Raw genomic sequence first — 44,174 nt, 5'->3', positions numbered from 1 at the left:
TCTTGTCCCCTAAAAGCCGCCGCTTCCGGAAAAGGTTTCCCATGTCGCTGCGCAACATCGCCATCATCGCCCACGTTGACCACGGTAAGACGACCCTCGTCGACCAGCTTCTCGCCCAGTCGGGCGTGTTCCGAGCCAATGAGGCGACCGTCGAACGCGCCATGGACTCCAATGACCAGGAGCGCGAGCGCGGGATCACCATCCTGGCCAAGTGCACCAGCGTGCTCTGGAACGGCAAGGCCGGCGAGACGCGGATCAACATCATCGACACCCCTGGCCATGCCGACTTCGGCGGCGAGGTGGAGCGGATCCTGGGCATGGTGGACGGCTGCGTCCTGCTGGTGGACGCCGAAGAGGGCGTCATGCCCCAGACCAAGTTCGTCCTGGGCAAGGCCCTGAAGATGGGTCTGAAGCCCATCCTCTGCCTGAACAAGGTCGACCGGCCCCACGCCGATCCCGACCGCATCCTGAATGACGCCTTCGACCTCTTCGCCGCCATGGGCGCCACCGACGAGCAGCTGGACTTCCCGCACATCTACGCCAGCGGCAAGAACGGCTGGGCGACCCTGGACATGGCCCAGCCCAACGACACGCTCGCCCCCCTGTTCGACATGATCGTCGAGCATGTGCCCGAGCCCAAGGCCGTGGCCCGGGCCGACGAGCCCTTCCAGATCCTGTCGGTGCTGATCGAAAGCGATCCCTTCCTCGGCCGCCTGCTGACCGGGCGCATCGAGTCGGGCAAGGCGACGCCGGGCCTGGCCATCAAGGCCCTGTCGCGGGACGGCAAGGAGATCGAGCGCGGCCGCATCACCAAGGTGCTCGCCTTCCGCGGCCTGAAGCGCCAGCCCATCGAAGACGCCGAGGCCGGTGACATCGTCGCCATTGCGGGCCTCTCCAAGGCCACCGTGGCCGACACCCTTTGCGCGCTCGACGTCACCGAGGCTCTGCCGGCCCAGCCCATCGATCCGCCGACCATCTCCATGACCGTCTCGGTCAATGACAGCCCGCTGGCGGGTCGCGAAGGCGATAAGGTCCAGAGCCGCGTCATCGCAGCCCGCCTGCTCAAGGAGGCGGAGTCCAACGTCGCCATCCGGGTCACCGAAACCGCCGAAAAGGACGCCTATGAGGTCGCCGGCCGCGGCGAACTTCAGCTGGGCGTGCTGATCGAAGGTATGCGCCGCGAAGGCTTTGAACTCTCCATCAGCCGCCCGCGGGTGGTTTTCCAGACCGATCCGGAAACCGGTGAGCGCCTGGAGCCCATCGAAGACGTGATGATCGATGTGGACGACGAGTTCTCCGGGATCGTCATCGAGAAGCTGTCGGCCCGCAAGGCCGAGCTGAAGGACATGGGCCCCTCGGGCGCGGGCAAGACCCGGATCAGCCTGATGGCCCCGTCCCGCTCGCTGATCGGCTATCAGGGCGAGTTCCTCACCGACACCCGCGGTTCCGGCGTGCTGAACCGCGTGTTCAGCCACTATGAGCCCTACAAGGGCGCCATCGACGCCGGCCGCAAGGGCGTGCTGGTGGCCAATTCCGACGGCGAGACCGCCGCCTTCGCCCTGTGGAACCTGGAAGACCGCGGCACCATGTTCGTCGGCGCCGGCGAGAAGACCTATCAGGGCATGATCATCGGCGAAAACGCCCGGTCCGACGACCTGGACGTCAATCCGATGAAGGCCAAGCAGCTGACCAACGTCCGCGCCTCGGGCAAGGACGAGAGCATCCGCCTGACCCCGCCGCGGCGCCTCACCCTCGAACAGGCCATCGCCTATATCGAGGAGGACGAGCTGGTCGAGGTGACGCCGAAGAACATCCGCCTGCGCAAGAAGGTCCTGAACCCGAGCTTCCGCAAGAAGCGCGTCAAGGAAGACTAGGCGTAGCCCCCTGGGGGCTCCAGAATCCCCCCATGCCTGACGCTGTCTTCGCCGCCCTGCCGACCACCATCTTCGAGGAGATGAGCGGTCTGGCGCGGGCGCGGAGCGCGATCAATCTGGGCCAGGGCTTTCCCGATGATCCGGGGCCAGAGCCCGTCCGGCGCCGCGCCGCCGAGGCGGTGCTCGACGGCTATAACCAGTATCCGCCCATGGCCGGCCTGCCCGAACTGCGGGCCGCGGTCGCCGGCCACTACCGCCGGACCCAGGGACTCGACCTCGATCCCGCCGCCGAGGTGGTGATCACGTCCGGCGCCACCGAGGCGCTGGCCGCGGCCTTCCTGGCCCTGATCGAGCCGGGCGACGAGGTCATCGTCTTCCAGCCCCTCTATGACGCCTATCTGCCGCTGATCCGCCGGGCCGGCGGCGTGCCGCGGCTGGTCTCGCTGTCGCCGCCCCACTGGCGGTTCACGCGGTCGATGATTGAGGCTGCGATCACGCCCCGGACCCGCTTCGTGGTGCTGAACAATCCGGTCAATCCCACCGGCGTGGTGATCCCCGACGCCGATCTCGCCCTGCTGGCCGAGATCTGCGTGGCCCACGACCTGATCGCCATCTGCGACGAGGTGTGGGAGCAGGTGGTCTTTGCGCCGGCCTTGCATCGGCCGCTGATGGGGTTTGCGGGCATGGCCGGGCGCTGCGTGAAGATCGGCTCGGCGGGCAAGATGTTCGGCCTGACCGGCTGGAAGGTCGGGTTCGTCTGCGCCGCAGCGCCCCTGGCCCGCCACCTGGCCAAGGCCCACCAGTTCCTGACCTTCACCACCCCGCCCAACCTGCAGACAGCCGTGGCCTTCGGGCTGGAGACCCAGGGCGACTGGCTGGCGCAGATGCCGGGTCGCCTGGCCGCCAGTCAGCAACGCCTGGCGGAGGCGCTGTCGCGGGAGGGCCTCGCCGTCCTGAAGTCGCAGGGGACTTATTTCCTGAACCTCGACCTAGCGGCGTCAGGGGTGGCGATGGATGACCACGCCTTCGCCCGCCTGGCCGTCGAGCAGGCCGGCGTCGCCGCCATCCCGGTCTCGGCGCTCTATGAGACCGACCCCGTCACCACCATCCTGCGGCTGTGCTTCGCCAAGGCCGACGCCACCCTGGACGAGGCCGCAGGGCGGCTGGCGCGCGCCCGGGATATCGCCGCTCAGGCGACCGGCGCGCGCTCCATATAGACATCGAGATCGTCACGGCCGGTGACGACGAAGCCCCGCCGGTCATAGAGCCGCTTGGCGTCGCTCTCCCTTAGCACCGTCAGCTGGACGCGCGCGCCGACGGCGTCGGCCTCGGCCAGCAGCGTATCCAGGACACGAGCGCCAAGCCCCCGGCCCTGCCAGTGCGGCTGCAGATAGAAGTGCTCGAGCTTCAGGACGCCCGGCGCGGTCTCGTAAAAAGCGACGCAGCCGGCGGTCTCGCCCGCCACCGCGATGAGGCGGGTGGTCTGCGGACGATAGGTCTCGGCGAACCAGGTCCGGGCGCGTTCGGGATTGAAGCGGCCGATGCGGTTGAAGCTCTCGGCCATCACCTCAAGGCGCAGTTCGGTCAACGCCTCCAGATCACTGGCCTGGGCCGGCGCGAAGGCGAAGACCGGGTCGCTCATCTTCAGCAGGTCGAGCCGCCGTCGACCACGATGGCCTGGCCGGTCATCCAGGAGCCGGCCTTGGACGCCAGGAACACGGCTGCGCCGGCGATGTCGTCGGGCTCGCCCAGGCGGCGCAGGGGGTTGTTGGCGCTGGAGCGCTTCTCGGCTTCCGGGGTGTCCCAGAGCGCCTTGGCGAAGTCGGTCTTCACCAGGCCCGGCGCGATGCAGTTGACGCGGATATTGTCCGGGCCGAGCTCGACCGCCAGGTTGCGGGCCAGCTGGAAGTCGGCGGCCTTGGAGATGTTGTAGGCGCCGATGCCGGTGGAGCCGCGCAGGCCGCCGATGGACGAGATGATGATCACCGCCCCATCGCGACGCTCGCGCATCTGCGGCGCGGCCATCTGGATCAGCCAGTTGTTGGCGATGATGTTGTTGTCGAGAATCTTGCGGAAGGCGTCGTCCTCGATCTTGGCCATGGGCCCGAAATAGGGGTTGGTGGCGGCGTTGCAGACGACGATGTCGATCTTGCCGAACGCCTTGTTGGTTTCGTCCACCAGGCGCTGCAGATCCTCCTTCGAGGAGATCGAGGCCGGCACGGAGATCGCCGCGCCCGGATGCCTTTCGTTGATGGCCGCGGCCACCTCGTCGCAGGGGCCGGCCTTGCGCGAGGAGATCACCACCTTGGCGCCATGTTCGGCCATGCGCTCGGCGATCGCCTTGCCAATGCCCCGCGAGGATCCGGTGATCACGGCGACCTTGCCGGTCAGATCGAACAGTTCCATGGCGCGTCTTCCCTGAATTGAAATGCTTGTTTGAATGGCGCCATTTGCGGCGCCGCCCGACGCGGGGTCAAGCCAGGCCTGACGCTTCAAGCGCAGAGGGCGCGCCCGCCCATGTCCAGATGGAAGTGGTCGGCGTGGGCCTCATTGTAGTCCGGCGACAGGGTGGTGATGAACACCTTGCAGGCGCCGTCGCGGACCTCTCGCAGGAAGCGTCCCTTGGCGCCCGGATCATCCCAGTGGTCCTTGATCCGCACCACCTCGCCATTGGCCAGTCGGAAACTGGCCACGTCCAGGGCGTTGGCGCTGGCGTGTTCGCTGGGCGGGCCAGCGGCCTGTCCATAGATCCGCCGGCAGGAAAACGCCCCATAGTGCTCGATCGCCACGACCGCATGGCCAAAGGCTTCGAAGGCCGCCGGCTGGACCACCTGCCGCTCCCAGATGGCCACGGCGAGGGCCTCCTTGCAGGTCATGACGGCGTCGGCGGGGGTCAGGGGGGCCATGCCGCCGGTGATCTGGATCGCGTCCTTGACCGAACAGAAGCCGTCCTCGGCCTCTGGCGCGATCACATAGGTCAGGCCGCCCTTGGCCAGCACACCGCGGCAGGCGGCCACGTCCTGGCCGGTGCGGGCGGCCTTGGCCCGGGTGGCGGCCCCCACCGGATCGATGACGCTCAGCGGCTTCCAGGGCAGGTGCTGGCCAGGAATGGCCCGCTCGGCCACCAGGGCCATGATCGCCACCAGAATCCAGATCAGACCCAGGCCAACAAGGCGGGCGATCAGGGTCTGGCGCCGCGCATGGTCTTCGACCTGCGGGTGTCGGGGAGCGCGATAGCCGGCCATGAACCTGCGAGAGGACGCTTCTGGGAGACTGTGAGCTTAGCCGGGCGGCCGGGTGCAGGCGAGCTATGGTTAACGGCCGGGCCCCTCCTAGCGACAGAGACCGAAACGGCCATAGTCCAGATGCAGGTGGTCGGCATGGGCGGCGTTGTAGTCCGGGCTGAGGACGGCGCGGAAATAGTCGCAGGCGCCGGTGCGCACCGCCCGCATCAGCGTCCCGCCGTCGTCCTCATCGTTGAAATCGCCGAGCACGCTGAGCCGCCGGCCATCCTCCAGCACGATGGCCGACACATCGAGCGCATTGGCGCTGGCGTGCTCGCTCCGCCGGCCCTGGCTGCGGCCATAGACGTTGCGGCAGGCGAAGACGCCGTAATGCTCCACCCGGGCGACATCGGTCTCCATCACCCGACGGGTGGCGGGGCCGAGCACGTGCCGGTCCCAGAAGGCGTAGGACAGGGCCACCGGGCAGGTCATCACCGGCGCGGCCGGCGCCAGCGGCGTCACGCCGCCCCGCAGACGCACCGTGTTGGTCAGGGGGCACTCCCCCGTCGGTCGGTCGGGCTCGGCCGTGAAGTCAACCCCGCCGGCCTCCAGCACCTCGCGGCAGAGTTCGGGATCGCCGGCCGCCCGGTGAAACTTCACCGCCGTGGCCAGGCCAGGCGGATCGTCCAGTCGCAGGGGCTTCCACGGCAGGTCCTGCGGCGGGGCGAAGGCGTCGATGGCCCAGGTGAGCGCGATCACCACCAGGGCGGCGTCGAGCAGAAAGGCCCACAAGCCCCCGAAGGCCAGGGCCTCGGCCGAGGCCGGCTTGAGCGAGGATATCCAGGGGGGAAGCGTCACGGCCTGATCAACGGCCTGGAATAGCTCAGGTTCACGGAAAGGCCCCTGAAATCGGCGCCCAAAGGCGCAAGGCCAAGCTATGGTCCGGCCGTCCGAAGGGGAAAACCATGGGAATTCTGAGCAAGATCGCCCTGGGCGCCGGCGTCGCGGTCGTGGCGCTGGTCGGGGTGGTGGCGGTGCGGACCGCCCTCTATGAGCCGCCACGCCTGGTGGCCGCAGATCTCGAACTCGCCCCCGCGCCGGCCTTCGACCTGCAGGGGGCCGCCGGCCGACTGGCCCAGGCCATCACCTTCCAGACGGTCAGCCATCAGGATGCGGCTGACAACCAGCTGGACCAGTGGGACGCCCTGCACGCCTGGCTGCAGGCGACCTATCCCCGGGCCCACGCGGCCATGCGCCGGGACGTCGTCGCCGGGCACACCCTGGTCTATACCTGGGAGGGCTCACAGCCCGACCTGGACCCCATCGTGCTCATGGCCCACCAGGACGTGGTGCCAGCTGACGCCGCCGAGGGCTGGACTCATCCCCCGTTCGAAGGCGTGATCGCCGACGGCGCGGTCTGGGGCCGGGGGGCGGTGGACGACAAGGGCTCGCTGGTCGGCCTGTTCGAGGCGGTTGAAGCCCTGGCCGGCGCCGGTTTCCAGCCGCGGCGCACCGTGATCCTGGTCAGCGGCCATGACGAGGAAGTCGGCGGCGGCGGCGCGACAGCCGCCAACGACCTGCTGAAGGCCCGCGGCCTTTCGGCCCAGTTCGTCCTGGACGAGGGCCTGCTGGTGGTGGCCGACAACCCCCTGACCGGCGGCCCTGCGGCCCTGATCGGGGTGGCTGAAAAGGGCTATGCCACCCTGGTGGTGACGGCATCGTCCGAGGGCGGACATTCCTCGGCGCCCCCGCCGCAGACCGGCGTCTCCACCCTGGCTCGGGCAGTCACTGAGATCACTGAAAACCCCTTCCCCATGCGCCTGCAGGGGCCCGGGGCCGACATGCTCCATGTGCTGGGGGCCGACGCCGGCCTGCCGATGCGCGTGGCGCTGGCCAACACCTGGGCCACCGAGCCGCTGATCGTCGGCCAGATGGCCGCCACGCCAGCCGGCGCGGCCCTGCTGCACACCACCATCGCGCCCACCATGCTGCAGGGCAGTCCGAAGGAAAATGTCCTGCCCCGGGACGCCAGGGCCTGGATCAACTATCGCATCGCGCCCGGCGACAGCTCCGAGGACGTCCTGAATGCGGCCAAGGCCGCGGTCGGCGACCTGCCGGTGACCTTCGCCTGGGCGCGGCCGCCGCAGGAGCCGTCGGCGATCTCGTCCACGGAGTCGGACGGCTGGAAGGTGATCGCCGCCCTGGCCGCCGATGTGACCGGCGCCCCCGTGGCGCCTGGCCTGGTGACCGCCGGCACCGACAGCCGCTTCCTGTCCGAGGTGGCGCAGGACACCTATCGTTTCCAGCCGATCACGCTCAGCATGGCCGAAACCGCCATGATCCATGGGGTCGATGAGCGCATGACTTTGGCCAATCTGGAACGAATGGTGCAGTTCTATGCGCGGCTGATCGCGACAGCAGCGCGCTGACCCCTTGCGGCGGGGCGCTGCAAGACGCACGTTCCGCCTCACTGCAGATTTTAGGAGAGCGTAATGGGTTTCCGTCTCGAAGATGAAGACGACGACGAAAAGGGCCGCCTTCCCGACATGCCGATGAGCGCCGGGCCGGTGCAGAATGCCCTGTTCAAGTCGCGCACGGTCCTCATCTTCGGCGAGATCGACATGCGGCTGGCCGAGCGTGTCTCGGCCCAGCTTCTGGCCCTGGCCTCGGACGGCAAGGGCGACATCAAGGTCTTCGTCAATTCCCCCGGCGGCCATGTGGAAAGCGGCGACACCGTCCACGACATGATCCGCTATTGCGGTCCGCAGGTGAAGGTCATCGGCACCGGCTGGGTGGCCAGCGCCGGGGCGCACATCTTCCTGGGCGCCACCAAGGAAAACCGCTTCTGCCTGCCCAACACCCGGTTCCTGCTGCACCAGCCCATGGGCGGCGTGCGGGGCCAGGCCTCGGACATCCAGATCGAGGCCGAGGAAATCGTGAAGATGCGCGAGCGGGTCAACCGCATCATCGCCCGGGAGACCGGCCAGCCCTATGAGAAGGTGGTCAAGGACACCGAGCGGAACTTCTGGATGAACGCCGAGAAGGCCGTCGAATACGGTCTGGTCTCGAAGGTCATCGAGAACGCGACGGCGGTCTGACATGACCCCCTGGTGGAAGGGGGCGGTGGTCTACCACATCTACGTCCGCAGCTTCTTCGACAGTGACGGCGACGGCCATGGCGACCTTGCGGGCGTCATGGCCAAGCTGGACTATCTGCAGAGCCTCGGCGTGGATGCGATCTGGCTCTCCCCCATCCACCCTTCGCCCAATCGCGACTGGGGCTATGACGTCGCAGACTATGACGACGTCCACCCGGACTATGGCTCGGTGGCCGACTTCCAGGCCCTGACACAGGCCGCCCATGCCCGGGGCATGAAGGTGCTGCTGGACGAGGTGCTGTCGCACACCTCCGACGAGCATCCGTGGTTCGCCGCCAGCCGGGACGAGGGCGCCGATGGCGACAAGCACGACTGGTATGTCTGGGCCGATCCCGCCGATGACGGGACCGCGCCGAACAACTGGCTGAGCGTTTTCGGCGGCCCGGCCTGGGCCTATCAGCCGGCGCGGCGCCAGCACTATCACCACAAGTTCCTGCGCCAGCAGCCCAAGCTGAACTGGCGTCAGCCCAAGGCCCGAGAGGCCGCCCTGCAGGTGCTCGACACCTGGCTCGCCCGCGGCGCCGACGGGTTCCGCCTGGATGTGGCCAACGCCTTTCTCCACGACGACGCCCTGACGGATAATCCGGCCGTCCCGCCTGCCGAGCGCACTAAGGCCGACTGGGGGCACGCCAGCGACATGCAGCGGCACCTGTTCGACTCCAACCTGCCGGAGAACATTCCCCTGCTGGACGAGGTCCGCCGCCGGGTGGAGGCCCATGGCGCCGATCGCTTCGTGTTCGGCGAGTTCTCGGAAGAAGAAGAGCGCTGCGGCGCCTATTGCGCCCCCGACGAGGGCCTGCACTCGGCCTATACCTTCGTCCTGCTGAAGGCCCGGCGGATGGCCGCCCAGGTGTTCCGCGACCATTACGACACCCTGGCCGCCCACCCCGACCACTGGCCGACCATCTCGTTCTGCAACCACGACGTGGCCCGCACCGTCAGCCGCTTCGGCGGCGCTGACGCTGGCCCGCCAGTGGCCCGGCTGATGCTGGCCCTGCTGATGGCCCTGCGCGGCACCATCCTGCTCTATCAGGGCGAGGAACTGGGCCTGCCCGAGGCCGAGCTGTCCCGCAATGAGCTGCGCGATCCAGTGGGCGACCTCTACTGGCCGATCGCCAAGGGCCGGGATGGCGCGCGCACCCCCATGCCCTGGCGGGCCGAGGGCGCCCATCTGGGCTTCTCCAACGGCTCGGCGTGGCTGCCGGCGGCCGAAAGCCACCGACCGCTGGCCGTGGACCGACAGGAGCTGGACCCCAAGTCCGCCCTGGCCTTCGCTAGGCAGATGATCGCCCTGCGCAAGGCCTCCCGCGCCCTGACCCATGGGGCGATCGAATTCCTGGATACGCCCGAGCCCATCCTGGCCTTTGTCCGCCGCCACGAGGGCCAGGCGGTGGCCTGCCTGTTCAATATGAGCGGCCGCACCGCCCGGGCCGAGCATCCCGCCTTGAAAGGCGCCGAGATGCTGCCGGTGACATCGGGCGTCGCCGAGCCCCTGCCCGGGGGCCTGGCGCTCGGCGCCTATGCCTGTCGCTTCCTGAAACTCCCCTGATGACAGGTGCGGGGATCGCAAGGCCCCGGTAGAAGACGTCATGGCCGAAGGCGACAGCAAGACCCCCTCCGCAAAGGTGCCCCGTTTCGGCGAGGGCTTCCTCACCGACATCTGGTATTTCGCCGCCCTGTCGTCGGACCTGAAGCCCGGCAAGCTGCAGCGCTTCGAGATCCTCGGCGAGCCGATCCTGATCGGCCGGGGCCGCAAGGGCGAGGCCTATGCCGTGCGCGACATCTGCCCGCACCGGGCCGCGCCGCTCTCGGCCGGCAAGCTGACCGCCGAGCCTGATGGTCGTGAAAGCGTCGAGTGCCCCTATCACGGCTGGCGCTTTGGCCTCGACGGCGCCTGCACGGCAATCCCCTCCCTGGTCGCCGATCAGGCCATGGATGTCAGCAAGATCAAGGTCCGCCGCTTTCCGGTGCGCGAAAGCCAGGGCCTGGTCTTCATCTGGATCAGCGCCGATCCGCGCTTCGATGGCGAGCCCGACATCGATCCGCCCATCTTCCCGGGCGTGGTGGGCGGCAAGCCCAAGCTGGTCGACCGCATGGAGTTCGACGCCCATATCGACCATGCGGTGGTGGGCCTGATGGACCCGGCCCATGGCCCCTATGTGCATCAGCAATGGTGGTGGCGTTCGGCCAAGAGCCAGCACGAAAAGTCCAAGCCTTTCGAGCCCCGGGACGCCGGCTTCGCCATGGTGCGGCACGAACCGTCCAAGAACAGCCGCGCCTATGCGATCCTCGGCGGCCAGCCCCTGACCGAAATCACCTTCCAGATTCCGGGCCTGCGCTGGGAGCATGTGACGGTGGGCGCGCGCCAGGTCCTGTCCCTGACCTGCCTGACGCCCCTGTCGGCCACCAAGACCAAGATCACCCAGATCGTCTGGTCCGATCATCCGGCCTTCTGGCTGCTGAAGCCCCTGATCGCCGCCGGCGCCCGGGCCTTCCTGCGCCAGGATGGCGACATGGTGAACCTGCAGAACGAAGGCCTGCGCTACGACCCCAGCCTGCTGTGGATCGACGACGCCGACCGCCAGGCCAAATGGTACCAGCAGCTCAAGCGCGAATGGACCCTGAGCCGCCGGGAGGGCAGGCCCTTCGTCAACCCGGTGGAGCCGACCCGGCTTCGCTGGCGTAGCTGAGCCATCCTGGCCGGCGCCGCACGTGCTTTGCCTCGCCTCCGATCCGGTCCATGGTGGCCGCGCACCAGCCGGGCGCATTTCGCCTGGGCGACCCACCCGCCGTCAGCCGCCGATCGCGCGGCCTTAAGCTCATTTTCCAGTCCCCATTTGTCGAGCGTCCCATGCCCACCTTCACCAGCAGCGGCGTCGAGATCGCCTTTGATGATCAGCCGCCCCAGGGCGAGGCCCAGCGGACCATGGTCCTGGTCCATGGCTTCACCTCCAACCGCAAGGAGGGCTGGCGGCGCACCGGCTGGTATGCCGCCCTGGAACGGCGCGGCGCGCGATGCGTGGCCCTCGATCAGCGGGGGCATGGGGAAAGCCAGAAGCTCTATGAGCCCGACGCCTATCGACGCGAGGCGCTGGGCGGCGACGTCATCGCCCTGCTGGACCATCTGGAGCTCGGCCAGGTCGATCTGTTCGGCTATTCCATGGGCGCGCGTACGGCGCTCGCCGCCGCCCTGGCGGCGCCGGACCGGATCGGCAATCTGATCCTGGGCGGCGTGGGCGAGCGGCTGCTGGAGCCCCGCGCGTCCGGGGCGCCCACCGACGCCATGGCCCAGGCCATGCTGGCCGAAGATCCCGAGACCATCAGCCATCCCATGCTGCGCAGCTTCCGGCATTTCGCCGACGAGCAGGGGGAGGACCGCCGCGCCCTGGCGGCCTTCGTGCGCGCCGAGAACCCGCCCCTGGACCTTGAGGCCATGGGCCGCCTGCCCGTCCCTGTCCTGGTCATCGCCGGCCAGAGGGACGAGGGCGCCGGCGATCCTGACGGGCTGGCGCGGGCCTTCCCGGAGGGGCGGGGCCTGACCGTCGTGGGCTGCGACCACTTCTCGGCCATACCCCACGCGCTCACCAAGGCCGCCGTCTTCGACTTCCTCGACGGGTTGCTCGACGATCCCTTCGCCGATCGCTTCTAGCGCTTAACGCCCCAGGGCGTAGGGACCGCCCCGTTCGATGGCCGCCTTGTAGGCCGGGCGGTCATGCAGACGGTTCAGCCAGGCCTCGGCGTTGGGATAGGTCGGCAGCTTGCCGAACGCCCGGGCGACCTCGCCCACGAAGCTCATCTGGATGTCGGCCCCGGTCAGGGCCTGGCCCATCAGATAGTCGCGGCCGGCCAGGGCCTGGTCGAGATAGGCGAGATGGTTGGCCACTTCGCTCTCGATGCGCGGATGCAGAGGGGCGCCGGCCTCGCCCAGCCGCATGACGTACATCTGCAGCATCAGAGGCAGCATGGCCGAGCCCTCGGCATAGTGGAGCCACTGCAGATAGGCTTCGTAGTCCGGATCGCCCATGGCCGGCTGCAGCTTGCCCGCGCCGTGATGGCGGATCAGATAGTCGATGATGGCGCCGGACTCGTGCACCGTCGTCGGGCCGTCGGTGACCACCGGCGACTTGCCCAGCGGATGGACCGCGCGCAGTTCGTCCGGGGCGAGCCTGGTCTTGGCGTCGCGCTCATAGGCCTTGATCTCGTACTCCACCCCCAGCTCCTCGAGCAGCCAGACGATGCGCTGCGAGCGCGATTCATTGAGGTGATGGACGACGATCATGGCGGCTCCCGGGGTTTGCTTACATCGTATAGGGGTCGGGCGTGACCCGCGGCAAGCCGGGCCTATAGTGACGCCATGACCGCGAACCAGCTTTCCGATGCTCCCGCTCAACTCCTGGCCGCCGCCGACGCCGCTGAAGCCTGCGTCGCCCAGGCCCGTGCGACCCTGGCCTCCAGAATTGCGCCGGATGGCCGGCTGGACCGGCGCATCCTCGACGCCGAGCAGCGGGCCGCCCATGGCCTGGCCTGGGCGGCGGCCTATGCCGAGACCCTGAGACAGACCGCCGACTGGGCCTCCGAACTGGAGACGGCCGGCCAGTGGGATGAGGCGAGCGCGCGGCCGGCCCTCTTGCTGGCGCACGAATATCTCAGCCAGCTCGCCGGCGGTCTGCCCATGAGCCAGGGCGAGATGGCGCGGCCCGTCGATCTCGGCTTCGATCCCGCCCGCCTCATGCCCGTCATTGAGCGGCTGGCGCCTCACGCCACGCCGGCCGCCCGCCATCGCATCGTCGAGCTCCTGGCCCACGCCCGGGGGCGTCCCTGCCTGGAGGCGAGCGGCCTGGACGAGACGCACCAGGCGATCTTCGAGCAGTTCACGGGGTTCGCCGCCAGCCGGATCGCCCCCTTCGCCCATGGCTGGCACCTGGCCGATCAGCTGATCCCGCTGGCCCTGATCGACGAACTGGCCGGTCTCGGGGTCTTCGGCCTCACCCTGCCGGAGGATCATGGCGGCGCCGGCCTGGGCAAGGTGGCCATGTGCGTGGTCTCCGAGGCCCTGTCGCGGGGCTATATCGGGGTCGGCTCCCTGGGAACCCGCTCGGAGATCGCCGCCGAACTGATCCTGGCCCACGGCACGGCGGCTCAGAAGGCGCGCCTGCTGCCGGCCATCGCCTCGGGCGCCATGTTGCCCACCGCCGTCTTCACCGAGCCCGAGGCCGGCTCCGATCTCGCCTCCCTGCGCACCCGCGCGGTGCGCGAGGACGGCGCCTGGAAGGTCACCGGCGCCAAGACCTGGATCACCCACGCCGCCCGGGCCGACCTGATGACGCTGCTGGTGCGCACCGATCCGGCCAGCCGCGACCACCGGGGCCTGTCCATGCTGCTGGCGGAAAAGCCCCGTGGCGACGAGGCTGTCCCCTTCCCGGCGCCCGGCATGGACGGCAGCGAGATCGCCGTGATCGGCTATCGCGGCATGAAGGAATACGAGATCGCCTTCGACGACTTCGCCGTGCCCGAGGACGCCCTGCTGGGCGGCCAGGAGGGCCAGGGCTTCGTCCAGCTCATGGCGACCTTCGAATCGGCCCGCATCCAGACCGCCGCCCGGGCCATCGGCGTGGCGCAGAACGCCCTGGACCTGGCGCTCGACTACGCCCTGGCCCGCCGCCAGTTCGACCAGCCCCTGGCCGCCTTTCCGCGGGTGGCCGACAAGCTGGCCATGATGGCCGCCGAAATCCTCGGCGCCCGGCGCCTCGCCTGGTTCTCCGCCCGCACCAAGGACGCCGGCCGGCGCTGCGACCTGGAGGCGGGCATGGCCAAGCTGGTGGCCGCCCGGGTCGCCTGGGCGTGCGCCGACAACGCCCTGCAGATCCATGGCGGAACAGGATTTGCGGTTGAACAGCCGGTCAGCCGCCTGCTGGCCGACGCCCGCATCCTCAACATTTTCGAAGGGGCCGGCGAAATCCAGGCCCAGGTCATCGCCCGGCGCCTGCTGGATGGCGGCAACTAGCTAGTTGGCGAGGGGGCGGAAGCCGCGAGCCAGCAGGGCGATCTGCTGCTCCATATTGGCGCTCATCCGTTCGGGCCCCGCATTCTCCCAGGCGGCCAGCCGGTAGTTCCAGGCATAGGCGGCCATCAGCATGTCGACGATCATGTCGAGGTCGAGGGCCGGGTCGACGTCGCCCCGCTCCTGCCCCTCGGCGACGCAGTCGAGGATCGTGCCGCGAAGGCGCGGGTTGCGGCCATAGGGAATGCTCGAGCCGCCCGGACGCCAGCTATAGGCCGCCGCGATGTGGGCGAGGAACAGCTGGGTCCGCCGGGTTTCAAAGGCGAAGTGCAGGGCGAAGATCGAGGACAGCCGGTCGGCGGTCGATCCCCGCAGGTGGGGCGTCACCCGGTCCAGCTCGCCATAGAGATCGTCGAGGCGCTCCTGCATCACCTGGCTGAGCACCTCGGCCTTGGACGAGAAGCAGGTGAAGACGCTGCCCACCGCGACGCCGGCCTGGCTGGCGATCTCACGCACCGTCGTCTCCTCGTAGCCGACGGTTTCGAACAGATCGCGCGCGGCGTCGAGCACCCGACGCCGCGTCGCCTCTTTCTGAGTTTGACGCAGATTCAAATTTTCCCCCAAGCGCGCTCTATCGGCGCGTCCTGACTTGAAGCCCACGCCTAGCAGACGCGCCAAAGGCTTGTCCGGCAAGGAACTTTAAGTTGTGCGGGGGCTGGCGGGCGCGCTCAACCGCGGCGGGCGCCAGCCAGGATAACGCGAATCTGATCCCGCGATCGGGCCTGAAGCGCCTCGAGGCTCCAGCCGCCGAAGATCGCCTGCGGATAGTTGGCCAGATAGTTGTCGAACAGCATCTGGCTGCGCAGCTTGATTTCGCATTCCTGAGAAAGTTCGCCGCGCTCGACGCCCAGGGCGAGCTGTTCGCCGAAGAGGTCGATGATCTCCTGGATCGACGACAGGGCCCGCAGCGGCTGGCCATCCTGCCACGACCAGGAAAGGCCAAGGGCGGCGCGGGCCAGGGGCATCTGGGACTTGTAGAAGCCATAGCCGGCGCTGAACGCCTTGAGCAGGGCGTCGTCCACCGTGCGCCCACGGCCGGCGGCCTCGGTCATGGCCTCGACCACGGCCGCGAGGTCGGCAGTCATGATCTCGCGGAACAGCTCGGACTTGTCGGAGAAGTTGGCGAAGACGGCGCCCGTGGACATGCCGGCCGCGGCTGCGATGTCGCGAATGGTCGCGCCTTCATAGCCTTCGGTGCTGAACAGTTCGCGGGCGGCGGCGAGCACCTTGGCCCGGGTCTGCTGCTTGGCCAGGGCCCGGCGGGTGGGCATCCGGACGCGGGTCTCGCTCTGACCTTCCACGACGGCGACGTGCTTCATGTTTTGATACTCCGATGGCCGTGGCGGGGGAGACCGACGGCGCTCGCGCAGCCCCCTCGCCGGACGCCGGCAAGGTCACTGAACGCTGATATGGGGTCCTCTTAGCGCCGCGCCGACATGCCCCACAAGTGCAGAGCGTTCAGCGAGCGCGTTCAATTACCCGCGTTATGACAAGTACGCACACGCCATACCTGAAATGAGGCAAGGGTGCGGCGCGACCGACGGTCGCAGCCGATATCCAAGCGTGACAACGACTTATTGACCATATTGGGCGCCGGACAGGCCTATCGCACAGGAATGAACCGGACTCGTTGAATAGGATCAACCAGTTGCGCAATTGAGACGCGCAATCAGATTCGCCCAAGCCCCTGGAAATCCCTACATACTAGGGCATCCGCAAGCGCTTCGAGCCCGAGAGCCATGAACCAGCTATTCGCCATTCTGATCCCCGCCAGCCTGCTGGCCGTGACGCTGGCCCTGGGCGTCGGCATCTTCGCCCTGTTTCGCGGCGGCGATTTCGGCCGCTCCTATTCCAACAAGCTGATGCGCCTTCGGGTCGTGCTGCAGGCCGCCGCCGTGGTCATCCTGGTCACCGCGGTCTGGTGGCGCCACAACGGCTAGGTCTGGGATAGGGCTGCAGCCATGGTCGTTCTGAACCGCATCTACACCCGCACCGGCGATGGCGGCGCCACGCGCCTGGCCAATGGGGCTGAGGTGGCCAAGACCGATTTGCGGGTCGAAGCCTATGGAGCGGTGGATGAGACCAACGCCTGCCTGGGCCTGGTCCGGCTGCACACCGGCGACGACGCCGATCTCGACCGCATCCTGGGTCGTATCCAGAATGATCTCTTCGACCTCGGCGCGGACCTGGCCAATCCGCCGGCGACCGATGAGGATCCGGCGCGGGTCCTGCGGATCAGCGACAGCCAGGTGGAGCGCCTGGAACAGGAGATCGACGCGATGAACGCGGCGCTTGCCCCGCTGACCTCGTTTGTCCTGCCCGGCGGATCACCCGCGGCCGCGGCCCTGCATCAGGCGCGCACCGTCTGCCGGCGGGCCGAGCGGGCGGCCGTCGCCCTGGCCGCAGCCGCCGCCGTCGGGACGCCGGCGCTCAAATATCTCAACCGGCTTTCGGATCTGCTGTTCGTCGCCAGTCGCCGGGCCAACGGGAACGGCGCGGGAGACGTGCTCTGGGTCCCCGGCGCCCACCGTGGCTGACGCGCGCAGTCTAGGGCGCCGGCGCCTCAGCGGCCGCGGCTTCGGCGCGGGCCTTGGCCGCCTCGGCGGCCTTGCGCTCGGGGATGGTCCGGCCGGTGATGTCGGAGATCAGGACCGGGCGCGCGCAGACGCGACCATCAGGATCCCACCAGTCGCCCTGCGCTTCGCAGCGCTCGGCGGGCCAGACGTAATATCCGTGGTAGCCGAAAATGGCGACCAGGGAGAGGACGAACGCCCCGAGGAAAACCAGCTTCAAGCGGTCGATGATACGGCTCATAGGCAGCCTCATATTCGGGCTTTTTTCCTCTGGCTAGGGCTGACCGAGGCGCAATTCACCTCATCGGCCCGGCTTGCAATGCGCGCGGGAAACGTTATGCCCCATGCGACCCATTCTTCCCCAAAGCGAATTTGAGGCCCTCATGAAGGTGTTGGTCCCGGTCAAACGGGTAATCGATTACAACGTCAAGCCGCGGGTTAAGTCGGACGAGACCGGCGTTGACCTCGCCAACGTCAAAATGTCCATGAACCCCTTCTGCGAGATCGCCGTCGAAGAGGCGGTGCGGCTCAAGGAAAAAGGCGTGGTCACCGAGGTGGTGGCCGTGTCCATCGGCCCGGCCCAGGCGCAGGAAACCCTGCGCACGGCCCTGGCCATGGGCGCCGACCGCGCCATCCTGGTTCAGACCGACGCCGACCTGGAGCCCCTGGCCGTGGCCAAGGTGCTGAAGGCCGTCATTGACGAAGAGTCCCCGAACCTGGTGGTGATGGGCAAGCAGGCCATCGATGGCGACAACAACGCCACCGGCCAGATGCTCTCGGCCCTGCTGGGCTGGCCGCAAGCCGCCTTCGCCTCGAAGCTCGAAATCTCGGGCGACAAGGCCACGACCACCCGCGAAGTGGACGGCGGCCTGCAGACCATCGAAGCGCCGCTGCCGGTGATCATCACCGCCGACCTGCGCCTGAACGAGCCGCGCTACGCCTCCCTGCCCAACATCATGAAGGCCAAGAAGAAGCCCCTCGATACCAAGGACATCGCGTCCTATGGCGTCGACACGGCCCCGCGCCTGAAGGTGATCAAGGTGGCTGAACCGCCGAAACGTGGCGGCGGCATCAAGGTCGAAACCGCGGCCGACCTGGTCGCCAAGCTCAAGAATGAAGCGGGGGTGCTCTAATGGCCGTACTCGTCATCGCCGACCTGAACGCCGGCGCGCTCAGCGACAACACCCATAAGACCGTCTCGGCCGCCAAGGCCATCGGCGGCGATATCGACATCCTGGTCGTCGGCAAGGACGCCAAGTCCGCCGCTGACGCCGCCGCCAAGATCGAAGGCGTCCGCAAGGTCCTGCTGGCCCAGAGCGACGACCTGGGTCACGGCCTGGCCGAGGCCATCGAGGCTGTGGTGGTTCCGCTGATGTCCGGCTACGACGCCGTGCTGACGCCGGCCACCTCGCAGGGCAAGAACTTCTCGCCCCGCATCGCCGCCAAGCTGGATGTCTCGCACATCTCCGACGTGGTCGAAGTGGTCGACGCCTCGACCTTCGTGCGCCCGATCTATGCCGGCAACGCGCTGGAGACCGTGCAGTCGTCCGAGGCCAAGAAGGTCATCACCGTCCGTCCGACCGCCTTCAAGGCGGCTGGCGAAGGCGGCTCGGCCTCGGTCGAGGACGTCGATGCGGGCGCTGGCGCCGGGGCCACCAAGTTCGTCGGCGAAGAGATCGTGAAGTCTGAGCGTCCGGAACTGACCGGCGCCAAGATCGTGGTCTCCGGCGGTCGCGCCATGGGCTCGGCCGAAGAGTTCCAGAAGGTCATCGAACCCCTGGCCGACAAGCTGGGCGCCGCCGTCGGCGCCAGCCGCGCTGCGGTGGACGCGGGCTACGCCCCCAACGACTACCAGGTCGGCCAGACTGGCAAGGTGGTGGCGCCGGAGCTCTACATCGCCATCGGCATTTCGGGCGCGATCCAGCACCTGGCCGGCATGAAGGACTCCAAGATCATCGTCGCGATCAACAAGGACGGCGATGCGCCGATCTTCCAGGTCGCCGACTATGGCCTGGTGGCCGACTACAAGACCGCTGTGCCGGAGCTGATGTCGGCCCTCGGTTAGGCTTCGCAGACGCACGCGACGCTGCCGACGAGGCGGCGCCCCACAAGGGCGCCGCCTCGTTTCGTTTGCGCCTTCCTTTTTGGGTCGAGTGCGGCTTTCCGGGCACAAACCGACGCCCGATCACATTGCGGCGCAGCATAAAGACCTTGGCGGGGCCGCTATCGCCCATGTTAGAAAGCCGTCACAGACCAGAGGCGGCTGCAAGGCCGCCCGCAGATTTGGGGCGAGTGGACATGGTTGAGATCAGATCGGTGGGCGTGATCGGCGCCGGCCAGATGGGCTCCGGCATCGCGCATGTCTGCGCCCTGGGCGGCTATGATGTCCTGCTGCACGATGTCAGCGCCGAGCGGATCGACGCCGGCCTCGCCCACATCCAGCAGGCCATGGCCCGGCAGGTTTCCCGCGGCCTGATCGACCAGGCGGCCATGGACTCAGGCCTGGCGCGCATCAAGGCCGCCCCGGAACTGCAGACCGTGGGCGCCTCGGACCTGGCCATCGAGGCCGCCACCGAGAACGAAGAGGTCAAGAAGACCATCTTCCGCGCGCTCTCGCCGCACCTCGGCGCCGATACGCTGCTGGCCTCCAACACCTCGTCGATCTCGATCACCCGCCTGGCCTCGGCCACCGATCGCCCCGAACGGTTCATCGGCCTGCACTTCATGAACCCCGTGCCGCGCATGAACCTCGTGGAGATCATCCGCGGCATCGCCACCGGCGCCGAGACCTACGAGACCGCCGTCAACTTCGCTCGCTCGCTGGGCAAGACCACCGCCAACGCCGAAGATTTCCCAGCCTTCATCGTCAACCGCGTCCTGGTGCCGATGATCAATGAGGCGATCTACACCCTCTATGAAGGCGTCGGCACGGTGGAGGCCATCGACACGGCCATGAAGCTGGGCGCCAACCACCCAATGGGCCCGCTGGAGCTGGGCGACTTCATCGGCCTGGACACCGTCCTGTCGATCATGAACGTGCTCTATGACGGCCTGGCCGACTCCAAGTACCGGCCCTGCCCGCTGCTGGTGAAGTACGTCGAGGCCGGCTGGCTGGGCCGCAAGGCCGGCCGCGGCTTCTACGATTATCGCGGCGAAAATCCCGTCCCCACCCGCTAAACCTGACCGCGCCTGCGACCGATCGGCGCCCAGGCTGGGCCTAATCGCTATTCTGTTCGACTTGCGCGCCCGGCGTAGCCGATACTCCAGGCGATTCGAACAGGCGGGTTCATGCGAAGGCTGACGCTTGCGCTGCTCTGCGGCGCCTATCTCTGTCTGGCGCTGATCATCGCCCTTTCGCTCTGGCGAAACGGCGGCGGTTGGGGTGCGGGCGTGGCCGCCCTGGTCGGCGGCCTGGGCCTGGCCTTCGCCTTCCACGGCCTGATCGAGCATGCCCTGACCTCCTCGGGCATCCGGGCCGAGATCGCCGCCATCCGCGACGCCCACCGCATCCTGATCGACCAGGTGGAGCGGGTGGACGCCCGCCTCTCCGAAGTGGTCGAGACCGTCACCGACGACGCCCTGCGCCGCTCCGAGGAGCTGTCAGGCGAGGTGCACATGCTCGAAGATCTGGTCCAGCGCATGGGCCAGCGCCTGGAAGAGCGGATGACCGCCGTCCCGCTCCAGGCCCGCCCAGGCCACGACCCCCGCCGCGAAGCCGTCCTGCTGGAGACCGTCCGCGGCGCCCTGGCCGACAACCGCGTGGACCTCTATCTGCAGCCCGTGGTCGCCCTGCCCCAGCGCAAGACCATCTTCTACGAGAGCTTCTCGCGCCTGCGCGACGAGAGCGGCCGCATCCTGATGCCGGCCGAATATATCAGCGTCGCCGAGGCCGAAGGCCTGATGACGGCCATCGACAACCTGCTGCTGTTCCGCTGCGTGCAGATCGTGCGGCGCCTCGCCAAGCAGGACCGCAAGGTCGGCATCTTCTGCAATGTCGCCCCCACCAGCCTGGGGGACGAGAGCTTCTTCCCGCAGTTCCTGGACATGCTGGCGGCCAATCGCGACCTGGCCGGCGCGCTGATCTTCGAACTGGGCCAGGGGGCCTTCGAGGCCCGCGGCTCGGTGGAGGCGCGCAACATGGCCAAGCTGGCCGATCTCGGCTTCCGCTTCTCCCTGGACAAGGTCACCGACCTGGACTTCGACCTCCAGGATCTGGCGCGCTCGGACGTGAAGTTCGTCCGGGTCGGAGCCCAGATGCTGCTGGACGAGATGATCGAGCTGGACGGCCGCCTGGTGCTGAAATCCCTGCCCGACCTCGCCGCCGAAGACTTCTGCCAACTCACCCGCCGCTATGGGGTCGAGGTGATCGTCGAGAAGGTGGAGAGCGAGCGGCAGATCGTCGACCTGCTGGAGCTCGAGGTGGGCTACGGCCAGGGCCATCTGTTCGGCGAGCCGCGGCCGATCCGTGAGGCCGTGCTGGCCGAGGCCGATCCCCCGGCCGACTTCCTGCGCCAGGGCCTGCGCCGCCGGGCTGGCGGCCGAGCCTAGCTTCCTCCCCGCGACGCATTGACCGCAGGGGCTGCGACCTTTACCGCCGCGCCTCATGACCGCGCCGCAGACGCCCCAGGGCCTATCCGACCTCACCGACCACTATGACGTGCTGCTGAGCGACGTCTGGGGCGTGATCCACAATGGCCGCGAAAGCTTCCCGCAGGCCTGCGCGGCGCTGGCCCGCTGGCGGGCCGAGCGGGGTCCGGTGATCCTGATCTCCAACTCGCCGCGCCCCTCGGCCGATGTGGTGGCCCAGCTCGACGCGCTTGGCGTGCCGCGCGAGGCCTGGTCGGCCTTCGTCACCTCCGGCGACGCCACCCGCCTGCTGCTGGCCGAACGCGCGCCCGGCCCCGCCTGGCGCCTGGGTCCCGACCGCGACGCGCCGCTCTACGAGGGGCTGGGCCTGTCGTTCGAGAGCCTGGACAAGGCCGCCTTCATCGCCTGCACCGGCCCCATCGACGATGAGACCGAGGGCCCCGGCGACTATCAGGAGCGGTTCGAGGGCGCTGCGGCCCGCGGGCTGGAAATGGTCTGCGCCAATCCCGACATCGTGGTCCAGCGGGGCGACCGGCTGATCTATTGCGGCGGCGCGCTCGCCCAGCTGTACGAGGCCCTGGGCGGCACGGTGGTCATGGCGGGCAAGCCGCACGCGCCGATCTATGAACTGTGCGTGGCCGAGGCCGAGCGCCTGACCGGCGGCCCGGTGGCGCGGTCGCGGATGCTGTGCATCGGCGATGGGGTGGCCACCGACGTCAAGGGCGCCAATGCGCAAGGCCTGGACGTGATGTTCATCGCCGCGGGCATCCACGGCGCCGAGACCATTACGCCCCACGGCCTGGACGCCGCCGCCGTTGAGGCCCTGCTGCGCAAGGAGGGCGCGCACGCCCGCTTCGCCATGGCCGACCTCGCCTGGTAGTCCCGCCCGTTGCTATGACGCGTCCGTCGCCACCGGCGTCTGCGGCGGCGGGGCCGGATCGGCCGGCGTCTGGTTGCAGCCTGCCGCCAGGAACGCGGCCAGGACCAGGGCGACGCCCGGCTTGAACATTCTCATGGCTCACCCCATTGGAAGTCTGAGGGCGTCATAATCGGCGCCGATTGGGCCTCGCGTCCAGCGCAAGCGCCTTCGCTTTGGGGGGGCTTGCGTCTATGCAGGCCCAAAAGGGAGCGTTTCGTTGCCGGAACTATTCTTCGAGGACCTCGCCCTGGACCAGAGCGCACAGATCGCCCGCACCGTAAGCGCCGCCGATGTGGAGGCCTTCGCCGAGGTGTCGGGCGACGACAATCCCCTGCACCTGGATGAGGCCTATGCCGCGACCACGCCATTCAAGCGGCGGATCGCCCATGGGATGCTGGCCGGCGCCTATATCTCGGCGGTGCTGGGCTCGCGCCTGCCGGGCCCTGGATCGGTCTATGTGTCCCAGAACCTGCGGTTTCGCCGGCCCGTGGGCCTCGGCGACGAGGTGACCACCACCGTCACCGTCCGCGCCCTGGACCCCCGCCGTGGCCAGGTGACCTTGGCCACCGTCTGCAGCGTGGCCGGCAAGACCGTGGTCGATGGCGAGGCCGTGGTCGCCCTGCCGAAGCGGGGAGCCTGACATGCGCGTGATCAAGGGATGGAAGGGCCTGATGGCCCGGGACCGCGGCGCCTCGGTGGCGCTGGGCAACTTCGACGGCGTCCATCGCGGCCACCAGCAGGTGATCGCGCTCGCCGCCCAGGCCGCCCACGAGATGGGCGCGCCTTTGGGCGTCATCAGCTTCGATCCGCATCCGCGGCAGATCTTTCAGCCCAATGCGCCGGCATTTCGCCTGATGCGGCCGGGCCAGCAGGCCCGCGCCCTTGAGGCGCTCGGGGTGGACCTGTTCTACATCCTGCCCTTCGACCAGGAGATGGCGAGCCTGACCGACCGCGACTTCGCCCAACAGGTCCTGCACGACGGCCTGGGCGTGCGGAACATGGCGGTCGGCTTCGACATCTCCTTCGGCAAGGGCCGCACAGGGAGCCCCGCGACCATGAAGGACTATGGGCAGGAATTCGGCTTCGGCGTCTCGGTCGCCGGCGCCGTGGCCGATGATAGCGGCGAGAAGTACTCGTCCACCGCCGTGCGCGACGCCCTGCGGGACGGCCAGCCCGAGGCCGCCGCAGCCATCCTCGGCCGGCCCTTCGCCATCGAAGGCGTGGTCCAGCGGGGCCGCCAGCTGGGCCGGGAGCTAGGCTTCCCCACCGCCAATGTGCAGGTGGACGACTATGTCCAGCCGCGCTTCGGCGTCTACGCCACCCGCACCCGCCTGCCCGACGGCCGCGAAGTGCCGGGCGTGGCCAATATCGGGGTCAATCCCACGGTCGGCGAAGTGGCGCCCGTGCTGGAGGTCTGGCTGTTCGACTTCGACGAGGACATCTACGACCAGACCATCGAGACCGATCTGATCACCTTCCTGCGCCCCGAGCTGAAGTTCACCAGCCTGGAAGCCATGGTCGAGCAGGTGATGCGTGACGCCGGCCAGGCCCGCCAGATCCTGATGCCGGACTTCTGAGGCCAGCCTAAAGGGCTCGCTCGCGCCGCAGCCGTCTGCTAGGACGCCCGGATGACGAGCGGCCGGAAATCTCTGCGAATTATGCGCCCGGCGTGACGCCGCCGGAGTGTTGATCCAGCGCGCGCCGGGACCTGTTCCGCCCTTCTCCGCTCCCCACTGGACGAAAAAACCCCATGGCCGACGACGCTGAAAAGCGCACCGCTTCCCCCGAACAGGCGGGCCGCGACTATCGCGACACCGTCTTTCTTCCCCAGACCGACTTCCCCATGCGCGCAGGCCTGCCGCAGAAGGAGCCGCAGATTCTGGCCAAGTGGGCGGAGATCGACCTCTACAACACCGCCCGCAAGGCGCGCCAGGCGGCCGGCGCGCCGCTCTTCGTGCTGCATGACGGCCCGCCCTACGCCAACGGCGCCATCCATATCGGCCACGCCCTGCAGAAGACCCTGAAGGACTTCGTGGTCCGCTCGCGCTTCGCCATGGGCTACGACGTCGACTATGTGCCCGGCTGGGACTGCCACGGCCTGCCCATCGAGTGGAAGATCGAGGAAGAGCTGCGCGGCCAGGGCCGGCGCAAGGACGAGGTCTCCAAGGCCGAGTTCCGCGAAAAGTGCCGCGCCTATGCCGGCCAGTGGATCGGCGTCCAGATGGACGGCTTCAAGCGCCTGGGGGTCCTGGGCGACTGGGAGAACCGCTACGCCACCATGGACTATGGCAGCGAGGCGGCCATCGTCGCGGAGTTCCACAAGTTCGTCGCCTCGGGCCAGCTCTATCGCGGCTCGAAGCCAGTGATGTGGAGCCCGGTGGAGCGCACGGCGCTCGCCGACGCCGAGGTGGAGTATCACGACCACGTCTCCCCCACGGTCTGGGTGAAGTTCCCGGTGACGCAAGGGTCCGACGCCGCCCGCGGCGCCAGCGTGGTCATCTGGACCACGACGCCCTGGACCATCCCCGCCAACCGGGCCATCGCCTATAACGAATCCATCGCCTATGGCGCCTATCTGGTCGAGGCGATGGAGACCGACCTCGCCTTCGAACCCTGGGCCAAGCCCGGCGACCGGCTGATCCTGGCTGACAAGCTGGCCGAAGATGTCTTCAAGGCCGCCAAGGTGGCCAAGTGGCGTCGGGTCGAGACGGTCGACTGTCAGGCCATGGTCTGCGAGCACCCGCTGGCGGCGCTCGACACCCACTACGCCTTCTCCGTGCCCCTGCTGGCCGGCGATCACGTGACCGAAGAGGCCGGCACCGGCTTCGTCCACACCGCGCCGGGCCACGGCGCGGACGACTATGTGGTGTGGCTGGCCCATGGCCATCGGGAGATCCCCGACACGGTGGACGCCGACGGCGCCTATTATCCGCACGTGGCCCTGTTCGGCGGCCTCAAGGTGCTGGAGACCGAGGGCAAGAAGGCCGGTAAGTTCGGTCCCGCCAACAACGCCGTCATCGACAAGCTGATCGAGGCCGGCGGCCTTTTGGCCCGGGGACGGCTGGAGCATTCTTACCCGCACTCCTGGCGCTCCAAGGCGCCGGTGATCTTCCGCAACACGCCCCAGTGGTTCATCCGCATGGACGAGCCCCTGGACACGCCGCAGCATGGCGGCCGCACCCTGCGCGAGACCGCGCTGGAGGCCATCGAGGCCACCGCCTTCTATCCCGAGGCCGGGCGCAACCGCATCCGCACCATGGTCGAGAGCCGCCCTGACTGGCTGATCAGCCGCCAGCGCGCCTGGGGCGCGCCACTGGCCATGTTCGTCGACAAGGAGACCGGCCAGCCCCTGCACGACGAGGCGGTCAACGCCCGCATCATCGAGGCGGTCCGGGCCGAGGGCGCCGACGCCTGGTTCAACCGGCCGGTCACCGACTTCCTCGGCGCCCATGATCCGGAGCGCTACGAGAAGGTCGAGGACATCCTCGATGTCTGGTTCGATTCCGGCTCGACCCACGCCTTCACCCTGGAGGGCCGCGAAAACACCCGTTGGCCGGCCGACCTCTATCTGGAAGGGTCCGACCAGCATCGCGGCTGGTTCCAGTCGTCGCTGCTGGAGAGCTCCGGCACCCGGGGCCGCGCGCCCTATAACGGCGTCCTCACCCATGGCTTCACCATGGACGAGAACGGCGAGAAGATGTCCAAGTCCAAGGGCAATACGGTCGATCCGCACCAGATCATCAAGGAGTCCGGGGCCGAGATCATCCGCCTGTGGGCGGCCATGGTCGATTACTCGGACGACCAGCGGATCGGCAAGACGATCCTGGCCACCACCTCGGACGCCTATCGCAAGCTGCGCAACACCCTGCGCTACATGCTGGGCGCGCTGGCCGGCTATTCCGAGCAGGAGGCCGTGGCGCCGGAGGATATGCCGCCGCTGGAGCGCTACATCCTCCATCGGCTCCAGCAACTGGATGGCGAGGTGCGCGACGCCTATGCCGCCTACGCCTTCCAGGACGTGATCCGGCCGCTGATCGCCTTCTGCCAGGAGGACCTGTCGGCCCTCTTCTTCGACGTCCGCCGCGACGCCCTCTATTGCGACCAGCCCTCGGCCCTGCGCCGCCGGGCGGCCCGCACGGTGATGGATGCGGCCTTCGAGCGCCTGACCATCTGGCTGGCGCCGCTGATGCCCTTCACCACCGAGGAGGCGTGGACGATGCGCTTCCCCGAGGCCGGCTCCAACGCCCTGCGGGTGTTCCCCGAGACGCCGTCGGCCTGGGCCAACCCCGATGAGGCCGCCCGCTGGGCCAAGGTCCAGGCCGTCACCGCCGTGGTGACCGGGGCGCTGGAAGTCGAACGTCGGGAAAAGCGCCTGGGCGCCGCCCTGGAGGCCGCGCCGGTGGTTCATATCAGCGATCCCGCCCTGATGGCCGCCTTCGACGGCCTCGATCCCGCCGAGGTGTTCCGCACCAGCCAGGCGACCCTGACGGCCGGCGCGGGCCCGGCGGAGGCTTTCCGCCTGGCCGAGACCCCGGCGGTGGCGGTCGAGCCCCTGCGGGCGCAGGGCCAGAAGTGCGCGCGCTCCTGGCGGATCCTGCCGGAGGTGGGCAGCGACCCGCGCTATCCCGACCTATCCCTGCGCGACGCCGAGGCGGTGGCCGCCTGGGACGCCGCCCATGGCGGGGCTGGCGCGTGAGCCTGCAAGACCGCATAAGGCGCAGCCATGGCCCCTGGCCAATTTGCTGATCGGAGGCGGGTCTCGTGAAACTGGCCAATCGCAACGGCTGGACCGCCTATGGGCTGGCCCTGGCCATCATCGTCCTCGACCAGCTGTCCAAGCACTGGATCCTGTTCGTCTATGACCTGCCGTCGCGCATCAGCGAGCAGGCGGCCGGGCCTTTCTATCTGACCATGGTCTGGAACCAGGGGGTCAGTTTCGGCCTGCTCCGCGCCGACCAAGATCTGGGGCGCTGGCTGCTGGTGGGGTTTTCCGTCGTCGTCGCCATCGTCCTGGCCTTCTGGGCCAGGCGGGCCGACCGCGCGCTGATGGGCGCGGCGCTGGGCCTGGTCATGGGCGGGGCGATCGGCAACGCCATCGACCGGGCGCGGTTCGGCGCGGTGGTGGATTTCATCGACGTCTCGCGGCTCTACTTCCCCTGGGTGTTCAACATCGCCGATGCGGCCATCACCATCGGCGTGGTCCTGTTGCTCCTCGACAGCCTGCGGCGGGACGCCAAGCCGCCGCCCGCACGGCCCTAAGGAGATTGGCGCCGACCCCCTGTTTGCGCTAATGCAATGGACTTTCCGGCCGGGGGCGGCCCTAGGAGCGTTTTGTCATGACCCTAAACCGCGTGATTCTCGCTGGCGCCCTGGTCGCCGCGGTCGGTCTGGCCGGCTGCAGCTCCGCCCGTTCGGCGCTCGGCATGACCAAGGTGACCCCGGATGAGTTCCGCGTCGTCACCAAGGCCCCCCTGGTGGTGCCGCCCGACTACGCCCTGCGCCCGCCGGCGCCTGGCGAGCCGCAGCCCCAGGAACTCCGTCCCGAAAGCGCCGCCCGTGCGGCCCTGGTGGGCGAGCGCGAAGGCCTCAACCGCAGCCAGGGCGAACAGGCCCTGGTGGCCCGGGCTGGCGTCGCCGGCGCCGATCCCCTGATCCGCTACGTCGTGGACGACGAGTTCGGTGACATCGCCCACAAGGAAGAGAGCTTCGCCAATCGCGTGATGTTCTGGCGCGGCGATAGCGCCCCGACGGCGCCTGCGGGCGAAAACCTGTCGGGTCCCATCGACCCCGCCGCCGAGCAGGCCCGCATCGACGCCCTCACCGGCGGCGGCCAGGTGGTCATCCGTCGCGAGGCCAACAGCCGGATCAAGCTGCCTGGCCTCTAGAGCGCTTCACTCAAGGCCTAGAGCTTAGGGTCTCAGTCTTCCGCCGGGGTGCGGATGTCGTAGCCCATGGCGCCCAGCCGATCGAGCACGCCTCCCTGCGACAGCAGGGGGCGCAGCTGCACCACCGCAATGCTGTGGCCAGGCTGACGCAACGCGCTGACGATAGCCTGGGTCTGGTCGGCCTTCAGGCGCGCATCCAGCTCCGCCGCACCAGGGGCCGCTGCGACGCATCGCTCATAGCTCCGCTCGCCGCCAAGCGCCTCGCGCACCCGTCCCCAGGCCCAGGCCCGGGCGGCGGCCTGGGCTGAGGCCGGCCCGGCCTCCACGGCCGCCAGGGCCTCAAGCACGCAGGCCTGCTGGGCGGCGGGCGGCGTGCGGACCACAGCCGCCAGCAGCGGCGCGGCGTCATAGGTCTTGGCCTCCACCCTGATTCCCCGGGCCGCCGCCATCCGACCGATGGTCTTGGCCGGGTCGGCGGCCGTCAGACTGGCGGCGTCGCGATAGTCGCTGACCAGCAGGAGGGCCGCAGCCATGCCGTTGCGGGTCTTGTAACGATCGGCATCCTGGCCGGCCTTGGCGCGGGCGGCCTCGAACCGCGACCGCAAGGCCGGGTCGAGGGTTTCCTCATAGGGCGCGCCCGCGCGCAGGCGCATCAGGCTGATCACGGCGCCGGGGACGGTCAGCAGGTTCACGCTGGCGTTGTTGAAGGGCAGGATGACGCGGTTGGCCCCCTCCAGCCGCCGCTCCAGGACGCTGGGATCCCAGCCGGAGCCCTTGGGAATGACCGAGGGCACGCCCATGACATAGACGGTGGAATCGCCGTCCGAGACCCGCCACCACGCCGGGCCGATCTCGCGCGCGGTGACCACCAGCTCTTCGACCAGTACGGCGTCCGGATCCTGGGGCAGGATCGGGGGAGCCTGCGCCGTCGCCGCCAGGGGCGAGGCCAGCAGCAGCAGTCCCAGGACGGCGATGGTCAGGCGCATGGTCTCTTTCCTCATCAGCCGCCCCCGCAGCCTGAATCGTCCTATATTGCCTTTTGGACCCAGGCTCGAACATGCGCATCCACCGTCTTCCCCCCGAAACCGTCAACCGCATCGCCGCCGGCGAAGTGGTGGAACGGCCCGCCAGCGCCATCAAGGAACTGGTCGAGAACGCCCTGGACGCCGGCGCCCGACAGATCGAGGTGCAGGTGGAAGGCGGCGGCCTGACCCGCATCCTGGTGGCCGACGACGGCTTTGGCCTTTCGCCGGACGAGCTGCTGCTGGCCGTCGAGCGCCACGCCACCTCCAAGCTCCTGCCGGACGACGCCGGCGACTACGACCTGCTGCGCATCGCCACCCTGGGTTTCCGGGGCGAGGCCCTGCCGTCGATCGGCTCGGTGGCCCGGCTCTCGATCACCAGCCGCGCCAAGGGTTCCGCCGACGCCCACGCCCTGCGGGTGGACGGCGGGGCGATGGGCCAGGTCTCGCCGGCCGCCTTCCCCGGCCCGCACGGGGCCCGGGTGGAGGTGCGCGACCTCTTCTACGCCACGCCGGCCCGGCTGAAGTTCATGAAGTCCGAGCGGGCCGAGGCCATGGCCATCGCCGAGGAGATCAAGCGCCAGGCCATGGCCCATGAGGCGGTCAGCTTCAGCCTGGAGATCGACGGGCGAAAGGTCCTGCGCCTGCCTGCCGAGCCGGCCGGCGACGTGGGACGGCTGGCGCGGCTCTCGGCGATCATGGGGCGGGAGTTCTCCGAGAACGCCCTGCTGATCGACCACGATCGCGAGGGCGTGCGCCTGTCGGGCTATGCCGGCCTGCCGACCCTCAACCGGGGCAACTCGGCCCACCAGTACCTGTTCGTCAATGACCGGCCGGTGCGCGATCGCCTGCTGCAGGGGGCCCTGCGCGGCGCCTATGCCGACTTCCTGGCGAGGGACCGCCATCCGCTGACGGCGCTGTTCCTGGAACTCGACACCGCCCTGGTGGATGTGAACGTGCATCCGGCCAAGGCCGAGGTGCGGTTCCGCGATCCCGCCCTGGTGCGCGGTCTGATCGTCGGCGGCCTGCGCCACGCCCTGGCCGGCGCCGGGCACAGGGCCTCCACCACCGTCGCCGCCGACGCCCTGCAGGGGCTGCGGCCGGGCATGACCCCGGCGCCAGCCTATCGCCCTGGCCCCTCGGCCGCCGGATTCTCCAGCTGGAGCGGCGGCGGGTGGGGGCCGGCGCTGGCCCAGGCCATCCCGGGCCTGAGCGAAACCTCAGCCCGCCACGAGCCGGTCTTCGAGCCCGGCGTCTACGCCCCCGGCATGGGGGAAGGCGCTCAAGCCCCGGCGCCCGCGCCCGACCTGGTCGACTATCCCCTGGGCGCGGCGCGGGCCCAGGTGCACGAGACCTATATCGTCGCCCAGACCCGCGACGGGGTCGTCATCGTCGACCAGCACGCGGCCCACGAGCGGTTGGTCTATGAGAAGATGAAGGCCGAGATGGCCGTGGGCGCCGTCGCCCGCCAGGCCCTGCTGATCCCTGAGGTGGTCGAGCTCGATCCGGCCGAGGCCGAGCGGGTGGTCGCCCGCGCCGATGAGCTGGCGGCGCTCGGCCTGATCATCGAGCCCTTTGGCGCCGGCGCCGTGCTGGTTCGTGAGACGCCTGCCCTGCTGGGGGAGACCGATGCGGCCGGCCTGGTGCGCGATATCGCCGATGATCTGGCCGAGAACGACCAGGCCCTGGCGCTGAAGGAGCGGCTGGCCGAGGTCTGCTCCACCATGGCCTGCCACGGCTCGGTGCGGGCTGGCCGACGGTTGACCGGCCCCGAGATGAACGCCCTGCTCCGACAAATGGAGGCCACCCCCCATTCGGGCCAGTGCAACCACGGCCGCCCGACCTATGTGGAACTCAAGCTCGCCGACATCGAGCGCCTGTTCGGCCGGCGCTGATCGGGACGCGCGGATCAGGCGACGGCGCGGACAACCTCTTCCGCCGCCGCGTCCAGCAGCCGGCGCATGGTCTCATACAGGCGCTCGGCCTTGATGGGCTTTTCGACCACCGCGTCCATGCCCTGAGCCATATAGGCCGCCGCGTCCCAGGGATCGGCGTTGGCGGTCAGGGCGATGATGGGGACGCCGGACGCAGGCCCGCCCTCGGTCCGGATACGCCGGGTGGCGGCGACGCCGTCGAGCCGCGGCATCTTGATGTCCATCAGGATGAGGTCGAAGGCGCCCGTGGCGGCGGCCTCCACCGCAGCCTCGCCATCCTCGACCGCATGCGCCTCGGCGCCGAACATCTCGCAGAGGGTGGAGGCGACCAGCCGATTGGTGGCGTTGTCGTCAGCGATCAGGACCCGGATGTTTTCGCCGCCGGCCTGGCGCTCGGCGGCGCGGGGGGGCTGACTGGGCTGGCTGGCCGGCACGTCATAGAGCGGGATGCGGAACACGAAGGTCGATCCCGGCCCGGCGTTACGCTGCGCCTCGATCTCGCCGCCCATCTGTTCGACCAGCTGTCGGCAGATGGACAGGCCAAGCCCCGCCCCGCCCTCGCGAACCCCGGCCTCGGTCTGGCTGAAGGGCTGGAAGATCTGCGCCAGGCGATCGGCCGGGACGCCGGACCCCGTGTCGCGAACCTGGCCCTCCACGTCCAGCAGCATGTCCTGGCGCCCGCAGGTGAGCGCCACCTCGACGCCGCCGCTTTCGGTGAACTTCAGCGCATTGCTGATCAGATTGTTGAGGATCTGTTTGATGCGGACCGCGTCCCCCAGAGCCCACTGGTCCTGGAGCCCCTCATAGGAAAAGGCGAGGTTGATCCCCTTGGCCTCGGCGCGGGCGGCCCAGAGGGAAGCCACATCATCCAGCAGGCCGGCCAGATGGAAGGGCTCCTCGTTGAGGTCCAGCCGGCCAGCCTCGGCGCGGGACAGGTCCAGGGCGTCGGTCAGCAGCCTCAGCAGCGTCTGGCCGGAATCCTGGATGGTATGGACGTAGGGGGCGAGCTCTGGCTGGGCGAGCTTGCGCTCCAGGATGTCGGCGATGGCCAGAACGCCATTCAGCGGCGTGCGGATTTCGTGGCTCATGACCGCCAGGAACTGAGACTTGGCGCTCAAGGCCGCCTGCGCCTGGGCCTCGGCCCGGCCCAGGGTCTCGGCGATCCGGGTCATCTCTTCGGCGTGGCGGCGATTGGCCTCGCTGGTGGCCTGCAGCAGCGACAGGGCGCTGCCGACGCCGGCATAGCGGCCGCCATTGGTGACGATGAAGCCCTGCAGCAGCTCCGAAGCCCGGTCGGCGAGCGCCTGGCCGCAGAAGTCGGCCACCGTGACATCGCCCTCGACCACCAGGGGGCTGCGGTTCATCAGCAGGGAAATCGGCCGCAGGGCATAGAGGGCGCGTCCATAGTGGGCGGCCATGGCGACGAAGAAGGCGTTGCGTTCGACCATGCCGATCGGCCGGCCCTCTTCATCGACGACAGCGATGACCAGGACGTCCGGCTCGGACTGGAACCGCTCATAGACCCGCTTGCCCTGGGTGTCGGGCCGGATCGGCGAAACCGGATCCGCCAGGTCAAAAAGGGTGGCTGACATGGCGAGCGAGGTTCCCAGGGGATGACGCGCGGAGACTGCCTGCCAACCCTAAATGGACAGTGAAGCTCGTTGGTCCCCAAGCGTCTGAGAACGTTCATAAAAATGTCGCATTGATCAAGCTTGGCCGTTTATGACCGCGACCTCTTGCCGATGGCCTTGATCCTGCTAGCTTTCGAGCCTCTGGAAGAGGGTCTTATGTCTCCCGTTGCGATGAGCCGCCGAGCCTGAACCGTCCGCGGACGTAACCTACGTCTGCTTGGATTTCAGGCGCGAACCCCGCAATCCGCGTCGCGTCGGCGCGCGGACGGCATGGCTATGCCTGACCACCGGACGACCTTCCTTGAACATCTCCAAACCGCAGCAAAGGACGCTGCACGCCCTCGCCCAGGGGGCGACCCTTCGCCCTGTCCGCGACGATCGCGGCCATATCATCGACGTCGACTGCATCACCGGAGAGGGGTGGCGGCTGACCGATTGCGACCTGACCGTCTTCAAGGCCCTGCGCCGGCGGGGCTTCATCGCCAGCCGAAACGGCGGGCCCTACCGGATCACCCGGGAAGGCCTGATCAACCTGCGCAGTCGGCAGGATAATCGGACCACCTCACGCCTCTGGTGAGAACCGCATGAAGTGGACGCGCGCGGCGCCATAGTCGCGGGCGTCCATTTCGTCATAGCCGGGGACGGTGGGGGCCGGTTCGCTGGCCCCCCGCTCCCAGACGACCAGGGCGCCGGGCGCAAGCCAGCCGCCCTTGGCCAGGGCCGGCAGGGCCGCCTCGCCCAGACCCTTGCCATAGGGCGGGTCGAGAAAGGCGAGATCGAAGGCCGGGCCATCGCCGCCCGGGCGTATGCCCAGGTCGGTGGCGCTGCGACGATGAACCCTTGTGCGGCCGAACAGGCCCATGGCGTCCACATTCTCGCGGATGGCGCCGCGGGCGTCCTCATCGGTCTCCACGAACAGGCAGAACTTCGCGCCCCGGGACAGGGCCTCGAAGCCCAGCGCGCCCGAGCCTGCAAACAGGTCGATCACCCGCAGGTCCCGCAGGCCGCCCGACCAGGGGGCATGCTCCAGGATGTTGAAGATCGCCTGGCGGGCGCGGTCGGAGGTGGGGCGCGTGTTCATCCCTTGCGGCGCGGCCAGGCTCTTGCCGCGGAACTCACCCGAGACGATACGCATGGCCTAGCCCCGGGACTTCGGTCCGCGGGGGCCGCTTGCGCCGCGGGGCGGCCCCGACGGGCGAGGCCCGCCGCGGTTGGGGCCTGAAGGGCGCGGGCTGCGAGGCGCGTCCGGGGCGCCGCTGCGCGGCTCGAAGGGCTTCTTGGGGCGATCTGTCCTGGGACCGGCCTTAGCCTCAGGGCGGGCCTTCCCGCTCGCTGCAGGGCGGGGACGTGCGGGCGCAGAGCGATCGGCCCGCGGCGCCTGAGATCGCGGCCCATCGGCTCTTGGGCGATCGGCAGAACGCTCGGGTCTTGGTTTGTCGGACTTGGGGCGCTCGCTCCTGGGGCGCTCGGTCCGGGGGCGCTCGGTCCGGGGGCGCTCGCTCCTGGGGCGCTCTGGGGCGGGGCCGGGTTTGGAGCCTGCTCTCGGGCGGTCGGGTCGGTCCGCCCGCGGGCGGGGCGCGTCAGCCCGCTCCGGACGCTCCGGACGTTCGACCCGCTCCGGCCGTTCGGCGGCCGCCGCGGTCGCCCGCGCGGCCTGGACCCGGGCCTTGTTGATCATCACGCGGCCCTCCGCCAGGGCGGCGTCGCGACCGCTGACCTTCGGCGCAGGCTTTCCCTTCGGCGCGCCCTTGGGCCGGACAGTGATCTTGGCCTTGGCCCAACCCGGCTTGTAGGCCTTTTTTTCCACCGGCCCCTTGGCCTCGACCCGCTCGACCTCAGCGGCTGCGGCCGCAGCCCGACGCGCCGCGCCGACGCCGCGATTGCGCTTCGGCGGCGAATAGGCCGGGCGGTCGCCCTTGGGCATGTCTTCGGGGGCGATGAAGCCGGCGAACTGCTCGCGCAATACCCGGGGCCCCACCTCCTCGATCTCGCCAGCGTCCAGCACGCCCAGGGCCAGCGGCCCATAGGACAGGCGGATCAGCCGGTTCACCTGCAGGCCAAGCGACTCCAGGACCCGGCGGACCTCGCGGTTCTTGCCCTCGGTCAGGGTCAGGCTGATCCAGACATTGGCGCCTTGCGCGCCTTCGCGGGCCTTGTCGATGCGGGCCTCGATGGGGCCATAGCGGACGCCCTCGACGGTCACCCCATCCTTCAGCGCATCGAGCTTGTCCTGGGTGATGCGTCCATGCGCCCGGGCGCGATAGCGGCGCTGCAGGCCGGTGGACGGCAGCTCCAGCGCCCGGGCCAGCGCGCCGTCATTGGTCAGCAGCAACAAGCCTTCGGTGTTCAGGTCCAGGCGGCCGACCGAGATCAGCCGCGGCAGGCCGGCCGGCAAGGTTTCGAAGACGGTGGACCGCCCGGCCGGATCGGAATGGGTGGTCACCAGGCCCGCGGGCTTGTGATAGCGGAAGAGGCGGGCCGGCTCGCGGTCGTCCACCACCTCGCCATCGACGGTGAGGATATCATTGGCCTCGACCTTGACCGCAGGGGTGGTCAGGACCTGGCCGTTCAGGGCCACGCGGCCGGCCTCGATCAGGCGCTCCACCTCCCGGCGGGAGGCGACGCCGGCGCGGGCCAGGGCCTTGGCCACGCGTTCGCCGCCGCCCTCGGACATCTCGTTCGAGGACCCGTCGGGGGCGTCTTCGTCTTGACCAAAGGGGGGTCGGGGAGTTCGTTGCCGTTCGTGGACCATGATCACCGCACCATGCGCATCGCCCTGCGCGCCGCGCAAGACGCCGCCGCACGCGGGGAAACCCCTGTGGGCGCCTGCGTGGTCGATCCGGCCACCAGCGAGGTGATCGCCATCGGCGCCAATGGCCCTATCGGCGGCCATGATCCCACCGCCCACGCCGAGATCGTCGCCCTGCGCGAGGCCGCCCGCAAGCTCGGCAATTACCGGCTGACCGGCCTGACCCTGGTGGTGACCCTGGAGCCCTGCGCCATGTGCGCCGGCGCCATCAGCCATGCCCGGATCGGCCGCCTGGTGTTTGGCGCCGACGATCCCAAGGGCGGGGCGATCCTGCATGGCCCGAAGTTCTTTGAACAGCCCACCTGCCACTGGCGGCCGCAGGTCACCGGCGGGATCTTCGCCGATGAGAGCGCCGATCTGCTCCGCAGCTTCTTCCGCGCCCGCCGCGGCAAGCCGCCGTCCGTCCCGCCGGGGGACGCTTAGGCGCCGTCCGCCTTGCCAAGTCCCCCCGCCCGGTCGGATGATGGCGCCCATAAGAATTCGAACATTTTAGGGAGACGACAATGGGATTGCTCGACGGAAAAGTGGCCATCGTGACCGGGGCCGGCGGCGGCCTGGGCGAGGCCTATGCCAAGCTGTTCGCCAAGGAAGGCGCCTCAGTGGTGGTCAACGACCTGGGCGGGACCCGCGACGGGTCGGGCGCCGACCGCAGCGCCGCCCAGAAGGTGGTCGACGAGATCGAGGCGGCCGGCGGCAAGGCCGTGGCCAATGGCGACGACGTCTCCACCGTCGAAGGCGGCGAGAACATCCTCAAGACCGCCCTGGATACCTACGGCAAGATCGACATCCTGGTCTGCAACGCCGGCATCCTGCGTGACAAGACCTTCGCCAACACCTCCGAAGCCGACTGGGACCTGGTGGTCAAGGTGCACCTGAAGGGCACCTATTGCTGCGCCTGGCCGGTGTGGAAGTGGATGAAGGAGAACAATCATCCGGGCGTGATGGTGCTGACCTCGTCCACCTCGGGCCTCTACGGCAATTTCGGCCAGGCCAATTACGGGGCGGCCAAGGCCGGCATCTATGGCCTGATGCGCGTGCTGTCGATCGAGGGCCGCAAGTACGGCATCCGTGTCATGGGCCTGGCGCCCGGCGCCTTCACCCGCATGACCGCCGACCTGCCCGGCCGCCAGGGCAAGGAGCCCGACGCCATGAGCCTGCCGGAGAACATCGCGCCGGGCGTGCTCTACATGGTCTCCGACCTCGCCGCCGACCATTCGGGCAAGGTGCTGGGGGTGTCGTCCCGCGGGGTGCGCGAGATCAAGATGGTGCAGACCGACGGCTTCAATCCGGGCAAGCCCTACACCGCCCAGGACGTGGCCAAGCACGCCGACGAGGTGTTCTTCCCGGCGTCGGCTGAACGCACGGCCGCCAGCGCTTAGCGGGGGCGGCGCGGCCTTGCGTCCTTCGAGGCTCGCTACCGCTCGCACCTCAGGATGAGGAAGGTGGGCGCTGGCTGAGGCCTCTTAAGTCCGCCCTCATCCTGAGGCGCCCTGCGCTAGCAGGGCCTCGAAGGACGAGGGCGGTCGCACGGCGTCACACCCCCGCCCACGCCGTCATGGTCGGGCCTGACCCGACCATCCATGAACACCGCCTCTCTCCCGTGTGCATGGACCCTCGGATCAAGTCCGAGGGTGACGGGCGTGGGCGTGGGCGTGGGGTCAGTACCCCGCCAGCCGCGCATCTAACCCTGCCCGCACCGCAGGCCACTCATCGGCCAGGATGGAGAACACCACCGTGTCTCGGATGCGGCCGGTCCAGACGACGCGGTTTTGGCGCAGGACACCCTCCTGCACGGCCCCCAGCTTCAGGACCGCCGCGCGGGAGCGGTGGTTGATGGCGTCGACGTTGAGCTGCACCCGCCGGGCGCCGGCGGCGAAGGCGTGGTCCAGCATCAGCCGCTTGGCGGCCGGGTTCGCCGCCCCGCCCCGGTGGTCGGGATGGTAGTAGGTGCCGCCGATCTCGACGGTCGCATTGGCGCTGTCGGGGCCGATATAGCTGGTCATGCCGATGCAGCGGCCCTCGACCAGAACCGCATGAGGGATCCAGCTGCCGTCAGCGGCCTGCGCCATCATCCTGGTCCACGCGGCGTCGAAGTGTTCAGGCGCCATCGAGTGAGGGTAGAGGTCGCGCCACACCTGGGGATCGGCGGCGCAGGCGACCTGCAGCTCCGCACGATGGTGTTCGCCGAGCGGTTCGAGGCCGACATGGTCATTGTGCGAATTCTGGGCGTGCAGCTTCATTTCATCCCCTCTCACCCCACGGCGCCAAGAATTTTTCACCCGACCTCTTGCCTTTGGCCAGCAGTCGATTATCTCAGCCTGGCCCTTTTGGGCGTTTCCTCCCTATACCTTTCGAGCCGCGCCCTTCATGGACGCGGCTCTTTTTTTGTCTCAGGCCCCCGCCAGCAGGCGCAGCCCCTGGATCAGGAAGCCGGCGCCCAGGGCGGTGAAGATCCACCGGCGCCAGCGGCGGAAGTGGTCCTCCGAGATCGCGTCGAGAAACCGCCGCCCCACCGCAGCCCCGGCCACCGCGGCCAGGACGACGCCGGCCACCAGGCCCAGGGCCAACCCCTCCCCCTGGCCACCCAGCGAAAACAACGCCCCGCCATAGAAGACGAGCTTGGCCAGATGGGCGAATACCTGGAAGGCGGCCTTGGTGCCGATCACCTCGTGGCGGTTCAGGGAACTGCGCACCAGGAACAGCTCGCTCAAGGGACCCGAGACGCCCACCGCCAGGGCCATGAGCGTGGCCAGGAAACCGCCCGCCACGGCGTGGGTCGGCCGAGCGGCGTCCAGGGGGATGAGCCTGGGCGGCAGCCAGACGAGGATCGGCAACAGGCCCATGCCGATGAACACGGCCGCCTTGGACGGCTGGAAGGCCACGAACGACAGCAGGCCCATGGCGCTGAGCGCCCCCAGGCCGAACCAGCCCGCGGCGCGGAAGCGGACGTGTCGGGCGTTAAAGCCCGCCCTCGCCAGGTTCGAGGCCAGTTGCGCCGCCCCGTGCAGGGCGAGCGCGGCGCTGACCGGCAGGATCAGAGTCAGCACCGCCATCAGCAGCGAGCCGCCGGCCATGCCCAGCAGCCCCGATATGGCCGAGGCGACGAAGACGGCCGCGAGGGTCAGGCCGATGGTCAGGCCGCTCATGCGCCGAGCCCCAGAAGCTGGGCGGCCTGGATCAGGTAGAGGACGCCGACGGCCGTCACGATCCAGCGGGTCCAGCGCTTGAAGTTCACGTCGCTCATCCGCTCCAGGATCAGGCCGCCGCACCAGGTGCCGGCCATGGAGAGCGGAACGGCCAGGGCGAACAGCCACGGGGGCGGCATGTCGGCGGCGCCGGGGCTCCCGCCCGCCACCAGCAGCGGCGCGCCATAGACGATGATCTTGGCCAGGTGGGCGAAGACCTGGGTGGCGGCCTTGGTGGCGACGATGGCGTGGCGGGTGAGCTCGGTGCGGACGAAGAAGATGTCCAGCAGCGGGCCGGCCACCCCGGCCATCAGGTTCACGCCGGTGACCAGGAAGCCCGAGGCGAAGGCCTGGGGCGGCCGAGCAGCGTCCAGCTTCAGCCAGCCCTGCGGCAGCCAGGTGAGCCAGGGCACGAGGCCCAGCATCAGGAACAGGAACGGCTTGGACGGGGTGAAGGCGGCGAGCGAGACCAGAACGCCGGCGATCAGGGAGGCGAGCGCATACCAGCCGACAATGTCCCAGCGGACATGGCGCCTATGCAGGACAGCCCGCCAGCCATTGGCGACCAGCTGCAGGACGCCATGGGTGACGAAGGCCGCTGACACCGGCAGCACCAGGGCCAGGGCGCCCATCAGCACCAAGCCGCCGGCCATGCCGAAGACGCCAGACAGGGTGGCCGTCGCAAAGGCGGCGGCCAGGATGAAGATCGCAATGGGAAGGGTCACGTGGGGTAGCCTCCAGAAGGGCGGCCGGGCGCTCTTGGCGGTCACAGGCCGCCAGGAGTCCAGGTCCGCCAGCGCGTCGCGCGCGGGACGGAGCAGGCGCTGCAAGCCTCATTGGGCGAGCGCCTTGTAGAAGACGGTGGTGGCCTCGGGCCGACCGTCTGTGGAGAGGGCGAAATCGGGAATGACGCCGACGCGGGTCCAGCCGGCGCGGGCATAGAGGCGCTCGGCGTCGCCGCCCGTGACGGTGTCGAGCACCAGGAGCGTCAGCCCCATCTGGCGGGCGGCCGCTTCGGCGCCCTCCAGCAGGGCGGCGCCGAGGCCCATGCGCCGGGCGCGGGGCAGGACCAGCATCTTGGCCACATCCCCGCGGTGAGGCTGGTTCTCTGGCCCGGCCGGGATCACCTGGACGACGCCACACAGCCCCTGGCGGTCGAAGGCCGTGACCAGTCGGCGGCCGTCGTTCGCGCCCAGTTGGCCGGCCCACCAGGCCGTGGCGCGCTCGACCTCCAGGCCGGCGAGAAAGGAGACCGAAGCGCCCTGCGCCACGCAGGCGGCCAGCAGTTCGCCCAAGGCCGGCAGATGGGACTGCGCCTGTTGGGCGGTCAGAACATCGAGGCGCGTGTCGGGGCTCATGGCTTGGCCATACACCCAGCCAAGCGGCGCCGCCAGCCGGACGCGGGAGGGCAAAAGCAAAAGACCCCGGCGCAGGCGCCGGGGTCTCTCGAAAGCGAAAAGGAAGCCAAGCCCCTAGTTGCGGAACACCGCCGCGGTGGACGGATCCTGCGGCATTTCGCGGTACTGCCGCAGCTCGTTGCGGCCGACCACCATGTGGTGCACCTCGTCCGGGCCATCGGCCAGACGCAGGGTGCGGGTGGAGGTGTACATCCGCGCGAGCGGGGTCTTCTGCGAGACGCCGGTGGCGCCGTGCATCTGGATGGCCTGGTCGATGATCTGGCAGACCCGCTCGGGCACCATGGCCTTGACCATGTGGATCCAGATGCGGGCTTCCTGACGGTCCAGCACGTCCATGGCCTTGGCGGCCTTGAGCACCATCAGGCGCATGGCCTCGATCTCGATGCGGGCGCGGCTGACGATTTCCACATTGCCGCCCAGCTGGATGATCGGCTTGCCGAAGGCTTCACGGGTCAGGCCGCGGGTGACCATCAGGTCCAGCGCCTTCTCGGCCTGGCCGATGGCGCGCATACAGTGGTGGATCCGGCCGGGGCCGAGGCGCAGCTGGCTGATCTCGAAGCCGCGGCCTTCGCCCAGCAGCATGTTCGAGGCCGGCACGCGGACATTGTCGAACACGATGTGCATGTGGCCATGGGGCGCGTCGGGATCGCCGAACACATTCATAGGCCCGACCACCTGCACGCCGGGGGTGTCCATGGGCACCAGGATCTGCGACTGGCGCAGGTGGGGCGGACCCTCGGGGCTGGTCTGCACCATGGTGATCATCACCTTGCAGCGCGGGTCGCCGGCGCCGGAGATGTCGTGCTTCTCGCCATTGAGGACGTATTCGTCGCCCACCAGGGTGGCGCGCATGCGGATGTTCTTGGCGTCGGACGAGGCCATGTCCGGCTCGGTCATGGCGAAGGCCGAGCGGATCTTGCCTTCCAGCAGCGGCTTCAGCCACTTTTCCTTCTGCTCGGGCGTGCCGACGCGCTCAAGCACTTCCATGTTGCCGGTGTCGGGCGCGGCGCAGTTCATGGTCTCCGAGGCCATCGGGTTCTTGCCGAGCTCGACGGCGATATAGGCGTAGTCCAGATTCGACAGGCCCTCGCCGGTCTCGGCGTCGGGCAGGAAGAAGTTCCACAGGCCCTCGGCCTTGGCCTTGTCCTTGGCCGCTTCCAGAACTTCCAGCTGGCCGGGCGCATAGGACCAGATGTCGGTCTTGCCCTCGCCCAGGCGATGGAATTCCACGCTCATCGGCTGGACCACCTCGGCGATGAACTTCTTCACGTGGTTCAGAAGCGGCAGCGCCTTTTCGGAGATGCGGAGGTCGTTCAGCGCATCCTGCGGGTTCAGCGCAAAGCTGGATTGGGCTTTTTCAGCGGCGATGTTCATGGCGGTCCTCCCGGGGACATTGGCGTTGAAGCTGGGCGCCGGGGGGCCAGCCCTTGAGGCCAAGGCGCGCCCGGATCGATCTGCCGCCCACCATTGGCGCAGATCGTCCGAAAATCAAACAACTGTTCGACACAGGGCCGCAGAAGCCGGTCAAACAATTGTTTGCGGCGGGATCGCCATCAGCGCTTTCGAAGGTTCGCCCTGGCGGAGGGCGACTTAGAGGCTGGCCGGCCGGGTCAGCAGGAAGAGGCTGAGGACGCCCGCCAGGGCCATCAGGGCCGGGAGGAGTTTGAAGAGTTTGACCATGACCCCCAGATAGGCACGGGGATGGCCGCCATCCAGTTAAGCTTCCGACATATTTCCTGAGGTCGCCATGAGACCGGCTGAACCTGCCCCGAACCTGCATGGCTGAGCTTGACTCCCAGGCCGGTCCTACCTAATTCCAGGCCGCGTTAGCACTCAGGGTCGGCGGCTGCTAATGTGCGCCGACCGCGGGGGCTAGCCTCATCGCAATTCGCAATAGTTCCGAATGGAGCAAGACCAAACATGGCGTTTCGTCCTTTGGGAGACCGCGTCCTCGTCCGGCGCGTCGAGGAAGAACAAAAGACCAAGGGCGGGATCATCATCCCCGACACGGTGAAAGAGAAGCCGCAGGAAGGCGAGATCATCGCCGTCGGCCCCGGCGCTCGTGATGAAAGCGGCAAGGTCCAGCCCCTGGACGTCAAGACCGGCGATCGCATCCTGTTCGGCAAGTGGTCCGGCACCGAGATCAAGCTCGAAGGTGAAGACCTGCTGATCATGAAGGAAAGCGACGTCCTGGGCGTCCTCGACTAAGACCCCGGCCCCTCGCCGACCCGGCCCGCCGCAAGGCGGGTGAAGACATACGGCCAAGGCGCGCGATCCGGGATGATCCCGACGCTGCCCTTCGCCTCCAAGGAAAGTAGAAGAAGAAATGGCTGCGAAAGACGTCTATTTCTCCGCTGACGCCCGCGACCGCATGCTCCGCGGCGTCAACACCCTCGCCAACGCCGTGAAGGTGACCCTGGGCCCCAAGGGCCGCAACGTGGTCATCGAAAAGTCCTTCGGCGCCCCGCGCTCGACCAAGGACGGCGTGTCGGTGGCCAAGGAAATCGAACTGGCTGACCGCTTCGAGAACCTCGGCGCCCAGCTGATCCGCGAAGTCGCCTCCAAGACCAACGACAAGGCCGGCGACGGCACGACGACGGCGACCGTTCTGGCCCAGGCCATCGTGGTCGAAGGCCTGAAGTCGGTGGCCGCCGGCATGAACCCGATGGACCTGAAGCGCGGCATCGACAAGGCCGTCACCAAGGTCATCGACGAGATCAAGTCCTCCTCCAAGAAGGTCTCGGCCAATTCCGAGATCGCCCAGGTCGGCACCATCTCGGCGAATGGCGACACCGAGGTCGGCGAGATGATCGCCCGGGCCATGGACAAGGTCGGCAACGAAGGCGTCATCACGGTTGAAGAAGCCAAGACCGCCGAGACCGAACTCGACGTCGTCGAAGGCATGCAGTTCGACCGCGGCTACCTGTCGCCCTACTTCATCACCAACGCCGACAAGATGGAGGCCGACCTCGAAGAGCCGCTCATCCTGCTCTACGAAAAGAAGCTGTCGACCCTGCAGCCCCTGCTGCCGGTGCTCGAAGCCGTGGTCCAGTCGGGTCGTCCCCTGCTGATCATCGCCGAGGACATCGAAGGCGAAGCCCTGGCCACCCTGGTGGTCAACAAGCTGCGCGGCGGCCTCCGCGTCGCCGCCGTCAAGGCGCCGGGCTTCGGCGATCGCCGCAAGGCCATGCTGGAAGACATCGCCATCCTGACCGGCGGTCAGCTGATCAGCGAAGACCTGGGCATCAAGCTCGAGAACGTCTCCCTCGACATGCTCGGCAAGGCCAAGAAGGTCACGATCACCAAGGACGACACCACGATCGTCGACGGTTCGGGCGAGAAGGACGGCATTGAAGGCCGCATCAGCCAGATCAAGCGCCAGATCGAGGACACCACCTCGGACTACGACAAGGAAAAGCTGCAGGAACGTCTGGCCAAGCTGGCTGGCGGCGTTGCGGTCATCCGCGTCGGCGGCTCCACCGAGGTCGAGGTGAAGGAACGCAAGGACCGCGTCGACGACGCGCTCAATGCGACCCGCGCCGCGGTTGAAGAAGGCATCGTCCCCGGCGGCGGCGTCGCCCTGCTCAAGGCCTCCAAGGTTCTGGACGGCTTCAAGGGCGACAATGACGACCAGGAAGCCGGCGTCGCCATCGTGCGTCGCGCCCTGCAGGCTCCGATCCGCCAGATCGCCGAAAACGCCGGCGTCGAAGGCTCGATCGTCGTCTCCAAGGTTCTGGAAAACGACTCGGCCACCTTCGGCTTCAACGCCCAGACCGAAGAATATGTCGACATGGTCCAGGCTGGCGTCATCGACCCGGCCAAGGTCGTCCGGACGGCTCTGCAGGACGCGGCTTCGGTCGCCGGCCTGCTGATCACCACCGAAGCGGCCATCGT

General features: G+C 68.7%; 44 protein-coding genes. 26 read left to right on the top strand and 18 right to left on the bottom strand.

Features of this window, described 5'->3' with window-relative positions:
- Positions 1–41 precede the first annotated feature (41 nt).
- Both typA and Q8L83_RS10590 read left to right on the top strand, forming a co-directional pair.
- A complete protein-coding gene (gene typA, locus Q8L83_RS10595) occupies positions 42–1,874 on the top strand; it encodes a translational GTPase TypA (RefSeq protein ID WP_305286717.1) in 1,833 nt (610 codons plus the stop codon).
- 32 nt (positions 1,875–1,906) lie between these two features.
- Complete coding sequence (locus Q8L83_RS10590; protein WP_305286715.1) at positions 1,907–3,091, top strand: aminotransferase; 1,185 nt, start codon at positions 1,907–1,909, stop codon at positions 3,089–3,091.
- Here the strand turns inward: Q8L83_RS10590 and Q8L83_RS10585 are convergent.
- The 4 genes from Q8L83_RS10585 to Q8L83_RS10570 all read right to left on the bottom strand — a co-directional run bounded on the left by Q8L83_RS10585 (position 3,064) and on the right by Q8L83_RS10570 (position 5,956).
- On the bottom strand, positions 3,064–3,516 hold the full coding sequence (locus Q8L83_RS10585; RefSeq protein WP_305286713.1) for a GNAT family N-acetyltransferase: 453 nt from the start codon (positions 3,514–3,516) through the stop codon (positions 3,064–3,066). The genes Q8L83_RS10590 and Q8L83_RS10585 overlap by 28 nt on opposite strands.
- Positions 3,517–3,518: 2 nt before the next feature.
- A complete protein-coding gene (locus Q8L83_RS10580) occupies positions 3,519–4,280 on the bottom strand; it encodes an SDR family oxidoreductase (RefSeq protein WP_305286711.1) in 762 nt (253 codons plus the stop codon).
- An 86-nt stretch (positions 4,281–4,366) separates the two neighbouring features.
- Positions 4,367–5,119 carry an extensin family protein gene (locus Q8L83_RS10575; protein WP_305286708.1) on the bottom strand — a complete coding sequence of 251 codons (753 nt, stop codon included), beginning with the start codon at positions 5,117–5,119 and terminating at the stop codon, positions 4,367–4,369.
- A gap of 87 nt (positions 5,120–5,206) precedes the next feature.
- Positions 5,207–5,956, bottom strand: coding sequence for an extensin family protein (locus Q8L83_RS10570; RefSeq protein WP_305286706.1), 750 nt, complete (start codon positions 5,954–5,956; stop codon positions 5,207–5,209).
- Between the two features lie 107 nt (positions 5,957–6,063).
- On the opposite strand from Q8L83_RS10570, the gene Q8L83_RS10565 reads away from it, so the two are divergent.
- From Q8L83_RS10565 to Q8L83_RS10545, 5 genes are all read left to right on the top strand, one after another.
- A complete protein-coding gene (locus tag Q8L83_RS10565; RefSeq protein WP_305286704.1) occupies positions 6,064–7,527 on the top strand; it encodes a M20 family peptidase in 1,464 nt (487 codons plus the stop codon).
- Positions 7,528–7,590: 63 nt separating this feature from the next.
- Entirely contained in the window at positions 7,591–8,196 is a 606-nt protein-coding gene (locus tag Q8L83_RS10560) for an ATP-dependent Clp protease proteolytic subunit (protein WP_305286702.1), read from the top strand.
- Position 8,197: 1 nt separating this feature from the next.
- Positions 8,198–9,805 carry an alpha-amylase family glycosyl hydrolase gene (locus tag Q8L83_RS10555; RefSeq protein WP_305286700.1) on the top strand — a complete coding sequence of 536 codons (1,608 nt, stop codon included), beginning with the start codon at positions 8,198–8,200 and terminating at the stop codon, positions 9,803–9,805.
- Positions 9,806–9,845: 40 nt separating this feature from the next.
- Positions 9,846–10,946: an aromatic ring-hydroxylating dioxygenase subunit alpha gene (locus Q8L83_RS10550; protein WP_305286698.1), complete on the top strand. Its 1,101-nt coding sequence runs from the start codon at positions 9,846–9,848 to the stop codon at positions 10,944–10,946.
- Positions 10,947–11,107: 161 nt separating this feature from the next.
- The gene (locus Q8L83_RS10545) at positions 11,108–11,905 is read left to right on the top strand and encodes an alpha/beta fold hydrolase (RefSeq protein ID WP_305286696.1); all 798 of its coding nucleotides are present in this window, start codon (positions 11,108–11,110) and stop codon (positions 11,903–11,905) included.
- 3 nt (positions 11,906–11,908) lie between these two features.
- Here the strand turns inward: Q8L83_RS10545 and Q8L83_RS10540 are convergent, their stop codons facing one another.
- Positions 11,909–12,535: a glutathione S-transferase family protein gene (locus tag Q8L83_RS10540; protein WP_305286694.1), complete on the bottom strand. Its 627-nt coding sequence runs from the start codon at positions 12,533–12,535 to the stop codon at positions 11,909–11,911.
- Between the two features lie 75 nt (positions 12,536–12,610).
- Here Q8L83_RS10540 and Q8L83_RS10535 point away from each other — a divergent pair, with 75 nt between their 5' ends.
- Entirely contained in the window at positions 12,611–14,260 is a 1,650-nt protein-coding gene (locus tag Q8L83_RS10535; protein ID WP_305286692.1) for an acyl-CoA dehydrogenase family protein, read from the top strand.
- On the opposite strand, the gene Q8L83_RS10530 is transcribed toward Q8L83_RS10535, so the two are convergent.
- Both Q8L83_RS10530 and Q8L83_RS10525 read right to left on the bottom strand, forming a co-directional pair.
- Complete coding sequence (locus Q8L83_RS10530; RefSeq protein ID WP_305286690.1) at positions 14,261–14,869, bottom strand: TetR/AcrR family transcriptional regulator; 609 nt, start codon at positions 14,867–14,869, stop codon at positions 14,261–14,263. It abuts the gene before it with no gap.
- Between the two features lie 116 nt (positions 14,870–14,985).
- Entirely contained in the window at positions 14,986–15,636 is a 651-nt protein-coding gene (locus Q8L83_RS10525; RefSeq protein ID WP_305286688.1) for a TetR/AcrR family transcriptional regulator, read from the bottom strand.
- Positions 15,637–16,056: 420 nt separating this feature from the next.
- Here Q8L83_RS10525 and Q8L83_RS10520 point away from each other — a divergent pair, with 420 nt between their 5' ends.
- Positions 16,057–16,257 (top strand): twin transmembrane helix small protein, encoded by a 201-nt coding sequence (locus tag Q8L83_RS10520; protein ID WP_305286686.1) that lies wholly within the window; start codon positions 16,057–16,059, stop codon positions 16,255–16,257.
- A gap of 21 nt (positions 16,258–16,278) precedes the next feature.
- The gene (locus tag Q8L83_RS10515; RefSeq protein ID WP_305286684.1) at positions 16,279–16,854 is read left to right on the top strand and encodes a cob(I)yrinic acid a,c-diamide adenosyltransferase; all 576 of its coding nucleotides are present in this window, start codon (positions 16,279–16,281) and stop codon (positions 16,852–16,854) included.
- Positions 16,855–16,864: 10 nt separating this feature from the next.
- On the opposite strand, the gene Q8L83_RS10510 is transcribed toward Q8L83_RS10515, so the two are convergent.
- Positions 16,865–17,131 (bottom strand): hypothetical protein, encoded by a 267-nt coding sequence (locus Q8L83_RS10510; RefSeq protein WP_305286683.1) that lies wholly within the window; start codon positions 17,129–17,131, stop codon positions 16,865–16,867.
- Positions 17,132–17,273: 142 nt separating this feature from the next.
- Between Q8L83_RS10510 and Q8L83_RS10505 the strand changes: the two genes are divergently transcribed.
- The 5 genes from Q8L83_RS10505 to Q8L83_RS10485 all read left to right on the top strand — a co-directional run bounded on the left by Q8L83_RS10505 (position 17,274) and on the right by Q8L83_RS10485 (position 22,357).
- Positions 17,274–18,023: an electron transfer flavoprotein subunit beta/FixA family protein gene (locus Q8L83_RS10505; RefSeq protein WP_305286681.1), complete on the top strand. Its 750-nt coding sequence runs from the start codon at positions 17,274–17,276 to the stop codon at positions 18,021–18,023.
- Positions 18,023–18,955, top strand: coding sequence for an electron transfer flavoprotein subunit alpha/FixB family protein (locus Q8L83_RS10500; protein ID WP_305286679.1), 933 nt, complete (start codon positions 18,023–18,025; stop codon positions 18,953–18,955). The genes Q8L83_RS10505 and Q8L83_RS10500 overlap by 1 nt, the downstream gene beginning before the upstream one ends.
- A gap of 233 nt (positions 18,956–19,188) precedes the next feature.
- Complete coding sequence (locus tag Q8L83_RS10495) at positions 19,189–20,067, top strand: 3-hydroxybutyryl-CoA dehydrogenase (RefSeq protein WP_305286676.1); 879 nt, start codon at positions 19,189–19,191, stop codon at positions 20,065–20,067.
- 111 nt (positions 20,068–20,178) lie between these two features.
- On the top strand, positions 20,179–21,438 hold the full coding sequence (locus Q8L83_RS10490) for an EAL domain-containing protein (RefSeq protein WP_305286674.1): 1,260 nt from the start codon (positions 20,179–20,181) through the stop codon (positions 21,436–21,438).
- A gap of 55 nt (positions 21,439–21,493) precedes the next feature.
- On the top strand, positions 21,494–22,357 hold the full coding sequence (locus tag Q8L83_RS10485; RefSeq protein WP_305286672.1) for a TIGR01459 family HAD-type hydrolase: 864 nt from the start codon (positions 21,494–21,496) through the stop codon (positions 22,355–22,357).
- Positions 22,358–22,369: 12 nt separating this feature from the next.
- Here the strand turns inward: Q8L83_RS10485 and Q8L83_RS10480 are convergent, their stop codons facing one another.
- Positions 22,370–22,492, bottom strand: a complete 123-nt coding sequence (locus tag Q8L83_RS10480; protein WP_305286670.1) for a hypothetical protein — start codon at positions 22,490–22,492, stop codon at positions 22,370–22,372.
- A gap of 121 nt (positions 22,493–22,613) precedes the next feature.
- Between Q8L83_RS10480 and Q8L83_RS10475 the strand changes: the two genes are divergently transcribed.
- The 5 genes from Q8L83_RS10475 (at position 22,614) to Q8L83_RS10455 (ending at position 28,281) form a co-directional block, all read left to right on the top strand.
- Complete coding sequence (locus Q8L83_RS10475) at positions 22,614–23,036, top strand: MaoC family dehydratase (protein ID WP_305286669.1); 423 nt, start codon at positions 22,614–22,616, stop codon at positions 23,034–23,036.
- A gap of 1 nt (position 23,037) precedes the next feature.
- Positions 23,038–23,973: a bifunctional riboflavin kinase/FAD synthetase gene (locus tag Q8L83_RS10470; RefSeq protein ID WP_305286667.1), complete on the top strand. Its 936-nt coding sequence runs from the start codon at positions 23,038–23,040 to the stop codon at positions 23,971–23,973.
- A gap of 173 nt (positions 23,974–24,146) precedes the next feature.
- Complete coding sequence (gene ileS / locus Q8L83_RS10465) at positions 24,147–27,092, top strand: isoleucine--tRNA ligase (protein WP_305286665.1); 2,946 nt, start codon at positions 24,147–24,149, stop codon at positions 27,090–27,092.
- A gap of 65 nt (positions 27,093–27,157) precedes the next feature.
- Positions 27,158–27,655: a signal peptidase II gene (gene lspA, locus Q8L83_RS10460; RefSeq protein ID WP_305286663.1), complete on the top strand. Its 498-nt coding sequence runs from the start codon at positions 27,158–27,160 to the stop codon at positions 27,653–27,655.
- 77 nt (positions 27,656–27,732) lie between these two features.
- Entirely contained in the window at positions 27,733–28,281 is a 549-nt protein-coding gene (locus tag Q8L83_RS10455) for a DUF3035 domain-containing protein (RefSeq protein WP_305286661.1), read from the top strand.
- A gap of 32 nt (positions 28,282–28,313) precedes the next feature.
- Here the strand turns inward: Q8L83_RS10455 and Q8L83_RS10450 are convergent, their stop codons facing one another.
- Positions 28,314–29,282, bottom strand: coding sequence for a TraB/GumN family protein (locus Q8L83_RS10450; protein ID WP_305286659.1), 969 nt, complete (start codon positions 29,280–29,282; stop codon positions 28,314–28,316).
- A gap of 56 nt (positions 29,283–29,338) precedes the next feature.
- Here Q8L83_RS10450 and mutL point away from each other — a divergent pair, with 56 nt between their 5' ends.
- Entirely contained in the window at positions 29,339–31,198 is a 1,860-nt protein-coding gene (gene mutL, locus Q8L83_RS10445) for a DNA mismatch repair endonuclease MutL (RefSeq protein ID WP_305286657.1), read from the top strand.
- 14 nt (positions 31,199–31,212) lie between these two features.
- Here mutL and Q8L83_RS10440 read toward each other — a convergent pair whose 3' ends face one another.
- Positions 31,213–32,829, bottom strand: a complete 1,617-nt coding sequence (locus Q8L83_RS10440; RefSeq protein WP_305286655.1) for an ATP-binding protein — start codon at positions 32,827–32,829, stop codon at positions 31,213–31,215.
- Positions 32,830–33,169: 340 nt separating this feature from the next.
- Here Q8L83_RS10440 and Q8L83_RS10435 point away from each other — a divergent pair, with 340 nt between their 5' ends.
- Complete coding sequence (locus Q8L83_RS10435; protein ID WP_305286653.1) at positions 33,170–33,445, top strand: YjhX family toxin; 276 nt, start codon at positions 33,170–33,172, stop codon at positions 33,443–33,445.
- On the opposite strand, the gene rsmD is transcribed toward Q8L83_RS10435, so the two are convergent.
- Both rsmD and Q8L83_RS10425 read right to left on the bottom strand, forming a co-directional pair.
- Complete coding sequence (rsmD, locus tag Q8L83_RS10430) at positions 33,431–34,003, bottom strand: 16S rRNA (guanine(966)-N(2))-methyltransferase RsmD (RefSeq protein ID WP_305286651.1); 573 nt, start codon at positions 34,001–34,003, stop codon at positions 33,431–33,433. The genes Q8L83_RS10435 and rsmD overlap by 15 nt on opposite strands.
- 3 nt (positions 34,004–34,006) lie before the next feature.
- Entirely contained in the window at positions 34,007–35,542 is a 1,536-nt protein-coding gene (locus Q8L83_RS10425; protein ID WP_305286650.1) for a pseudouridine synthase, read from the bottom strand.
- A gap of 60 nt (positions 35,543–35,602) precedes the next feature.
- Between Q8L83_RS10425 and tadA the strand changes: the two genes are divergently transcribed.
- The gene (gene tadA, locus Q8L83_RS10420; protein ID WP_370868383.1) at positions 35,603–36,100 is read left to right on the top strand and encodes a tRNA adenosine(34) deaminase TadA; all 498 of its coding nucleotides are present in this window, start codon (positions 35,603–35,605) and stop codon (positions 36,098–36,100) included.
- Between the two features lie 80 nt (positions 36,101–36,180).
- The gene (locus tag Q8L83_RS10415; protein ID WP_305286648.1) at positions 36,181–37,056 is read left to right on the top strand and encodes an SDR family NAD(P)-dependent oxidoreductase; all 876 of its coding nucleotides are present in this window, start codon (positions 36,181–36,183) and stop codon (positions 37,054–37,056) included.
- A gap of 279 nt (positions 37,057–37,335) precedes the next feature.
- Here the strand turns inward: Q8L83_RS10415 and Q8L83_RS10410 are convergent, their stop codons facing one another.
- From Q8L83_RS10410 to Q8L83_RS10390, 5 genes are all read right to left on the bottom strand, one after another.
- Positions 37,336–37,917: a GNAT family N-acetyltransferase gene (locus Q8L83_RS10410; RefSeq protein WP_305286646.1), complete on the bottom strand. Its 582-nt coding sequence runs from the start codon at positions 37,915–37,917 to the stop codon at positions 37,336–37,338.
- A 150-nt stretch (positions 37,918–38,067) separates the two neighbouring features.
- Positions 38,068–38,823: a TSUP family transporter gene (locus Q8L83_RS10405; protein ID WP_305286644.1), complete on the bottom strand. Its 756-nt coding sequence runs from the start codon at positions 38,821–38,823 to the stop codon at positions 38,068–38,070.
- Complete coding sequence (locus tag Q8L83_RS10400; RefSeq protein ID WP_305286642.1) at positions 38,820–39,587, bottom strand: sulfite exporter TauE/SafE family protein; 768 nt, start codon at positions 39,585–39,587, stop codon at positions 38,820–38,822. Before Q8L83_RS10400 ends, Q8L83_RS10405 begins: the two co-directional genes overlap by 4 nt.
- A 108-nt stretch (positions 39,588–39,695) precedes the next feature.
- Positions 39,696–40,220: a GNAT family N-acetyltransferase gene (locus Q8L83_RS10395; protein WP_305286640.1), complete on the bottom strand. Its 525-nt coding sequence runs from the start codon at positions 40,218–40,220 to the stop codon at positions 39,696–39,698.
- Between the two features lie 114 nt (positions 40,221–40,334).
- On the bottom strand, positions 40,335–41,654 hold the full coding sequence (locus Q8L83_RS10390) for an acyl-CoA dehydrogenase family protein (protein WP_305286638.1): 1,320 nt from the start codon (positions 41,652–41,654) through the stop codon (positions 40,335–40,337).
- 546 nt (positions 41,655–42,200) lie between these two features.
- Here Q8L83_RS10390 and groES point away from each other — a divergent pair.
- Together groES and groL are read left to right on the top strand one after the other, a co-directional pair.
- Positions 42,201–42,488, top strand: a complete 288-nt coding sequence (gene groES, locus Q8L83_RS10385) for a co-chaperone GroES (RefSeq protein WP_293321778.1) — start codon at positions 42,201–42,203, stop codon at positions 42,486–42,488.
- 118 nt (positions 42,489–42,606) lie between these two features.
- Positions 42,607–44,174 (top strand): chaperonin GroEL (groL, locus tag Q8L83_RS10380; protein ID WP_305286636.1); only part of this gene is annotated, 1,568 nt, incomplete at its 3' end.

The organism is Phenylobacterium sp., from assembly GCF_030680185.1.
In the GTDB taxonomy this organism is placed as follows: Bacteria; Pseudomonadota; Alphaproteobacteria; order Caulobacterales; family Caulobacteraceae; genus Phenylobacterium.
The sequence above is the reverse complement of the archived record's forward strand: the minus strand, read 5'-3'. Positions and strand labels throughout refer to the sequence as shown.

Excerpts from the sequence above, each read along its gene's own strand:
- Q8L83_RS10505 (WP_305286681.1), top strand. The coding sequence starts at position 17,274 with ATGAAGGTGTTGGTCCCGGTCAAACGGGTAATCGATTACAACGTCAAG.
- Q8L83_RS10580 (WP_305286711.1), bottom strand. The coding sequence starts at position 4,280 with ATGGAACTGTTCGATCTGACCGGCAAGGTCGCCGTGATCACCGGATCC.
- Q8L83_RS10410 (WP_305286646.1), bottom strand. The coding sequence starts at position 37,917 with ATGAAGCTGCACGCCCAGAATTCGCACAATGACCATGTCGGCCTCGAA.
- mutL (WP_305286657.1), top strand. The coding sequence starts at position 29,339 with ATGCGCATCCACCGTCTTCCCCCCGAAACCGTCAACCGCATCGCCGCC.
- Q8L83_RS10565 (WP_305286704.1), top strand. The coding sequence starts at position 6,064 with ATGGGAATTCTGAGCAAGATCGCCCTGGGCGCCGGCGTCGCGGTCGTG.
- Q8L83_RS10390 (WP_305286638.1), bottom strand. The coding sequence starts at position 41,654 with ATGAACATCGCCGCTGAAAAAGCCCAATCCAGCTTTGCGCTGAACCCG.
- Q8L83_RS10585 (WP_305286713.1), bottom strand. The coding sequence starts at position 3,516 with ATGAGCGACCCGGTCTTCGCCTTCGCGCCGGCCCAGGCCAGTGATCTG.
- Q8L83_RS10495 (WP_305286676.1), top strand. The coding sequence starts at position 19,189 with ATGGTTGAGATCAGATCGGTGGGCGTGATCGGCGCCGGCCAGATGGGC.
- Q8L83_RS10490 (WP_305286674.1), top strand. The coding sequence starts at position 20,179 with ATGCGAAGGCTGACGCTTGCGCTGCTCTGCGGCGCCTATCTCTGTCTG.
- Q8L83_RS10395 (WP_305286640.1), bottom strand. The coding sequence starts at position 40,220 with ATGAGCCCCGACACGCGCCTCGATGTTCTGACCGCCCAACAGGCGCAG.
- Q8L83_RS10500 (WP_305286679.1), top strand. The coding sequence starts at position 18,023 with ATGGCCGTACTCGTCATCGCCGACCTGAACGCCGGCGCGCTCAGCGAC.
- Q8L83_RS10485 (WP_305286672.1), top strand. The coding sequence starts at position 21,494 with ATGACCGCGCCGCAGACGCCCCAGGGCCTATCCGACCTCACCGACCAC.
- Q8L83_RS10525 (WP_305286688.1), bottom strand. The coding sequence starts at position 15,636 with ATGAAGCACGTCGCCGTCGTGGAAGGTCAGAGCGAGACCCGCGTCCGG.
- groES (WP_293321778.1), top strand. The coding sequence starts at position 42,201 with ATGGCGTTTCGTCCTTTGGGAGACCGCGTCCTCGTCCGGCGCGTCGAG.
- Q8L83_RS10425 (WP_305286650.1), bottom strand. The coding sequence starts at position 35,542 with ATGTCCGAGGGCGGCGGCGAACGCGTGGCCAAGGCCCTGGCCCGCGCC.
- Q8L83_RS10405 (WP_305286644.1), bottom strand. The coding sequence starts at position 38,823 with ATGAGCGGCCTGACCATCGGCCTGACCCTCGCGGCCGTCTTCGTCGCC.
- Q8L83_RS10515 (WP_305286684.1), top strand. The coding sequence starts at position 16,279 with ATGGTCGTTCTGAACCGCATCTACACCCGCACCGGCGATGGCGGCGCC.
- Q8L83_RS10415 (WP_305286648.1), top strand. The coding sequence starts at position 36,181 with ATGGGATTGCTCGACGGAAAAGTGGCCATCGTGACCGGGGCCGGCGGC.
- Q8L83_RS10440 (WP_305286655.1), bottom strand. The coding sequence starts at position 32,829 with ATGTCAGCCACCCTTTTTGACCTGGCGGATCCGGTTTCGCCGATCCGG.
- Q8L83_RS10470 (WP_305286667.1), top strand. The coding sequence starts at position 23,038 with ATGCGCGTGATCAAGGGATGGAAGGGCCTGATGGCCCGGGACCGCGGC.
- Q8L83_RS10455 (WP_305286661.1), top strand. The coding sequence starts at position 27,733 with ATGACCCTAAACCGCGTGATTCTCGCTGGCGCCCTGGTCGCCGCGGTC.
- Q8L83_RS10545 (WP_305286696.1), top strand. The coding sequence starts at position 11,108 with ATGCCCACCTTCACCAGCAGCGGCGTCGAGATCGCCTTTGATGATCAG.
- typA (WP_305286717.1), top strand. The coding sequence starts at position 42 with ATGTCGCTGCGCAACATCGCCATCATCGCCCACGTTGACCACGGTAAG.
- ileS (WP_305286665.1), top strand. The coding sequence starts at position 24,147 with ATGGCCGACGACGCTGAAAAGCGCACCGCTTCCCCCGAACAGGCGGGC.
- Q8L83_RS10540 (WP_305286694.1), bottom strand. The coding sequence starts at position 12,535 with ATGATCGTCGTCCATCACCTCAATGAATCGCGCTCGCAGCGCATCGTC.
- Q8L83_RS10510 (WP_305286683.1), bottom strand. The coding sequence starts at position 17,131 with ATGAGCCGTATCATCGACCGCTTGAAGCTGGTTTTCCTCGGGGCGTTC.
- rsmD (WP_305286651.1), bottom strand. The coding sequence starts at position 34,003 with ATGCGTATCGTCTCGGGTGAGTTCCGCGGCAAGAGCCTGGCCGCGCCG.
- Q8L83_RS10575 (WP_305286708.1), bottom strand. The coding sequence starts at position 5,119 with ATGGCCGGCTATCGCGCTCCCCGACACCCGCAGGTCGAAGACCATGCG.
- Q8L83_RS10555 (WP_305286700.1), top strand. The coding sequence starts at position 8,198 with ATGACCCCCTGGTGGAAGGGGGCGGTGGTCTACCACATCTACGTCCGC.
- Q8L83_RS10480 (WP_305286670.1), bottom strand. The coding sequence starts at position 22,492 with ATGAGAATGTTCAAGCCGGGCGTCGCCCTGGTCCTGGCCGCGTTCCTG.
- Q8L83_RS10560 (WP_305286702.1), top strand. The coding sequence starts at position 7,591 with ATGGGTTTCCGTCTCGAAGATGAAGACGACGACGAAAAGGGCCGCCTT.
- Q8L83_RS10520 (WP_305286686.1), top strand. The coding sequence starts at position 16,057 with ATGAACCAGCTATTCGCCATTCTGATCCCCGCCAGCCTGCTGGCCGTG.
- Q8L83_RS10450 (WP_305286659.1), bottom strand. The coding sequence starts at position 29,282 with ATGAGGAAAGAGACCATGCGCCTGACCATCGCCGTCCTGGGACTGCTG.
- Q8L83_RS10590 (WP_305286715.1), top strand. The coding sequence starts at position 1,907 with ATGCCTGACGCTGTCTTCGCCGCCCTGCCGACCACCATCTTCGAGGAG.
- Q8L83_RS10535 (WP_305286692.1), top strand. The coding sequence starts at position 12,611 with ATGACCGCGAACCAGCTTTCCGATGCTCCCGCTCAACTCCTGGCCGCC.
- Q8L83_RS10550 (WP_305286698.1), top strand. The coding sequence starts at position 9,846 with ATGGCCGAAGGCGACAGCAAGACCCCCTCCGCAAAGGTGCCCCGTTTC.